This is a genomic window from Nonomuraea sp. LP-02, from assembly GCF_036289125.1.
Classification (GTDB): domain Bacteria; phylum Actinomycetota; class Actinomycetes; order Streptosporangiales; family Streptosporangiaceae; genus Nonomuraea; species Nonomuraea bangladeshensis.
In genome coordinates this window covers 8,521,232-8,578,355 of record NZ_JAXCLK010000001.1, presented here as the reverse complement: position 1 = coordinate 8,578,355, position 57,124 = coordinate 8,521,232, and the positions used below count along the sequence as shown (strand labels likewise).

At 69.3% G+C, this 57,124-nt stretch carries 53 protein-coding genes and 3 pseudogenes (1 of these 56 only partly in view); 30 read left to right on the top strand and 26 right to left on the bottom strand.

Translation table 11 applies throughout. The annotated features are described in order from the left end of the window. Positions 1-3 precede the first annotated feature (3 nt). The 3 genes from SMD20_RS40320 to SMD20_RS40310 are packed head-to-tail and all read left to right on the top strand — an operon-like array spanning position 4 to position 3,803. The gene (locus SMD20_RS40320) at positions 4-2,544 is read left to right on the top strand and encodes a glycoside hydrolase family 3 C-terminal domain-containing protein (protein WP_329591324.1); all 2,541 of its coding nucleotides are present in this window, start codon (positions 4-6) and stop codon (positions 2,542-2,544) included. Positions 2,545-2,580: 36 nt separating this feature from the next. After that, entirely contained in the window at positions 2,581-3,612 is a 1,032-nt protein-coding gene (locus tag SMD20_RS40315; RefSeq protein ID WP_329591322.1) for a LacI family DNA-binding transcriptional regulator, read from the top strand. 32 nt (positions 3,613-3,644) lie between these two features. Then, positions 3,645-3,803: a hypothetical protein gene (locus SMD20_RS40310; protein ID WP_329591321.1), complete on the top strand. Its 159-nt coding sequence runs from the start codon at positions 3,645-3,647 to the stop codon at positions 3,801-3,803. Between the two features lie 429 nt (positions 3,804-4,232). Here the strand turns inward: SMD20_RS40310 and SMD20_RS40305 are convergent, their stop codons facing one another. After that, positions 4,233-4,649 (bottom strand): VOC family protein, encoded by a 417-nt coding sequence (locus SMD20_RS40305; protein ID WP_329591319.1) that lies wholly within the window; start codon positions 4,647-4,649, stop codon positions 4,233-4,235. A gap of 79 nt (positions 4,650-4,728) precedes the next feature. Here SMD20_RS40305 and SMD20_RS40300 point away from each other — a divergent pair, with 79 nt between their 5' ends. Then, complete coding sequence (locus SMD20_RS40300) at positions 4,729-5,469, top strand: helix-turn-helix domain-containing protein (RefSeq protein ID WP_329591317.1); 741 nt, start codon at positions 4,729-4,731, stop codon at positions 5,467-5,469. Positions 5,470-5,686: 217 nt separating this feature from the next. On the opposite strand, the gene SMD20_RS40295 is transcribed toward SMD20_RS40300, so the two are convergent. Further along, the gene (locus tag SMD20_RS40295) at positions 5,687-6,271 is read right to left on the bottom strand and encodes a TetR/AcrR family transcriptional regulator (protein WP_329591315.1); all 585 of its coding nucleotides are present in this window, start codon (positions 6,269-6,271) and stop codon (positions 5,687-5,689) included. 102 nt (positions 6,272-6,373) lie between these two features. On the opposite strand from SMD20_RS40295, the gene SMD20_RS40290 reads away from it, so the two are divergent. The 3 genes from SMD20_RS40290 (at position 6,374) to SMD20_RS40280 (ending at position 8,893) form a co-directional block, all read left to right on the top strand. After that, positions 6,374-7,327: an NAD(P)-dependent alcohol dehydrogenase gene (locus SMD20_RS40290; protein ID WP_329591313.1), complete on the top strand. Its 954-nt coding sequence runs from the start codon at positions 6,374-6,376 to the stop codon at positions 7,325-7,327. A gap of 352 nt (positions 7,328-7,679) precedes the next feature. Next, positions 7,680-8,306, top strand: a complete 627-nt coding sequence (locus SMD20_RS40285; protein WP_329591312.1) for a ClpP family protease — start codon at positions 7,680-7,682, stop codon at positions 8,304-8,306. Next, positions 8,303-8,893: a ClpP family protease gene (locus SMD20_RS40280; RefSeq protein ID WP_329591310.1), complete on the top strand. Its 591-nt coding sequence runs from the start codon at positions 8,303-8,305 to the stop codon at positions 8,891-8,893. Before SMD20_RS40285 ends, SMD20_RS40280 begins: the two co-directional genes overlap by 4 nt. 27 nt (positions 8,894-8,920) lie before the next feature. Here the strand turns inward: SMD20_RS40280 and SMD20_RS40275 are convergent, their stop codons facing one another. The 3 genes and pseudogenes from SMD20_RS40275 to SMD20_RS40265 all read right to left on the bottom strand — a co-directional run. Then, positions 8,921-9,262 (bottom strand): helix-turn-helix domain-containing protein, encoded by a 342-nt coding sequence (locus SMD20_RS40275; RefSeq protein WP_329592828.1) that lies wholly within the window; start codon positions 9,260-9,262, stop codon positions 8,921-8,923. A gap of 460 nt (positions 9,263-9,722) precedes the next feature. Continuing rightward, positions 9,723-15,860, bottom strand: coding sequence for a S8 family serine peptidase (locus SMD20_RS40270; RefSeq protein ID WP_329591308.1), 6,138 nt, complete (start codon positions 15,858-15,860; stop codon positions 9,723-9,725). A 14-nt stretch (positions 15,861-15,874) separates the two neighbouring features. Beyond that, positions 15,875-16,264: pseudogene (locus SMD20_RS40265) on the bottom strand (SDR family NAD(P)-dependent oxidoreductase); the annotation flags it as partial. A gap of 266 nt (positions 16,265-16,530) precedes the next feature. Here SMD20_RS40265 and SMD20_RS40260 point away from each other — a divergent pair. Beyond that, complete coding sequence (locus tag SMD20_RS40260) at positions 16,531-16,725, top strand: hypothetical protein (protein WP_329591307.1); 195 nt, start codon at positions 16,531-16,533, stop codon at positions 16,723-16,725. 79 nt (positions 16,726-16,804) lie between these two features. Here the strand turns inward: SMD20_RS40260 and SMD20_RS40255 are convergent, their stop codons facing one another. Further along, a complete protein-coding gene (locus tag SMD20_RS40255) occupies positions 16,805-17,179 on the bottom strand; it encodes a hypothetical protein (RefSeq protein ID WP_329591306.1) in 375 nt (124 codons plus the stop codon). Between the two features lie 559 nt (positions 17,180-17,738). Here SMD20_RS40255 and SMD20_RS40250 point away from each other — a divergent pair. The 3 genes from SMD20_RS40250 (at position 17,739) to SMD20_RS40240 (ending at position 20,172) form a co-directional block, all read left to right on the top strand. Further along, on the top strand, positions 17,739-18,296 hold the full coding sequence (locus SMD20_RS40250; RefSeq protein ID WP_329591304.1) for a DUF3307 domain-containing protein: 558 nt from the start codon (positions 17,739-17,741) through the stop codon (positions 18,294-18,296). Continuing rightward, positions 18,289-19,020 carry a Crp/Fnr family transcriptional regulator gene (locus tag SMD20_RS40245; RefSeq protein WP_329591303.1) on the top strand — a complete coding sequence of 244 codons (732 nt, stop codon included), beginning with the start codon at positions 18,289-18,291 and terminating at the stop codon, positions 19,018-19,020. The genes SMD20_RS40250 and SMD20_RS40245 overlap by 8 nt, the downstream gene beginning before the upstream one ends. 528 nt (positions 19,021-19,548) lie before the next feature. After that, complete coding sequence (locus SMD20_RS40240; protein WP_329591301.1) at positions 19,549-20,172, top strand: DJ-1/PfpI family protein; 624 nt, start codon at positions 19,549-19,551, stop codon at positions 20,170-20,172. A 9-nt stretch (positions 20,173-20,181) separates the two neighbouring features. Here SMD20_RS40240 and SMD20_RS40235 read toward each other — a convergent pair whose 3' ends face one another. Continuing rightward, the gene (locus tag SMD20_RS40235) at positions 20,182-20,466 is read right to left on the bottom strand and encodes a hypothetical protein (protein ID WP_329591300.1); all 285 of its coding nucleotides are present in this window, start codon (positions 20,464-20,466) and stop codon (positions 20,182-20,184) included. 9 nt (positions 20,467-20,475) lie between these two features. On the opposite strand from SMD20_RS40235, the gene SMD20_RS40230 reads away from it, so the two are divergent. Further along, positions 20,476-21,048 (top strand): S1 family peptidase, encoded by a 573-nt coding sequence (locus SMD20_RS40230; protein ID WP_329591298.1) that lies wholly within the window; start codon positions 20,476-20,478, stop codon positions 21,046-21,048. Positions 21,049-21,921: 873 nt separating this feature from the next. Here the strand turns inward: SMD20_RS40230 and SMD20_RS40225 are convergent. The 5 genes and pseudogenes from SMD20_RS40225 to SMD20_RS40205 form a co-directional block, all read right to left on the bottom strand. Next, positions 21,922-22,332 (bottom strand): transposase, encoded by a 411-nt coding sequence (locus SMD20_RS40225; protein ID WP_329591296.1) that lies wholly within the window; start codon positions 22,330-22,332, stop codon positions 21,922-21,924. A 64-nt stretch (positions 22,333-22,396) separates the two neighbouring features. Then, positions 22,397-22,972: a hypothetical protein gene (locus SMD20_RS40220; RefSeq protein WP_329591294.1), complete on the bottom strand. Its 576-nt coding sequence runs from the start codon at positions 22,970-22,972 to the stop codon at positions 22,397-22,399. 38 nt (positions 22,973-23,010) lie between these two features. Beyond that, positions 23,011-23,545: pseudogene (locus tag SMD20_RS40215) on the bottom strand (helix-turn-helix domain-containing protein); the annotation flags it as partial. A gap of 199 nt (positions 23,546-23,744) precedes the next feature. Continuing rightward, complete coding sequence (locus tag SMD20_RS40210) at positions 23,745-24,026, bottom strand: hypothetical protein (RefSeq protein ID WP_319712879.1); 282 nt, start codon at positions 24,024-24,026, stop codon at positions 23,745-23,747. Between the two features lie 223 nt (positions 24,027-24,249). Then, positions 24,250-24,765, bottom strand: a complete 516-nt coding sequence (locus SMD20_RS40205; RefSeq protein ID WP_329591290.1) for an AraC family transcriptional regulator — start codon at positions 24,763-24,765, stop codon at positions 24,250-24,252. A gap of 32 nt (positions 24,766-24,797) precedes the next feature. Between SMD20_RS40205 and SMD20_RS40200 the strand changes: the two genes are divergently transcribed. Then, positions 24,798-25,160, top strand: coding sequence for a phytanoyl-CoA dioxygenase family protein (locus tag SMD20_RS40200; RefSeq protein WP_329592827.1), 363 nt, complete (start codon positions 24,798-24,800; stop codon positions 25,158-25,160). A 72-nt stretch (positions 25,161-25,232) separates the two neighbouring features. On the opposite strand, the gene SMD20_RS40195 is transcribed toward SMD20_RS40200, so the two are convergent. Then, the gene (locus tag SMD20_RS40195; RefSeq protein ID WP_329591288.1) at positions 25,233-25,823 is read right to left on the bottom strand and encodes a hypothetical protein; all 591 of its coding nucleotides are present in this window, start codon (positions 25,821-25,823) and stop codon (positions 25,233-25,235) included. A gap of 558 nt (positions 25,824-26,381) precedes the next feature. Here SMD20_RS40195 and SMD20_RS40190 point away from each other — a divergent pair. Together SMD20_RS40190 and SMD20_RS40185 are read left to right on the top strand one after the other, a co-directional pair. Further along, positions 26,382-30,326 (top strand): hypothetical protein, encoded by a 3,945-nt coding sequence (locus SMD20_RS40190; RefSeq protein WP_329591286.1) that lies wholly within the window; start codon positions 26,382-26,384, stop codon positions 30,324-30,326. A gap of 115 nt (positions 30,327-30,441) precedes the next feature. Then, positions 30,442-30,813 carry a hypothetical protein gene (locus tag SMD20_RS40185; protein ID WP_329591284.1) on the top strand — a complete coding sequence of 124 codons (372 nt, stop codon included), beginning with the start codon at positions 30,442-30,444 and terminating at the stop codon, positions 30,811-30,813. Positions 30,814-30,961: 148 nt separating this feature from the next. On the opposite strand, the gene SMD20_RS40180 is transcribed toward SMD20_RS40185, so the two are convergent. Together SMD20_RS40180 and SMD20_RS40175 are read right to left on the bottom strand one after the other, a co-directional pair. Then, positions 30,962-31,375 carry a hypothetical protein gene (locus SMD20_RS40180; RefSeq protein WP_329591282.1) on the bottom strand — a complete coding sequence of 138 codons (414 nt, stop codon included), beginning with the start codon at positions 31,373-31,375 and terminating at the stop codon, positions 30,962-30,964. Positions 31,376-31,485: 110 nt separating this feature from the next. Continuing rightward, positions 31,486-34,167 carry an AfsR/SARP family transcriptional regulator gene (locus SMD20_RS40175; protein WP_329591281.1) on the bottom strand — a complete coding sequence of 894 codons (2,682 nt, stop codon included), beginning with the start codon at positions 34,165-34,167 and terminating at the stop codon, positions 31,486-31,488. Between the two features lie 467 nt (positions 34,168-34,634). On the opposite strand from SMD20_RS40175, the gene SMD20_RS40170 reads away from it, so the two are divergent. Continuing rightward, entirely contained in the window at positions 34,635-34,937 is a 303-nt protein-coding gene (locus SMD20_RS40170) for a hypothetical protein (protein WP_329591280.1), read from the top strand. A gap of 304 nt (positions 34,938-35,241) precedes the next feature. Beyond that, positions 35,242-35,529, top strand: a complete 288-nt coding sequence (locus SMD20_RS40165) for a hypothetical protein (RefSeq protein WP_329591278.1) — start codon at positions 35,242-35,244, stop codon at positions 35,527-35,529. 362 nt (positions 35,530-35,891) lie between these two features. Here the strand turns inward: SMD20_RS40165 and SMD20_RS40160 are convergent, their stop codons facing one another. Beyond that, positions 35,892-36,560, bottom strand: coding sequence for a hypothetical protein (locus SMD20_RS40160; protein ID WP_329591277.1), 669 nt, complete (start codon positions 36,558-36,560; stop codon positions 35,892-35,894). Between the two features lie 151 nt (positions 36,561-36,711). Here SMD20_RS40160 and SMD20_RS40155 point away from each other — a divergent pair, with 151 nt between their 5' ends. Next, positions 36,712-37,257, top strand: a complete 546-nt coding sequence (locus SMD20_RS40155; protein ID WP_329591275.1) for a TetR/AcrR family transcriptional regulator — start codon at positions 36,712-36,714, stop codon at positions 37,255-37,257. Positions 37,258-37,366: 109 nt separating this feature from the next. On the opposite strand, the gene SMD20_RS40150 is transcribed toward SMD20_RS40155, so the two are convergent. Beyond that, a complete protein-coding gene (locus SMD20_RS40150) occupies positions 37,367-37,645 on the bottom strand; it encodes a BTAD domain-containing putative transcriptional regulator (RefSeq protein WP_329591273.1) in 279 nt (92 codons plus the stop codon). A gap of 44 nt (positions 37,646-37,689) precedes the next feature. Continuing rightward, positions 37,690-37,818 (bottom strand): annotated as a pseudogene (locus SMD20_RS48500) (winged helix-turn-helix domain-containing protein); the annotation flags it as partial. Between the two features lie 670 nt (positions 37,819-38,488). On the opposite strand from SMD20_RS48500, the gene SMD20_RS40145 reads away from it, so the two are divergent. After that, positions 38,489-39,073, top strand: a complete 585-nt coding sequence (locus SMD20_RS40145; protein ID WP_329591271.1) for a hypothetical protein — start codon at positions 38,489-38,491, stop codon at positions 39,071-39,073. A gap of 84 nt (positions 39,074-39,157) precedes the next feature. Beyond that, positions 39,158-39,577, top strand: coding sequence for a hypothetical protein (locus SMD20_RS40140; protein ID WP_329591269.1), 420 nt, complete (start codon positions 39,158-39,160; stop codon positions 39,575-39,577). A 313-nt stretch (positions 39,578-39,890) separates the two neighbouring features. Here the strand turns inward: SMD20_RS40140 and SMD20_RS40135 are convergent, their stop codons facing one another. Then, entirely contained in the window at positions 39,891-40,169 is a 279-nt protein-coding gene (locus SMD20_RS40135; protein WP_329591267.1) for a hypothetical protein, read from the bottom strand. A 188-nt stretch (positions 40,170-40,357) separates the two neighbouring features. Between SMD20_RS40135 and SMD20_RS40130 the strand changes: the two genes are divergently transcribed. From SMD20_RS40130 to SMD20_RS40120, 3 genes are all read left to right on the top strand, one after another. Continuing rightward, positions 40,358-41,068, top strand: a complete 711-nt coding sequence (locus tag SMD20_RS40130) for a hypothetical protein (RefSeq protein WP_329591265.1) — start codon at positions 40,358-40,360, stop codon at positions 41,066-41,068. Positions 41,069-41,213: 145 nt separating this feature from the next. After that, positions 41,214-42,740, top strand: coding sequence for a M20/M25/M40 family metallo-hydrolase (locus SMD20_RS40125; protein WP_329591263.1), 1,527 nt, complete (start codon positions 41,214-41,216; stop codon positions 42,738-42,740). 630 nt (positions 42,741-43,370) lie between these two features. Continuing rightward, the gene (locus SMD20_RS40120) at positions 43,371-43,718 is read left to right on the top strand and encodes a VOC family protein (RefSeq protein ID WP_319709464.1); all 348 of its coding nucleotides are present in this window, start codon (positions 43,371-43,373) and stop codon (positions 43,716-43,718) included. A 463-nt stretch (positions 43,719-44,181) separates the two neighbouring features. Here the strand turns inward: SMD20_RS40120 and SMD20_RS40115 are convergent, their stop codons facing one another. Next, positions 44,182-44,526, bottom strand: coding sequence for a helix-turn-helix domain-containing protein (locus SMD20_RS40115; RefSeq protein WP_329591260.1), 345 nt, complete (start codon positions 44,524-44,526; stop codon positions 44,182-44,184). 397 nt (positions 44,527-44,923) lie between these two features. Between SMD20_RS40115 and SMD20_RS40110 the strand changes: the two genes are divergently transcribed. From SMD20_RS40110 to SMD20_RS40100, 3 genes are all read left to right on the top strand, one after another. Continuing rightward, entirely contained in the window at positions 44,924-45,370 is a 447-nt protein-coding gene (locus SMD20_RS40110; RefSeq protein ID WP_329591258.1) for an ester cyclase, read from the top strand. 603 nt (positions 45,371-45,973) lie between these two features. Continuing rightward, the gene (locus tag SMD20_RS40105) at positions 45,974-46,516 is read left to right on the top strand and encodes a transposase (protein ID WP_329591256.1); all 543 of its coding nucleotides are present in this window, start codon (positions 45,974-45,976) and stop codon (positions 46,514-46,516) included. A 343-nt stretch (positions 46,517-46,859) separates the two neighbouring features. Then, entirely contained in the window at positions 46,860-47,300 is a 441-nt protein-coding gene (locus SMD20_RS40100) for a transposase (protein ID WP_329591254.1), read from the top strand. Positions 47,301-47,346: 46 nt separating this feature from the next. On the opposite strand, the gene SMD20_RS40095 is transcribed toward SMD20_RS40100, so the two are convergent. From SMD20_RS40095 to SMD20_RS40085, 3 genes are all read right to left on the bottom strand, one after another. Next, on the bottom strand, positions 47,347-47,487 hold the full coding sequence (locus SMD20_RS40095) for a hypothetical protein (RefSeq protein ID WP_329591252.1): 141 nt from the start codon (positions 47,485-47,487) through the stop codon (positions 47,347-47,349). Between the two features lie 118 nt (positions 47,488-47,605). Further along, positions 47,606-48,202 carry an RICIN domain-containing protein gene (locus SMD20_RS40090; protein WP_329591250.1) on the bottom strand — a complete coding sequence of 199 codons (597 nt, stop codon included), beginning with the start codon at positions 48,200-48,202 and terminating at the stop codon, positions 47,606-47,608. A gap of 538 nt (positions 48,203-48,740) precedes the next feature. Further along, a complete protein-coding gene (locus SMD20_RS40085) occupies positions 48,741-48,944 on the bottom strand; it encodes a hypothetical protein (RefSeq protein ID WP_319709458.1) in 204 nt (67 codons plus the stop codon). On the opposite strand from SMD20_RS40085, the gene SMD20_RS40080 reads away from it, so the two are divergent. Next, entirely contained in the window at positions 48,934-51,660 is a 2,727-nt protein-coding gene (locus tag SMD20_RS40080; RefSeq protein ID WP_329591246.1) for an AfsR/SARP family transcriptional regulator, read from the top strand. The two genes, SMD20_RS40085 and SMD20_RS40080, sit on opposite strands and share 11 nt — an antisense overlap. 468 nt (positions 51,661-52,128) lie before the next feature. Here the strand turns inward: SMD20_RS40080 and SMD20_RS40075 are convergent, their stop codons facing one another. Continuing rightward, entirely contained in the window at positions 52,129-52,956 is an 828-nt protein-coding gene (locus tag SMD20_RS40075) for an alpha/beta hydrolase (protein ID WP_329591244.1), read from the bottom strand. Between the two features lie 306 nt (positions 52,957-53,262). Continuing rightward, a complete protein-coding gene (locus tag SMD20_RS40070; RefSeq protein ID WP_329592826.1) occupies positions 53,263-53,430 on the bottom strand; it encodes an MbtH family NRPS accessory protein in 168 nt (55 codons plus the stop codon). 156 nt (positions 53,431-53,586) lie between these two features. Between SMD20_RS40070 and istA the strand changes: the two genes are divergently transcribed. The 3 genes from istA to SMD20_RS40055 all read left to right on the top strand — a co-directional run bounded on the left by istA (position 53,587) and on the right by SMD20_RS40055 (position 56,869). Then, complete coding sequence (istA, locus tag SMD20_RS40065) at positions 53,587-55,233, top strand: IS21 family transposase (RefSeq protein WP_329591242.1); 1,647 nt, start codon at positions 53,587-53,589, stop codon at positions 55,231-55,233. Further along, positions 55,230-56,024, top strand: a complete 795-nt coding sequence (gene istB, locus SMD20_RS40060; protein WP_329591240.1) for an IS21-like element helper ATPase IstB — start codon at positions 55,230-55,232, stop codon at positions 56,022-56,024. The genes istA and istB overlap by 4 nt, the downstream gene beginning before the upstream one ends. A gap of 215 nt (positions 56,025-56,239) precedes the next feature. Then, positions 56,240-56,869 carry a class I SAM-dependent methyltransferase gene (locus SMD20_RS40055; protein ID WP_139635863.1) on the top strand — a complete coding sequence of 210 codons (630 nt, stop codon included), beginning with the start codon at positions 56,240-56,242 and terminating at the stop codon, positions 56,867-56,869. Positions 56,870-56,979: 110 nt separating this feature from the next. Here SMD20_RS40055 and SMD20_RS40050 read toward each other — a convergent pair whose 3' ends face one another. Continuing rightward, on the bottom strand, positions 56,980-57,124 hold the 3' portion of the coding sequence (locus SMD20_RS40050; protein ID WP_329591234.1) for a hypothetical protein. 41 nt of this gene lie beyond the right edge of the window; the window shows 145 of its 186 coding nt (coding positions 42-186); its start codon lies off the right edge, out of view; it ends in the stop codon at positions 56,980-56,982.

Here is a 57,124-nt window from a genome sequence, read left to right as displayed (position 1 = left end):
CGTGTGATCCCGGACGACCTCGACCGCCTGGTGGACAAGCTGGACCTGGAGAGCAAGGTGCGGCTGCTCACCGGAGCGACCGTGTGGCGCACGCCCGCCGAGCCCGCCATCGGACTGGAACCCGTGGTGACCTCCGACGGCCCCGCCGGCGTACGCGGGGAAGGATGGAACGAGCGCCGGACCTCCCTGTCACTCCCCTCCGCCACCGCGCTCGCGGCCACCTGGGACGAGAGCCTGGCCCAGTCCATGGGCGAACTGCTGGCCGTCGAGGCGCGGCGCAAGGGGGTGCACGTCGTCCTCGCCCCCACCCTGAACCTGCACCGTTCCCCTCTGGCCGGACGACACTTCGAGTGCTACTCCGAGGATCCGCTGCTGACCGGTCGCATCGGCGCGGCGGTGATCCGCGGCATCCAGTCGCGCGGGGTAGCGGCCACGGCCAAGCACTATGTGGCCAACGACTCCGAGACCGACCGGCTCACCCTCGACGCCCGCGTCGACGAGCGCACCCTGCGCGAGGTGTACCTGGCGCCCTTCGAAGCAGCCGTCCAGGCGGGGGTCTGGGTGGTGATGTCGGCGTACAACGGGGTCAACGGCGTCACCATGTCCGAGAACGAGCTGCTGGCCGAGCCGCTGAAGGGTGAGTGGGGGTTCGACGGGGTGGTGGTGTCGGACTGGGGAGCGGTGCGGTCCGCCGTCGCCTCCGCGCGTGCCGCCCAGGACCTGGTCATGCCGGGCCCCGACGGGCCGTGGGGCGAGGCGCTGGTGGCGGCCGTCCGCGCCGGCGAGGTGCCGGAGCCGGCGATCGACGACAAGGTGCGCCGCCTGCTGCGGCTGGCCGCCCGCGTCGGTGCGCTGCCCGGCTTCCCCGCGCCCTCCACCACCGACCCCTCCGCCGGCGACCTCACCACCCCCTCCGCGCTGAGCCCCACCGCCGGTAACCTCACCACCCCCTCCGCCCTGAACCCCTCCACCGGCGGTCCCACCGCCGGGAGCGTCGGTGAGCGTCCGGATCGCGCTGAGCGTCTGGATCGCGCTCTCCTGCGCCGTACGGTCGCCGCTTCGACCGTACTGCTGCGCAACGAGGGCGGCCTCCTCCCCCTCAGCCCGGTCCGGCTGACCCGCGTCGCCGTCATCGGGCCGAACGCCGCCAGGCCCCGCATCCAGGGCGGTGGGAGCGCGGGTGTCTACCCTGAATCCCTCGTCACTCCGCTCGCCGGCCTGCGCACCGCGCTGAACGGCCACGCCGAGGTGCACCACGCCACCGGCGTCGCCCTCGGCGGCTTGCCCGCCCCCCTCGACGTCGCCATCGCCCGGAATCCGCGCACCGGCGAGCCCGGGCTCCTGGTCCGCCTCCTCGACGCCGCAGGCGCCGAGATCCACGCCGAGCATCGCCTCACCGGCCGTCTTCCCGAACCGGAAGGGCCGATCCACCGGGCCGCCACCGTCGAGGTCAGAGCCCTCGTGCTGCCGGACCGCGCGGGCCAATGGGACGTGGCCGCCGCCGGATGGGGCCGCTTGGAGCTGACCGTGGACGGCCGCGTCGTGATCGACGAGACGGTCCCCCGGCACACCGACGACCCCGCCACCGTGCACCTGGCTCCGCCGTACCGCACGGAACGCGTCACCTTCGAAGCGGGCCGCCAGGTCGAGATCGTCATGCGCCGCGAGCTCGTCCCCGGCGGCGGGCGGGCCTGTGTGCTGGCCGCCGCCCCGGCTCCCGCGGACGCGGCGGCCGAGCTGGCCGCCGCGGTCGAGCTGGCCGGCTCATGCGATGTGGCCGTCGTCGTGGTGGGCACCACCGAGCAGGCCGAGAGCGAAGGCGTCGACCGGGAGACGCTCGCGCTGCCCGAGGGCCAGGACGAACTGGTGCGCGCCGTCGCCGCGGCCAACCCGGCGACCGTCGTGGTGGTCAACTCCGGCGGTCCCGTGGCGATGCCGTGGCGGAAGGAGGCGGCGGCCGTCCTGGTCAGCTGGTTCCCCGGCGAGGAGGGCGGCAACGGCCTGGCGGACGTGCTGCTCGGCCGGGCCGAGCCGGGCGGGCGGCTGCCCACCACCTGGGCGGACCGGGCCCTGGCTCCGACCGTGCCGGAGCGGGGCGTGCTCGAGTACGCCGAAGGCCCGCACATCGGGTACCGGGGCTGGCTGCGGGAGCAGGACTCGCCCGCGTACTGGTTCGGGCACGGTCTGGGCTACACGACCTGGGCGTACGAGGGGTTGTGGGCACCGGAGCGGGTCGCGCCCGGCCGGCCGGTTCGGGTGCGCGTCACGCTGCGCAACACCGGCCGGCGGGCGGGCCGCGAGGTGGTCCAGGTGTACCTGGCCAGGCCGCAGGATCACGAGCGGCCGGTTCGGTGGCTGGCGGGGTTCGCCGCCGTGACGGCCGGGCCCGGCGAGCAGGTGGAGGCGGTCGTGGAGGTGCCGGCCAGGGCCTTCCAGCACTGGGCGGGCGCCTGGCGTACGGCCGAGGGCGAAGTGTCGGTGCTCGCCGGGCGCTCGGCCGCCGATCTCCCGCTGGAGGCTGTCATAACGGTCTCACACAGCTAGGAGAGCGCTCTCCAATCCGCATGTTATAAAGAGCGGGTGAAACAAGGGGGCTCTCCTACGCTGGAAGACGTGGCACGGGTCGCCGGGGTCTCCCGCGCCACCGTCTCCCGGGTGATCAACGGCATCCGCAACGTCGATCCTGACATCCAGGCGACGGTGCTCCAGGCGATCGCCACCATCGGCTACGTCCCCAACCGCGCCGCCCGTTCCCTCGTCACCAGGCGCACCGGCGCGGTCGCCCTGGTGCTGTCCGGGGCGGGGGGCGACGAGGGCCCGTCACCCAGCCCCATCCTCACCGACCCGTTCTTCGGCCGCGTCGTAGCCGGGATCATCAGTTTTCTGCGGCCCCGTGGCATTCACCCGGTGCTGATGTTCGCCGACACCGCGCAGAGCCGCGCGGAGGTCGTGTCGTACCTGCGGCAGGGCGATGCCGACGGCGCGCTGCTGGTTTCCACGCACGCGGCCGATCCGCTGCCGGTGGAGCTGGTCGAGGCGGAGGTGCCCGCGGTGCTGTTCGCCCGGCCGGCGGGCCCTGTCCCGATCAGCTACGTCGACCTCGACCACCGGGCCGGCGCCGCCCTGGCCGCCGACCGGCTCGTGGAGCTGGGGCGCCGCCGCGTCGCCAGCGTCTGCGGTCCGCTCGACGTGCCCGCCGCCCAGGCACGCCTGGCGGGATTCCAGGACGCGATGGCCAGGCACGGACATGCCTACGTCCCCTACAGCGAGGGCGGCTTCACCTACGACAGCGGCGAAAAGGCCATGGAACGGCTCCTGGCCGAACGACCCGACCTCGACGGCGTGTTCGTCGCCAACGACCTGATGGCCCAAGGCGCGCTGCACGCGTTGCGCCACCACGGACGCTCCGTCCCCGATGACGTGGCGGTGATCGGCTTCGACGACAGCAGCGCCGCGACCGCCTGCCGCCCACCGCTCACGACCATCCGCCACCCGGTCGAGGACATGGCCGCCGAGATGGCGCGCCTTCTGCTCGACCACATCGACGAGCCGGGCCGTACGCCCAGGTCCGTCATCTTCGAGCCTGCCTTGATCGTCCGCGCCTCCGGCTGACAGCAGAGGGTTGGGTCCGGTTCCGCCGGCTGGTGGCGATCTCCGGACAACCACCGATCGGGCTGCGTGATCTGCGGCACGGCGCCGCGACGCTGGCGCCGGCCGCGCACCCGGATCTCAAGGTGGTGCAAGCCATGCTGGGCCATGCCGGCATCGTGCTGACCGGCCGACAGCGCCGCGCATCATGCTGATCCAGAACCATGCGCGCTCCACGGACCGGCGGGGACGGCAGGTGATCAGGCGGCGGCAGAACCTCAACCAGGGCGGCGAGGACCTCGATTCCCGTTGGACGGCCACAGGCGACTGGGACCACGAGCAGATCACCTGCCCGCAAGGACAGACACCGGCACCTCCTGGACACCCTGCCGGCAGAAAGACCGCCCGATGATCGTGGCCGCCTTCTCCCTCAGCACCTGCCGTCGTTGCCCGGTGCGGACCTCATGCACCAGCGCCCAGCGCAGCGGCCACCACCTCACCCTGCGCCCCGCGAGCGATCCAAGAAACCCCCGACGCCGCCTGCACCGACCAACCACCCCGCCTGGCGACCGCACAAGCCACCTGGCCCGACTCGAACCAGCCCTTGACCGCCTGAACGAGTTGACCAGCAGAGTCCTCCACTCTCATCGGCCGTCCGGTGTCGGGCGGTGGTGCACGTATTCCACCACCGTCCCGTCCGGATGGCGGGCATTGAAGCCGGCGCCCGTCGGCACCTGCTGCAAAGGGAAGACCATTTCGGCACCCGCTGCGAGGAGTCGTTCGTAGTACGGCCGCACGTCGTCCACCAGCAAGGTTCCGACCGTGTCACGGAAGGGGGCCAGGGCCTCCTCGTCACCTTCGATGATCAGGAATGCCCCCACGGTCGCCAGCCGCAACCCCGCCGCGGAAAAGTCGAAACGCGCGTCGGCGACCACGCGCTGCAACCGCTCGTAGAAGCCGACGCTCGCGGTGATCTGCCCCGGCGGCACGAACACCCTGATCAGCACGCGCGGCTCGGTCAGGGTGGAAGAGTCGTTGCTGGTACGCCACAGTTCGCTCATGGCGATGACTCTGCCGTGGACCTGGCGGCGCAACCAGGCGACGGTTCATGGGGTGAGCCCGGCTCATAGGATTACGCGAGTGGACGACGCACTCCGCCGTGAACTGGGGGCACACCTGCGGGCGGCCCGCGAGCAGGTACACCCGGCGGATGTGGGCCTCGGCGGTGGCGGGCGACGACGCACTCCCGGGCTGCGCCGCGAGGAGGTGGCGGCGCTGGCCGGGGTGAGCGTCGCCTGGTACACCTGGCTCGAGCAGGGCCGGGTCAGCACCACCCGGCAGGTCCTCGACGCGGTCTGCCGGGTACTCGCGATGGACCAGGCGGCATACCGTCACACGCTGGCACTCGCCGGATTCAGGCCCACCCTGCCGCTCTCCGGTGAAGCCATGGCCGACGGGCCGGCGCGGGCCCTGCTCAACAGCTGGGCGGACCTGCCGGCCGCGGTGCTGGACGCGCGGTTCGACGTCCTGGACAGCAACGCCGCGTACCGCGAGCGATGGGGCGACCCCGACGGCGTGCCCGCCGAGCGGCGCAACGTACTGATCACGTTCGCCACCCACCGCACGCCGCCCGTGGACGTGGAGCCCGTGCTGCAACGGCTCTACCAGCAGTTCCGCGCGAACACCGCGCACGCCCCGAACGACCCACGCGCCGCCGTCATCGTCGGGCTGTTGCTGCAGGAGCGGCCCGAACTGGCGCACTGGTGGCACTGCCGGGGAGTCGGGGAGTTCAGCCCGATCACGACCGGCGGCCACACCTTCTGCCTGCTGCGGCCCGTCGGTGCGGACGGCACCTACATCCTGACCCAGCTCCCCCACTGAGTCTCCGAGATATCGCATGGCTACTTCGGGGCTGTTGCACGCACCCGAGGGAGCCTCCGTGGACGCAACCACAGCCCCTAGACGCAGGGGTGTAGGAGACGGATGAACGCCTCGATCACCGGCTCGGCCCCTTGCGCTCCGGCTGGCCGTGACCGATGTGGCACCGCGAGCGCGCCCCGGCAGAGCCATGCCGATCATGTACGGTCCACCTGATCTGTCATGCGGCCTGGCCTCGGATGCCCTTGATCGCGATGTCCAGCAGCCGGTCCGCCCGCTCGGTGTCGTCGTCGTGCTCGGTGGCCAGCGAGATGGCGTTGACGAGCGCGAGCAGATCCTCGGCGCGGATCCCGGGGCGTACGGCGCCTGCCTGTTGTGCTCGTCGCAGGAGTTCACGCGCCGCGTCGGTGATCATCGCCTGACAGCCTTCGTTCTGCTCCAGCAGGTCGGCATCCCGGCCGTCGTGCAGCAGCGAGGCGGCCAGGCCGCGGCTGGTGCCCGCGTAGGTGTTGAGGTCCCTCAGCCAGGCCAGGAGCGCGGGGCCCGGCTCGCCCTCCTCGGCCCGTTGCGCCGCCATGGCGCACAACTCCTCGACACGATCGTGGAAGACGGCTTCGAGCAGAGCTCGACGGGAGGGGAACAGGCGGTGCAGCGTCGCCGATCCCGTCCCGGCCTGACGGGCGATCTCCTTCAGGGCGGCGCCGGAGCCGTCACGCGCGAAGACGTCCCGGGCCGCGCTGACGATGCGGTCGTAGTTGCGCTGGGCGTCCGCACGCAGGGGCCGCCGCTGGACGGCGTGGGGCATGGCCTCCTCCAGGTTTTGACAAGTGGGCTGGCGCTCCGGTTAGAGTAGCCGAACCGTAAGTGGGCCGCCAGCCCACTTATGTTCGAACGACTGGGAGAGATCATGCGTGCCGTCCAATACACCCGTTTCGGCCCTCCCGAGGTGCTGCGCGTCAACGACGTGCCCACGCCGGAGCCCGGGCCGGGAGAAGTGCTCGTCGAGGTCCGCGCCGCGAGCGTTGACGCCGGAGAACTCGCCTTCCGGGCAGGCAGACTCCGCGGCATCGCCCGAGCCCGATTCCCCCGCGGCCTGGGAGGCGACTTCACCGGCCGCATCGCGGCCCTGGGCCCCGGCGTACACGCCTGGAGCGCGGGACAGGAGGTGTGGGGGCTGATGCCGCACTTCGCCTTCGGCGCCATCGCCGACTACGTGGCCGTCCCCGAACAACGACTCGCCCGAGCACCCGAGAACCTAAGCCTGCTCGACGCCGCCGCCCTGCCCTCGTCGGGCACCACCGCCCTGACCGCCCTGACCGACAAGGCCCGCCTGGCCGGCGGTGAACGGCTCCTGGTCCGCGGCGCCACAGGCGGCGTCGGCAGCATCGCCGTGCAACTGGGCAAGGCGCTCGGCGCCCACGTCACCGCGCTCGCCGGCGCCCGCAATCTCGGCTGGGTCACCGAACTCGGCGCCGACGCGGCCCTGGACTACCGCACGACCCGGCCGCAGGACCTCGGTCATTACGATGTGATCCTCGACGTCGTGGGCACCGACCTCGGCGCCTACCAGGCCCGGCTCAACCGGCGTGGCCGCATGGTCGCGCTCGCCTTCGACCAGAACCGCATCCTGACCTCGATGGTCACCACGGGGCTGCGAGCCGCCCTCTCGCCCCGGCGTATGAAACTCTTCAGCAACAACCCCTCCCCCGCGCGGATCGCCGAGCTCACCGCCTCCGCCGAGGCCGGCAGCATCCGCCCTGTGATCGACACCGTCTACCCGATCGGCGACGTCGCGGAGGCCCACCGACGACTCGAGACCGGCGGAGTCCGCGGGAAGCTCATCATCGACATGCAACGCTGACCCCTGCGCGAAGCAACTCCCGCCCACCGCGGACGGCAAGCGGCGCCTCCCGACTCTGGAGACGGTCCGCCGCAAGATCAAGATCGGGCAGCACCTGACCCAGGAGATCTGGCCGCAAGGTCTCAGTTCGCTGGGGCCGGCCCCACTCACGTTTCTGGTGATCGCCGCGTACTCGAGGCCGGACCTGCTGGAGGCGGCTGCACGGTCACGAGCCGGCCCGGCAGCCGGACCGCGCTCCCCGAACCGGCCGGTGATCGCGCTGTCCCTGCTCAGGAGCTCTCGCTGCTCAGAGCAGATCTGCCCCAGGCAGATCGTGTCGACGCCGGTCCGGATCGCCTCACAAGATGGACGCATGAGCGAAGAATCGAACCTTCCGCTGTTCAACCCACGAATGAGACGCGAACTCTTTGAGCAGCGTGTTCTCGTTCTCGACGGCCCTCTCGACGACGACAATGGGACACTGCTGGCCACCCAGCTGATGGCGCTCGCCACGCAGGATGCGTCGTCCGATATCGCCTTGTGGATTCATTCCCCAGGTGGCTCGGTCCCGTCGATGCTGGCGATCCGCGACATCATGCGCCTCATTCCCTGTGACGTATCGACCCTCGTCCTGGGTATCGCTTACAGTGCCGGGCAGTTCTTGCTGTCGTCGGGGGCCCGTGGGAAGCGCCGCGCTCTACCGCATTCACGAGTCCTGATGCACCAAGGCTCGGCGGGAATCGGTGGCACCGCGGTCGACATCGAACTGCAGGCCGGCGACCTTCGGCATACGCGCGACACGGTGCTCGGTCTGATTGCCGAGGACACAGGTCAGCCTGTCGAGCGCATATTCGAGGATTCTCTGCACGATCGTTGGTACACGGCACAGGAAGCACTGGACTACGGCTTCATCGACGCCATCGTGCAGAACTTCGACGAAATCGCGCCACAAAACCGCACACGGCTCGGATTCGGCATCAACCAAGGAGTCGGCCAGTGACCACATATACGATCCCGAACGTCATCGCCTCGAACCCTCGTGGCGAGCGGATCATGGATGTCTACTCGCACCTGCTCACCGAGCGGATCGTCTACCTGGGCACCGCGATCGACGCGGGCGTCGCGAATGCTCTCATCGCGCAGCTGATTTTCCTGGAATCAGACAACCCCGAGGCGGAGATCCAGTTCTATATCAACTGCGAAGGCGGCGATCCGAGCGCGATGCTCGCGATCTACGACACCATGCGCCATATCCGCCCGCGGGTTTCGACGACCTGTGTGGGACAGGCCGTCGCGGTGGGTGCCGTACTTCTCGCCGCGGGCGCCGAAGGCAAACGTGCCGCTCTCCCCCACGCACGGATCATCCTGCACCAGCCGGCAGCCCAGGGGCGCGGAGCGATCCCCGATCTCATCTTGCAGGCCGACGAGGTCGTACGTGTCCGGGCGGACATCGAGCGCATACTTTCACGGCACACCGGCCAGTCGGTCGAGACCCTGCGCGCCGACACCGATCACGATCGCGTGTTCACCGCTGCCGCGGCCTTGGAGTACGGGCTCCTCGATCAGATCATCGAGGAGCGTTCATAGGCCCGTGGACAACCCCGGCAAGCCGCGCTACGCGGCCAGAGCATACGCCGCCGAGCAGGTGGCACCTCTCGACGCGCCCTGCTGAGCAGGCCGCAAACTCTCGGCAACGGCAAGGGTCAGATCGACCAGGGTCACATCCAGTGCTCCGGCGACCGCGGCGATCATTTCGCTCGACGGCTCCTTGACGCCTCGTTCGATCTCGGAGAGATATTGCGGCGAGACTCCGGCGCGGCTTGCCGTCTCGCTCAACTTCTCGCCTCGCTCATGGCGAAGCCCTCTCAAGCACTCACCGAGCACCTGCCGCCACAGCGGCTCGCGAGCCGGAGACGGCTCGGGGGCGGTCCGATTGATCGCTGGACGCGACGGCATGGATGAGGCCATGCCTCACCATAGGTCGATGCCGCGTTCGAGTTCTGCCGGCTTCGCGCAGAGCAGAACCGTCTCCGCTTACCCTTGCCCAGCCTCAGGCCGTTCGCGCTCACCGAGCGGTCGCCGCGGCGGCGCCTGCAGCTCCGGCTCGGACCGGAGATGGAACGGATACAGTTCCCTGGCGGCACCCTTCTGCGAAGGCGTTCGGGGCGGCGAGATGGGCCAGGCGAAGGAGCACAGCCGATCATCATTCCGCATGCGTCTCCCTCATCTGAGGCCCGGAGCTCGCACGCGCCCGTGCACGGCCCACATGGCCGTGAACTGACGAGGAACTCGGATTCTTTGCCACCAAGTGCACGAGTACCGTCGGAAGCCGCAAATTCGGTAGTCGTGGTCAGAGCCCCCACGGCGCTCCTTTCCGAGGAGGCTCTGACCACTGCTGGCGGATTGGGCGGCTATCTCATAGGCGCGGGTCCTGCTGGACCTTCAGGGCGTTGAGGATCGGATCGCGCTCGCCGATCTCGCGGCGAAGCTCGACCTTCAGATCGCCACCGGCGTGCTCGACGGTGACCGTGTTCACGTCCGCGGTCAGCGCACCCACCCTCGCCTGCACGTCGTGGTCGTGGAGCACGGCTTTGCCGTCGACCAGGACATCGAAGGCACGCTTGCCGGCCTTGACCTTCTCGATCTCCGCGAAGTCGAGGCCGATTCGGTACGTCCCGGCGGGCGCGTTCTTGAACACGTAGGCGAACGTCTCGCCGGTCCGCTGGGTGCGGAACAGGTCGTCGTCCTCCGTGCCGCCGATGTCGGCCTTGGTGGCACGCGCACTGCCGCCGACGTAGCCCCACGGCCGCGAGCCGAGTTCCTGGTCGGGCGACCAGACGAAGCCGTCGGCACCGACGTGCCCGGACCCGCCCGCGTCGACGCCCTTCCAGTAGGCCGAGGTCGCCAGGCGGACCGGCTTGAGCTGGGCTTCGCCCTTGCCGGCGTTCGACGCCACGAGCACGTCCCCGACGAGCACGCCGGGCTCGACGGCGGCGTTGTCGGCCGTTGCCGTGACCGTGGTGGACTCGCCGACCGCGAGCTTGACCGTGCCGGCCGCGGCCGCGCCCGTGAGGGTCAGCCACGGAAGGTCGGCGGCCTCGTGCCCGCCGTCGCTGGTGCGTTTCTGCTCGCTGAGCCGCACCTCGAGCGGGGCGGAGCCGGTGTTGGTCACGGTCACGTCGGCGGTCGCCTTCTGGTCCGGGCCGAGGAGCCAGTCGAGGTCACCTCCCGTGACGGTTGTGACGCCCGTGGTCAACGCCGTGTCGACCACCTCGGCCTGATCCTTCTTGGCGATGGTCACGGGGTGGCTGGCCATGACGTAGTTCGGCGTCCAGACCTGCACGGTGTTCTCGCCGACCAGCGCCTGGGCCTTCCACCGGCCCTTCTCGTCGGCGGTGATGACCCGGTCACCGTTCGGCCCCTTGAGCGTGACGATCGCGCCCGCGATCGGCTTGCCGTCGTTCGCGTCGGTGACCGTGCCCTCGATCGTGCCCGCAGCCGGGAGGGTGTACTCCAGCCCCAGACCGGCCGTCAGGATGGGCTGGTTGAAGGAGTACTGGCTCGCGGGGTTGCGCGTCAGGCTCTCCAGGCCGACCGTTGCCGACGACCCGCGGGTGAGGGGGTTGTCGCCGCCGATGCCGTCGCCGTACCCGATCTGGATGCGGCCGTCCGCGATCAGGGTGACCGAAAAGCTCACCCGGGCCGCCCTGTTGCTGTCGAAGGCGGCGTTGCGCCACTCGATGACCTCAGCGGCCAGGCCGTCCACCTCGGTGGTGCCGAAGTAGATGCCCGCCTGGTCGTCGACGACCAGGTCGTCCCAGAGCGGATAGATCGCGTCGAACGCGTATGGCGACGGCAGCGCCGTGTTGTTCCCCACGGTGCTGGCCCGGTCGAAGATCAGCGCGCCGTTCGTCGTCACACACACGCCGTCCCAGGCCGTGTCGTAGAACGGGAACAGGAAGCTGGAGTCGAACCACAGCACGCCGCAGACGTCATCGCCATGCCACCCGGAATCCTCCGTACCCTGGCGGTAGAGCCCGTCGGTCACCTTCATCGAGTACGAGCGACCGGCGGGGGCCACCGGCACGGGGCCCGGCTCCGGCTGCTCGGGCTGGGGCTCCGGCTCCGCCTTGTCTCCGCGCGGATCGAGCGTCACGCGCAGCGCCGCGATGCTCGGGGCCCGCAGGCCCTTCCCGCCCCGCAGCTCCACCGTCAGCGGACCGCCGTCGTGCTGCACGACGGCGGTGTGCCAGTCGGCGGCGTTCGGGCCGACGGCTCCCACGGCGTCGTAGGCGTACTGCGTCAGCTCGTCGTCGACGAGGACGTCGAACACCCGCTTGCCCTGGTTCACCTGCTCGATCTCCGCGAACCCGAGGTCGATGGCGTAGGTGCCCTTCGGCGCGTCGGGGAACGTGTAGACCAGGTCCTTGCCCGGCGTGGTGCGCTGGGACTGGAACAGGGCATCGTCCTCGGTGCCCTCGATCGCGGCGCTCGCGGAGATCGTCTTGCCCTTCCCGGCGTAGCCCCACGCCCCGTCACCGGCCGCCTGGTCGCCGGACCAGGTGTAGCCGGAGGCGTCGGTGAACGAGGGGCCGCCGGCGTTGACGCCGACCTGGTACTTCGTGGTCGTGAGCGTCACTGGGACGTAGGTCTTGGGCTGCCGTCCGGAGTCGGACAACACGACGATGTTCGCGCCGAGAGTGCCCGGGGCGGCGTCCTTCGAGGAGATCGAGACCTTGACCGTCGTCGACTCGCCCGGGGCGAGGGTGCCGCCGGTCGAGGAGAGCGACAGCCAGGGCAGGTCGGTGAGCAGGTCGTCCTCGACGTCGACCAGCACGACGTCATCGGCGATCTGGTCCGCCGCCCACAGCGCCCCGGTCGAGTCGGTCTCGAGGCCGCCACCCTGGCCCGCCTTCTGGCCCGGGAACCACCACGCGTTGACGAGCGAGCAGTCGTCGGGGTCGACCTGCAGCAGGCGGGTGGGCCTGTTCGAGGTGAGGTCGGTGTACCAGATGGTGTCGGAGGCCTGGTTGTAGGCCAGGCCCATCACCTCGGGCAGCGGCGGGGCGCAGAAGGACAGCAGCGCACCCGCGTTGTCGTGCGACGTGCCGGCGACGGTTCCGATCATGCCGTTCGCCCGGCCGCCGACGTAGAACACGTCCTCGGTCGGGTTGTAGGCGAGTCCGGTCAGCTGCAGCGTGGACCAGTCGCCCTTGATCTGCCGGGTTTCCTTTCCGGTCTCCCGGTCGAAGCAGTGGATGTAGCTGGCCGGGCTGTCCTCCATCTGGCACATGTCACCGGTCTTGGTGTCGAGCGCCATGTCGAACGCCCGGTACTTGGGGTTCCACGAGGCGTCGAAGACCTTGCCGGTCGGCTTGCCCGTCACGGTATAGGCGGTGTTGGTCCGCGCGTTGTAGTCGTGGACCCAGACGTCGCCGTCGTACCCGATGCCGGAGGGCTCCTTCTCCGCGATCGTGCCCGGAATCTCGATGCGGGTGATGACGTCGCCGCCGGAGGTCGTGCCGACCTTGCCGGCCGCCTTTGCTTCCGCGGCTCTCGCCGTCGCAGCCTTGCCGTCGACGTTCGACGGCTGCATGCCGCTCGCACCGGCCTTCCACGCGGTGAGGTCGATCGTGCTGTCCGCACCCGTCCCGGTGCGCGTGGTGGCGCCGGCGGCGTCGAGCTCGGGGTGGCGCGCGGCCTCGCCCAGGTCGTACGTGAGCGGGGCGGAACCGTTGTTGGTCAGCGTCAGCGAGCCCACACCATTCTGGTCGGTTCCCATCACGGCGTCGAGGCCGCTCACCTTCACGCCGGCGACGCCCGTGGTGAGGCGCGCGTCGACCGTCGCCTTCGCGTAGAGCTTGTCGAGGGTGAAGTCGTACGACCCCGTCACGTAGTTCGGCGCCTCGACGGTCATCGTGTACTCGGCGACCGGCAGCTGGCGATGGACGATGCCCGTCCCGTTGGTCGTGACGCTCTCGACGAGGCCGTTCTTGTCGGTGAGCGAGACCTTGGCCCCGGACACCGGCAGCCCGTCGTTCTTGTCGACGACGGTCGCGTCGAGGTAGCCCCAGTCCGGAAGGTCGTAGGTGACGATCACCCCGTCGTGGAGCACCGGGACGTTCTCGGAGAACCGGATGCCGTCCACACCGGCCCAGCCCTGGATGCCGGTGATGGTGCGGGCGCCGCCGGTCACCGGGTCGTCGGTCCCGATGCCGTCGCCGTACCCGAAGATCACCTTGCCCGAGCGGGTGAGCGTGGCCGAGAAGCTGACCGGCTCCGTGTACTCAGACCGGATCGGGTAGGCCCAGATCTTGGCGTTGCGGAACTCGATGACGAACGCGTCCTCGCCGTCGACCTTGGTGGCCGTCGTGAAGACTCCCCCGCCGGAGGCGAACTCGACGGGGGACGGGACGTAGAACGGGAAGACGCCCGCACCGCCGGTGCCGGGTCCGGTGGAGGTGACCGGGGAGATCACGCCGCGCAGGCTGATTCCGAGGGTGTCGTGGCTGCCGTTGTAGAGCGCGATCGGGAACGGCAGGTTCACCGTCGCCCACACGCCGCTCGTGAACGCGACCGGGTCGGTGCCGCGCAGGTACTCCCCCTCGGAGAGGGAGCAACTGTAGCCGCCCTTGTCGACGACGAGCCCGATCGGGATCTCCAGCGACTTGTTCTCGGCACCGACGGTCAGCGGGGCAACCGTCGGCGAGAAGCAGGCGTTGGGCGTGACGCCGAGCCCGTACTGGCCCTCCGGCACACCAGCGATCGTGAACGCGCCGTTGGCGTCCGTGCGCACGGCGTCCAGCGGCGTGTCCTTGACGGAGACGTCGACGTTCGGGACGGGCTGCTTCTTGTCGTCGATGACCCTGCCGCTGATGTCGTGGCGCGCGGCGGCGGTGAGGGGAACCTCAACCGAGGTGTTCTGGCCGAGGGTGACCGTGGCGCTCGCGGTCGCGGTCAGGTACCCGAAGACCTTGGTGCTGATCTGGTAGTCGCCGACCGGCAGATTCATCGTGAACCGGCCGTCCTTGTCGGTCCCGACGGACCGGTTGAACGGTCCGCTGATCGTCACGTCGGCGGCGGGGACCGGGGCGCCGTTGGCGGTGACGACACCGGTGAGGGTGCCGCCCTGCCGGGGTGCGAGCTCGAGCAGGCGGACGAGGTCGAGCCGGCCTTCGCCGTACTTGTTGTTGAATGCGGCGGTGCCGCCGCACTCGGTGTCGTCGACGTCGACGGCCGACTCGGCCAGCAGGCGGCGGGTCTCCTCGACCTGCCCGATGAGGGTCGGGTCGTAGCTCCACAGGCCGGCGACGGCGCCGGCGACGTGGGGAGCCGCCATCGATGTGCCGGACATCTCGGTGTAACTGTCGTTCGGGTAGGACGAACGGACGGCGACGCCCGGAGCGGAGATCTCGGGCTTGATCCGGCCACTTTCACCCTCGCCCTTGCGGGAGAACGACGCGAGCATGCCGTTCGACGCGTAGGCGCCGACCGAGTAGGCACTCTCGGCGGAGCCGGGCGAGGAGACGGTGTCGCAGGCCGCGTACGGCGTGGTGTTGCCCGATGACCAGACGCTGAAAATGCCCGCGGCGCTCCATGCCTCGTCGATGGCCCGGAAGAAGTCGTTGAAGTTGTGCTCGACGTCCTGGCCCCACGAGTTGTTGATGACGTGGGGGCGCTTGGACGGGTCGGGGTTGTTCCCGTGGACGTCGGTCGGGGCGAGCAACCACCAGCCGGACCGGAGCAACGACTCGACGCCGGTGCTGTCGCAGCAGCCGTTGGTCGCGATCCACTGCGCGTCCGGGGCGACGCCAACGTGGTCGGTGCCGTCGTCGCCGACCATGGTGCCCATGGTGTGCGTGCCGTGTCCGTTGTCGTCGCAGGGTGCGCCGGTGCACGAACCCCGGGTGGCCATCCAGTTGTAGTTGTGGTCGACGGTGCCGTCGGGCTTCGTGCCGCGGTACTGGTGCATCAGGGCGGGGTGGTCGAATTGAACGCCCGAGTCGAGGTTGGACACGGTGATGCCCGCACCGGTGGCCCCCATGGCCCAGGCCTGGGGGGCGTGAATGGCGTCCAGACCCCACGAGACGGTGCCATCCTTGGCGGTGGCCGCGGGGGTGGCGGGGCGGACGGCCTGGTCGGCCGGCGGCTTCTCGTCCACGGGCTCGATCAGCGCGACCTGTGGCGACGCATGGATCTTGGCGACCTGCCCGACCGAGGCGACGTCGAGCGCGAGCTTCTGCGTGCCGCCCTTGACGAGCACGGCGTTGACGAGCGGGTAGGACGTGTACTTCACGCCCGCCGCGTCGAGCTCGGCGGAGACGGACGCCGCGGAGGCCTTGGCCGAGGCCTTCAGCGCGTCGTAGACGAACTGGCCGCGAGTTGTCCAGTCGGCGATCTTCTTCGCCGGCGCGAGGTCGGCCTTGGTGTCGAACGTGATCCAGAAGTCGGAGACCGGCTCCGTGCGGAAGCGGTCCTTCAGGTCCGACGTGATCTTGCTGGCGGGCGCACCGGGATCCGGCTCAGCGGCCGACGCCGGTGGTGGCGGGATCATGCTCAGGCCGACCGCAGCCGCAGCCCGTTGTCCAGGTCGTGCTCCCACACCGGCGTGTCGAAGGCGAACAGCCGCTCGCCGCCCCAGACATCGTTGACCAGCACGTCGAGCCGCCCCTGCTCGGCGTTGATGCGCTCGGCCAGCGCACGGACCTGCTCGGGCACCAGGTGGTCGGTCGGCACCGCGATACCGGTTCCGCCCGCGGCGGTGACCAGCTCCGCGGTCTCCTCGATCGTCTCAGGCCGGTCGTAGTCCGAGCGCTGTTTTCGCGTCGTGCGGCCAGTGACATACACCGTCCCGCCCGCCGCGCCGAGCTGGACCGCGATACCGCGCCCGGCGCCGCGCGTGGCCCCCGCGACCAACGCGATCTTCCCGTGCAGGTCCGGTGTCGATGTGTCGGGCATCAAAATCTCCTCAAGGCGTTGATGTCCGGTCCACGTTCGTCATCGCGTCGACCGGCGAAACCATGATCGATTCGAAACCCGACACCCTGTGTCATATTTGTTCGCCTGTCTTGAGTCTGTTTGCTCGCTCCACCGGCCAGGCCCCCTCGTAGGCGACCGCGACCAGCAGGAGCTTGTCCGGGGGTTACACGCCGTCCTCGTCCACCCGGCCGTCGCCGTCGGGAACGCCGATGCCAGGCCAATAGGGTGCCTGGGGTGACCAGCCGGTGAGCTCGCAGCGCCGTCGGCAGGAAATTGACACTCCCTCGCACGGCTCCCGTATCGCCGGCGGCAAACCCCAGGTGACCCTCTCCGAGAGCATCGCCAACCTCCACGAGCTCCGCCGCATCGCCGCCGAACGCACCCGCGCACGGTGGACCTGGCTCACCCCCGTCCCCGTCGACGAGAACCGCGCCGCGTGATCACCGTGGCCCGGAGGCCTGGGAACCGGCCGGCTGCGCATCGGCCGGCCGGTGGCGTGCGCCCATGGTCACCCGAGCGTCACTCGACGCGGGCCGCCTCGGCATCGCGGCAGACCAGGCAGCGGCGGTACAGGTCCACCCGGGTGAGCGTGCCAGCCTGGTTGTACCGCATCTTGCAGTAGGCGCGCCACTTGCCGGTGGCCTCCAGCGCGGCGCCTTCAAACTGGCATTTACTGCACGCGTACGGGTTGTAGTGGGACGAGACGTACTCATAGCCGCTGGTAGCGCCGTCTCCGCAGGCGGCCGCGGGAGCCACGGGATCCGCGGCGACCTGGGCCTGACCAGTGCCGGCGCTCGCGGCCCCGCCCGTCAGTGATGAGGCCGCCGCGCCCAGCACGGCGGCGGTGGTCAGCAGAACACTTGCTCGCTTCCATCCCGTCAGGGGAAATGCCATATCGCCTCCTTGCGATTCAGTACTGATTGTCGGGACGGGAACCCGGAATGAACAGGGCAGATACAGGTCATAAGGCGGACTCAATTCGCCGCCGCATCGATCGCGCGGGCGTCCTCGGCGAACGGCCCGGCTCGGGAGAACGACGACGAAGTCCTGCTCGGCGCGGCAAAAGGCGGCCATCGGCGGCGGATTTGTCGGCGTATGCACAATAAAGGGTTGTTTCTGGAGACATTCGACGTGCCGTGCGGCCATCACGACGTCAGCTAATCTCTACTACCGTTTGCGAACCTTGGTCGCTTTAGTCGCGTCGTTCTTTACAACACCACGCCGTTCCACGTTCAAGGACGCCCATGACCCCCTCACCCAGCCGGGGGCTTCGACCCGGTGGCCGATGCACAGCAGACGCGGTCGGCCCGCTGTCAATGCCGGTCGGGCTCGGCCCCTGACCCGGTAGCGGTACCCCCAGAGAATCTGACGTGATGTCTTTCCCATCAAGTGATGAGGTCTGCTGTTCCGCGGCGTGTTTGACTTCAGCCGACCACGAATGAGAGGAGTCGCCGTGTCAGGTGCTACTGCGGCTGCGCTTGTCGCCGTAACCTTCGCAGCCCTTTACGCAGGGCACCAGATCGGTGACCATGTCGTGCAGAGCGACAGGTCCGCAGTCACGAAAGGTGCCCCCGATCCGGAACGGCTGGCCATGGGTGTGTCACCGTGGTCCGGCTGGGGCGCCTGCTTACTCCACGTCGCCAGTTACACCGCCACGCAGGCGGCTGCTCTGGCGCTGGTCTGTGTGGCGGTGCCGATGGAGCTGTCCGGCATGGGGACCGCGCTGGTCGTGTCGGCGAGCACGCATGCGGTGATCGATCGCCGCTGGATCGTGCGCTGGCTGATCCACGTCAAGAAGTGCCACAACTGGCGGGAGGCGCCGTATGCGATCGATCAGTCATTGCACGTCGGCGCCCTGCTGGTCGCGGCAGTGCTGGCTGTCGTGGTCAGCGACGTGGTAGGCGTCCTCACGGTGGCGACTGGTGCCGTCGTCCTGATGGGCGCCGCCTTGACCGTGGAGCGCCGGTTGGCCACGTCGAACGCTCGGGTTGTGGACCCGATCCATGGCTGACGCTCTCGCTGACCGCCGAGCTGCTGCCGGTACCCGGCGATGGCCCGAGGGAACCTTCCTGCACGCGCTGGGCGAGGACGATCAGAAAAGGCTGCTCGGCCTGGGCACGCAACGTACATACCCGCCCGGCGCGCCGCTGATCGAGGAAGGGGCCGCCGACACGGACGTGTTCGTGCTGCTCGACGGTTACGGCAAGGTGCTTGGCAACACAGTCGACGGCCGGGTGGTCCTGCTGTCCGTGCGTGGGAAGGGCGACGTGGTCGGCGAACTGGCCGCGCTCGATCGCAAGCGGCGGTCGGCCTCGGTGCTGGCCTTGACGACGGTGGTGGCGCGGGTCGTGTCGCGCGGAGCGTTCGTCGGCTTCCTGCACGACCGCACGTCGGCGGCGGACGCCCTCCAGGCCACGATGCTGAGCGAGTTCCGGCGGGTGACCCGGCATCGACTGCTCGTCAGCGGCGCCTCGGTAGAGGTGCGGCTGGTTCTGCTGCTGGACTATCTCATCGACGTCTACGGCCAACGCTGCGCCGACGGCGTGCGGATCGCGGTCCCGCTCAGCCAGCCTGAAGTGGCCTCCATGATCGGGGTCGCGGAGCCGAGCCTGCACCGGGCGCTGGCCCGGCTACGCGAGCGGAACGTCATCGGCACCGGGCATCGGCGGCTCACCGTACGCGATCCCGAAGCGCTGCGGGCGCTGGCCGCCGACGCACGTGCCACGCAGGCATAGTCACACCGGATCCGGGAGCGGCAGGGACGCCGTCGCCGGGAGAGGTCCGCCGCCCACTGCCACACTTCGATCGCGCGCCGCGCGATCATGCATGCCCGCTCCGTCGACTGTCCGACGCCCCCGCGCGTCCTCGGCTCGGCGTCGCTCGACGGCGAGGATTTTGTCATACTTCCGCGCTCACGACGTCACGATTTCTTCCATGGACGTTGATCACGATGTTCTGCTTCGCCGATGCCGGGCGGTATCGATCGCAATGGGCACCGGTCCCGGTGTCGTGCGCGTCTGATGCGCCGGAGCTGAACCGATCGAGGGCGTCTGGGCATACCTGAAACGATCCCTGGTGAATCTGGCGTAGAAGGCCTTCACCAAGCTCGCCCTAGATGTTGCTCACCGTCAAGACCTTGGGCGTGAAGCCGTCATGAATGGGATCTGATGGTCGCCTTCGGCATGGTGCCCAGTAGCAGGATTCCCCTCACGGTCGCAAGCGCCAAGAAGCGCTGGCGACAACAAATCGAAGGAGCAGTAGCCATGCAGGTGGCCATCCCTCTCTACCCCCGTTTCACTGCCCTCGACGCAGTGGGGCCCTACACGGTGCTGGCCTTCGCACCCGGCTGGACGGTCACGTTCGTCGCGGCACAAGCCGGACCTGTGACCGACGACCAGGGCACACTTACCTTGACCGCCACGGCCTCGTACGCCGATCTGGACCGTCCCGACGTCATCGTGGTCCCGGGCGGCATAGGCACGTTCGAGGTCTTGGGCGATGAGGCGCTGGTGAACTGGATTCGCGACAGCCATGAGCACACCCGGTGGACCACTTCGGTGTGCACCGGGTCACTCCTCCTCGGCGCGGCCGGGCTGCTGGAGGGGCTGCGCGCGACCAGCCACTGGGCGGTCCTGGACATGCTGCGGGAGTACGGCGCAGAGCCAGTGAGCGAGCGGGTGCTCACCTCGGGCAAGGTCATTACCGCGGCCGGGGTGTCGGCGGGGATCGATATGGCGCTTACGCTGCTGGCCCAGGCCGATGACCCCATCACAGCACAGGCCGTGCAGTTGGCCATCGAGTACGACCCGCACCCGCCCTTCAACGCCGGGTCGCCTCAGACGGCGCCGGATGGACTGTCCGAGCTCGCGATCAAGCTCATCACCTAGGCGCTCGGGCTACGGCGCGCTGAGCAGGGCGAGCGTCGCGCGCGACAGAGCCAGAGTGGCGGTGGACAGGGCACGCTCGTCCATGGTGAAGAGGGGATGGTGGTGCGGGTGGGGCGCGCCCGCCGCGGGATCGCTGATCCCCACGCGGAAGTAGCAGCCCGATACCTCGCTCAGGAAGCGGCCCATGTCGTCGGAGGCGGTGCTGGGCTCGCCGGGCGTCACGTCCCCGGCCGGGAGCTCGGCGATCAGTGCACGCGGCCCTCTCCCCACCGGTGCGGTGGTGCGCTGATCCACTCCGATTGGGTGCTGACCGCGGCACACTGTGTCGCAGGCCGGCTCCCGGCCGATTTCAAGGTCAGCGTGGGCTCGAACGACTACCTGGGCGGTACCTCGGTCGACATCGCCGAATTCATCGCGCACCCGCTCTGGGGTGCGGGTGGTGAGAGCATGGGCGACATCGCCCTGATCCGGCTCAACAGGTCGGTGGACGGGCCGACGATCGCGCCGGCCCGTGCGCCGGAGGGCGCGCCCGTCCGGATGATCGGCTGGGGGTTCACGGTCGACGGGGACGCCACATCGATTCCGAGGGAACTGCGCCAGCTCGACACAAAGCTGCAGCCGTATGCCGACTGCCGGTGGGGCGACGAGTTCCAGGCCACGCCCGGTGACCTGTGCGCGGCGCGAGGCAAGGACGACACGGCCGGCGCCTGCAGCGGTGACTCCGGCAGCCCGCTGCTGTATCGGACGGCGGACGGCTGGAAGGTGGTCGGCGTGACCAGCCGCAGCGGCGGCGAGACCGGATGCCTGAACACGCCTGAGGTCTACACCAGCACGGCGCGCTACTGGTCGTGGGTCAAGGTCACCATGGGCACCTGACCCGGCCTTTCTGGACGGGAACGCGGTCTCGTCGTCGGGGACGGCCCTCACGACGAGGCCGGGACCGCCGGTTGCCGGATCGCCGAGGACATGACCCGTCAGCGGCGCTGGTAGACGCCGGCCCGGCGTGGCCAGAAGCCACGCCGGGCACGGGTTCGTCAGCAAGCTGAGCCGGACCGTGGTGAGCTGTCCCCCGCTTCTCCGCCGATGTCGGCAATCTCCTCCCGCGCGTTCTGCCTTCGGCGCGCGCTCCACGCTCGGACGATCTCGCTTGCCGGCACCGTCAGCCCAGGTGTTTGCCTACACGGTGAACCGGAGATCGAATCAGTGATCAATTCGCTCGTCGAACTCCTTCTTGAGCTCGGTCTCCTGCCACGCCTTCACCCGCTGGTGGAAGCGGGAGTCGAACCGAGCAAGGGGCTGTTCGGAGTTCGGATCATGTGGTTGAGGTGAGGAGTCGTAACCACAGGGTCGAGCCTCGTAGCTTTCCGGGGCATTGTCGTAGCGGGTGGCCAGGCCACGCCAGATCTTGATCTTCTGGACGCAGCGTTCGATGGTGTTGCGCTGCCGGTAGCGTTGCGGATCGAAGGTGACGGGCCGTCCACCGGGCGGGTCCGTGGCCGGCTCACGGTCCGGCCATGCGGATCGTGTCCAGGACGGTGGTGAATCGCGGGCAGTCGGCGGCTTGGCCGGGGCGTGAGCACGAAGACTAGCGGTAGTCCGGCGGCATCGACCGCAGCATGGATCTTGCTGCTCAGCCCGCCCCGGGATCGGCCGAGCGCGGCAGCCTTCGCTCGTGCCTTGCGCCGTCGCCTGGAGGCGATGCGCTCGTCCGCCGACGACGCGCCAGCGTCGGGTGCGGCCTGCGGCGCATCACCCGCAGCACCGGCGGCTGCTCCGGCAGCGGAGCCCATTTTCCTCGGTCAGCGCCTGCTCCAGCGCGTCCAGGGTCTCTCCGGCGATCGCCGGCCCGGCCGATTCCTGATGTGCCCGCACGATCGTGGAGTCCACGCTGACCAGCTCCAGCCCGACCTGGCCGCGCGCTGCGGCCTCGGCGATCAGCGCGTTCATCAGGTCCTGGAACACTCCGGCCTTGGCCCAGCCGTTGAACCGGGAGTAGAGGGTGGACCAAGGCCTATAGCGTTCCGGCACGTCACGCCAGCCCGACCCGGTGCGGAATCGCCACAAGATCCCATTGAGCTGATCACGCACCCGCCGGGGCAGCGGCCCGGTGGCCGCCACCGGCAGATGCGGCTCGATCAACGCCCACTCGGTGTCGGTCACATCGAAACGCCAGTCACGGCCAGCCCAGCCCCGACCCTACCAAGATCCGAACTTCAAACAGCTTCTAGCACGACGCCTTCGGCAGCTCGCAGACCTTGATCGTCATCTGTTCGGCCTGGGAGATGAGGCGACGGAAGCGGTTGATGGGCAGGCTCTTGGTCGGAGAGGCGGTCTCGCCGACGATGTAGACGGCCGCGCCGCGGCGTACGGCCACCGAATGCTCGCCGTTCTCAAAGAACAGGCCCCCCGCGCGCAGGCCCTCATCGCCCACGTCCAGCGGCTTGCTGAAGTACCGGTAGCGGTGCACACCCTTGCCCACGTCCGCGCATTTCGCGAGGTCCCTCCGCAGCAGGTTCATGGCGCGCTTGGCGTGCCTGACGTTCTTGTAGATCACTAGCTGCTCGTACTTCAGCTCCGTTTCCGCGGTGTAGATCACGGCCCGGGTGGCCACTCGCCCCGCGTCCCTGCGGTGGCGGAAGAAGCACGGATCGAGCTGGAGCGGCAGGTTGTTGGAGTCGGTCACCTTGTACGTCTCCCACTCCTTCGCGGGCGGGTGCGACTCCATGAAGAGCATGCCCTGCGGCAGCCCGCCCGACAACATCGCCGCCGCCAGCGCGACAGCCGTCCCCGTCTGGAACATCGAGAACCTCCTAGTTCGATCGTGTCGCATCATGAGACCAGCAGATTGATGTGAGTCTCATCGGTGGCCCACACCAGCGCGCCGCGCGGTAACTCCCGCGGCCAGGCAGTGATGGGATGGCGGCCACCGCCCGCCAGCGGTCCGGATCGCCGCGGGCCACCAGCTTGGGCCGCCGCCAGATCGCCACGATCCGTAGCCACCGATACAGGGTGCGCGCGCTCAGCTTCGGCCGGCCCAGGTCCTGCCATAACTAGGGGGCACTGTCCGCAGCCTGCCCGGTTCCAGCAACGCGGCGATCCGGGCGAGCAGGCGTGCCCCGCCAACGCGCGGTCGCCCGGCACGAGGCAGACCGGCCAGACCCGCCAGCCCATCGCAGTTGAAGCGGCCGATCCACCGCCGCATCGTGCTCGCATCGCACTCCAGCAGCTCAGCGATCTGGGCCGGGGACACCCCGTGCACCGACAGCAGCACCATCACCGCCCGCCTGGCCTGCCGCCGCCGGCCGCGCAGGTCCGCACGCAACTGCTCGATCGAGCCTTCGGGACCGTTGGCGAACACGCTGACCGGGCGCATACTGACCACGACCTCGCGGGGTGGGTGGGCGTTGCCAGCAACTTCGATCCAACTCCCAGCGAGGCCCCTGTCAACGCCCGTCCGCGCCCGCGATCTCACGCCCCGTCACGCGCAGGACTTCTGAACTCCCGCTTAGTCACGCGCGCGAGCGGCCCCATCGCCGAAAGTCAACTCCTCTCCCGCCCCATCGGTGCGGCCCCTACGCGGGGATGACCCAAAGGTTGTAGTAGCTGTACGCGGGGCCTCCGACGCACTTGTACTGGTAGGCCCACTGCCTGCGGACCCACTCGCGGCCTTCGGTCCTGCATGCGGTCAACGTGGCGAACCGGCCCGCGTACTCCCATGCCTCGGCCTCGAAGGTGACGGCGGCGCTTTGCGTCGAGGCCTTCTGGGTCGCGGCGAGAGCAGGCGCCCCGGTCATTCCGGCTACGGCGAACAGACCGGCGCAGACGGCCAGCCCGGCAAAGAGACGACGATGCAAGGTACCTCCAACGGCTCGGCCCATCACCGCGGCGTTTCGTTCTGCGGCGACCTGGTGACACACCATCGTCCCGTACCGGAGGCTCGTCATCCAGGACGTTGACCGGTCGCTTGCCGGACATATCTCTGGGCCAGGTCAAGAAGGTGCTGTCACGCCTACGGGCGGCCCAAGAGCGCCTCGCAGTTCGTCTCCAACAGAGGTTTCGGACCGAAATCCGGCCTCACTACTGGCCCCGCCGATATTGCGTGGGCGAAAGGCCCTGGTAACGGCGGAAGGTCGAGGCGAAATACTGGCTGGAGGAGAATCCGAGACGATGCGCGACCTCCGTGACGCTGTCGTCCCCCTCGGTGAGCATGCGTTCCGCACGTGCGATCTTCGCCCGCAGCACGTAGTCCTTGGGACTTGTGCCGAGTGTCTCGGTGAAGGTCTCGTAGAAGCGGAACGCCGACATTCCCGAGACCTCGACGAGCCGGTTGACCGTGACGGGCTCCTCCAGGTGGTCGTCAAGCCACCGCAGCGCGCGCCGCAGGCCCGGATGCTCCACGGTGACACCGGCCTCAGGCCCGGACGAGCCACGGATCAGATCGATCACGGCGGCGGCGCACAGGGCCTCGCGCCATGCCGCGGTCAACCACCCCGCGCCGCCGGCGGGCGAGGTCAGCACCCGGCACAGCAGATCGACGCTGAGCGGCGGCACCGGCCACAGGTCGTGCTCGGCGCGGCCGAGCTCGTCGAGCACCCTGGCACCAGGACGCCGGCTACTGGGTCGACCTGCCCGACGAGCGGGCCGCCTCCATCTGGGTCTCGCTCGACGAGGCGACCGTCGACAACGGCTGCATGTGGTACGTGCGCGGCTCCCACCTCGGCCCGATCCGGCCGCACCGGCCCGCCGGTGGCGGCGGCGGCGCGATCGAGTGCGACTGTTCGGAGGACGAGCCGGGGGCGACGCCGGTGCCGCTGCCCCCGGGTTCCGCCGTGGTGCACGCCGGGCGCACGTTGCACTACTCGCGCGGCAACACCACCGACGGGCCGCGCCGCGCGTACATCCTCAGTTTCCGGCCGGCAGCCATGATCGCCATGGACCACGGCCTGACCGAGAACGTCCGGACGGTCCGCAACAGCCTGGCGGACTGACCGGGGCACCGGCCGCGCTGGTCGCCGTCCCGGCCGGGCCATCCTGCCCTGCCCCGGCGGCCGGGACGGCCGTCATGCCGCTTCCAGGGCCCACAGGGAGGGAAGCTTGCCGTCGAGGTGCCACGGCGGATCCATCTGATAGCAGTATTGGCCCATCACCCGGGCATTGGCCGCGCGCCAGATCCCCGCGTAGCTGATCTGGTACACGGCGGCGAGCCGTTCGCCGGTCGGCAACCGAGAGGGGTCGAACTGTCCGTCCGCGTCGGCGTGGCCCAGCACGCCTTCGTCCACCCAGTCGCCGCTGTCGCGCAGAACCGCGGCCTCGTCGGGGCGGGCGAGCCGATAGACGCTGCGGTCGGCGGCCCGCAGCCGGTGGAGTGCCACGCTGCCGGGGAAGACCGTCCGGGAGATGAAACGGGCGGCCGACGAGCCCGCGGGTCCGAACCCGTGGTCGCGGATCGCCGAGTCCCGCTCGGCCGCGCTGGCGGTGTAGAAATACCCGCCGGCGGGGGTCGACAGTTCGTAGAGCTGGGTGAGCTGGGGCAGGGTCGAGGGCGTATCCGCTGCTGATGCGGGACAAGCGCCTAAAGGCAAGCCGATGGCAAATACCGTAGCGATAAGCGTCATGCGGAGCGACCGCTGCCGAATGGTGGGCATGTTCACTCGCCGTCCTTCACGGTGGGATGTTTCGAAGGAGATGGGTGGCTGCCGGAGTACCCGCGGCAAGGGTCCTCACAGGGGTCCAGCAGCGTGATGGATAGATCAGATCGCCCGATGGAAGAAGTACTACGCCGTCGTGGCGGCGCCGACTGCGGTGGCGGTCGCAGCACCTGCGGCGGAGGGTGCCAGGGGGTTCACCTGCCGCACATTAGCAACGGGCTCCTTCATTCCACCTTCAGAACTCCTCATCATCCGGAGCGGCGACAGGTGCGGCGGTAATACCGTCGACATTCGCCGTCTTTTCTGCCGTCACCAGCAAACAGGCGAACGGAACCCGGCCGAATGACGATTCCCGGAAGCGCCCGCGAAACGTTTCAAAATGTCCGGCGAGTGTCCGCGTCTTTGTCCTGGACCCGCGTTTCCAGGGAACGCACGATCATTGCGTGCCCCTGCCACCGTAGGGCGCACGAGGTCTGACGCATATCAGCGCCTGAATGAGGCTACCTGCGACCGCGGCACCGCCGCTGACGAACCGCCATTCTCTCCACCATCGGGAAGATCATGAGCTGTTTCAAATCCCTGGCCGCCATGGCGGCTGTCACGGCCGTGTTGTTGGGCCAGCTGTCAGCCCCGCCTCCGGCCGCCGCCGAACCAACGCCTACCCCACCGCCCGCTAACGCCGACCTCACCGTACCGGCCACGAAGTCCGCAGCTCCCGAGAGCCTGGCCACCGGCGAGCGCGCCGGAGTGCTGGGCAGCGGATGGGAGAAGTCCGCCGACCGGGCCGTGGCCACGAGCGGGGACGCCAGCGGCTTCCACGTGCTGGTCGCCGACGCCAAGGACGGCTATCGGTGGCGGACCGCCGCGTCACTGTCGGAGCCCGGGTTCGACACCGACGCCTGGATCGGCAACGTCTGCGTGACGGCCTCCGGGAAACGAGCCGTCGTGGTGTACGCGCCCCGCACATTCACCAACAAGGCCGAGCTGGCCGATCGCGGCGGGTTCACCGCGATCGTAGACCTCGACGGCGGCCCGGTGCGCAAACTGAAAGCGCAGACGAGCCTGGCCTACTTCAACCCGGGCTGCGGCCCGTCGGAGTCGGTGGTGCTCACCCAGGGCAGCGGGGAGGACCTGACCTCGACCCGGCTGCTGGAACTGGACACGGTCAAGGGGAAGCTGGCGTCACCCATCGAGGTGCCGGGACAGCTCACTTCGGCGGTGCCGGTGAAGGACGGCATCGTGGCCGCCGACTCCGGCGCGGTGGTCCGGGTGCGCACCGACGGCAAGCGCACGGTGCTGGCCTCGGCCAAGGGGGTGCCGTACCGGCTGACCCCCGACGCCGACGGCGGCGTCGTGTACGCCCAGATGGATGACCAGCAGAACGCCTCTGTGCGCCGCGTGGACATGGAGAAGGGCAACGCGGTCACCACGCTGGCCACCGGCGGCATCACCGGCCTGAGCGTACGCGCCGCCCGGGGCGGCCAGGTGTACGTCACCGGCGCCAAGTCCTCCACGGCCCGCACCGCGGCGGCGCCGAGCGTGGCGCTCGCCAACGTACCGACCGACGCGGGAGTGTCGCTGTCCGGCGGCCTCGCGGTGACCTCGGTGCTGCGCACGAACACCAAGGACCCGCGGGTGGCGCCCGTCGACCCGGACGCGCCGCAGCGGGTGGACATCACCGCCACGTCGCTGGCCACGAACAAGCCGTTCACGCTCTCGGTGACGCCGGTGAACGGCGCGGGCGGCGGCGCGGAGCCGAGCCCGGCGCTCGGCCGGTTGGCGCTCGGCCGGTCCGCGCTCGCCGCAGGCGGCGGCCCGAACGACCCCGCCGACGGCGCCCAGCAGGTCTGCTCGGTGGCGCGCAACGATCCGCGCAGCCAGGCCATGCAGCCCAAGCCGCGGCAGGTGGAGTGGGCCGTCGACCAGGCCGTGCTCGGCGTGCTGAACGTGCAGCGGCCGGCCAACTGGAAGAACCTGGGCATGCCCGCGTACACGCCGCAGGGCCTGTTCCCGCCCAGGGCGCTCGACGGCGGCGGGCACGTGCCCGCGCAGATCATGATGGGCGTCGCCGTGCAGGAGTCGAACACGTGGCAGGCCGCCCGCTTCGCCATCCCGGGCGTTACGGCCAACCCCCTGATCGGCAACTATTTCGGCATCGACTACTACAACGACACCGAGAACGACGACTGGAACATCCGCTGGGACAAGGCCGACTGCGGTTACGGCATCATGCAGGTCACCGACGGCATGCGCCTGGCCGGCAAGGAGAAGCCGGGCGAGACCGCGCTGCCCGTCAACCAGCAGCGGGCGATCGCCCTCGACTTCGCCGCCAACATCGCCAAGGGCCTGCAGATGCTGCAGGACAAGTGGAACGAGACCCGCAGGGCAGGGCTGATCGTCAACAACGGCACCGCCGCGGGGCTGGAGAACTGGTTCTTCGCGGTGTGGGCCTACAACTCCGGCCTGCACCAGCCGAGCGGGACGAACCCGTGGGGGCTGGGCTGGCTGAACAATCCGGTCAATCCGCGCTACCCGGCCGATCGTCCCCCGTTCATGGAGACCTCCTACGCCGACGCAGCGCACCCGCAGCACTGGCCGTACCCGGAGAAGGTGCTGGGCTTCGCCGGCCACCCGATCGAGCTCATCGAGAGCCCCGGCACCCTCGTGTACTCCCACCTGTACGCCTGGTGGAACTCCAATCAGGACCGCTACAACGTCAAACCGCCGGTCGTGCAGTTCTGCACGGCCAGCAACGACTGCTACCCCGGCGCGTCCCACACGCCGAACGACCCCGAGGTGATCGGCGAGCCCGCCGGTCCCTGCGCGCACAAGAACACCCTCGGCCAGTACGACCTGAAATGCTGGTGGCACCAGGCGTCCACGTGGAAGGCCAACTGCCCGACCAGCTGCGGCAACGGCAGGGAGCGCTTCGACGCCGGCTACGCCTATCAGGAGGACGCCACCAACTACGCCCCGAACTGCGGCCTCAGCGGATTGCCGAGCGGCGCCCTGGTCGTCGACAACCTGCCCCCCTCCGTCCCCTCGATCAGACCGAACTGCGCCCCGCAGTACACCAGTGCCGGCACCTTCCAGTTCAGATTCCAGAACGACCTGAACGGCAACTATCCCGGCAAGATCGACATGCATCAGATCGGCTCGGGCTTCGCCGGCCAGTTCTGGATGAGCAACACCCTTCCGAGCAGCGACGAAGTCCGCAGAGCGGTCGGCACCTGGACGCTGAACCAGAGCGCCGGATGGGCCCGGGTGCTGGTGCATCTGCCGGTCACCGGAGCGCGCACGCAGCAGGCCCGCTACGAGATCGACACGGACGGGAGCCGCACCTACGGCAAGAAGCGGTACCTGCCGCAGCAGATCGGCCGCAACGGCTGGGTGTCGCTGGGGGTCTACAACTTCAACGGCACCGTCCCCAGCATCCGGCTCTCCAACGAGACCAAGGACGGCAAGGGCACCGTGCGCGTCGCCTGGGACGCCATCGCGGTCCAGAAGCTCCCGGCCAAGCCCAAGCACATCGTCGCCGCGCTCGGCGACTCCTACAGCTCCGGCGAGGGCGCCGGCGACTACTTCGCCTCCTCCGACGCCGACCACGGCACCGCCTGGTGGAACGCCTGCCGCCGCAGCAACGACGCCTACTCGCGCAAGGTCGTCCTGCCCGGTGACACCGAGAACCTCGGCACGCTCGTCGACCGGTTCGACGCCAACCACGAACTCGGCTTCGTGGCCTGCTCGGGAGCCAAGTCCGGGAACGCGGGCGGCTGGCTCACCCCGGAATCCTGGGCCTCGCCGGGCGACTACGAGAAGGGCGAGGGACAGTTCCACGAGTTCGCGCAGGTCAAGTCCGGCGTGCTGACCGAGAACACCACGCTGGTCGTCCTCAGCATGGGCGGCAACGACATCGTGGACGGCGGCGAGAAGGGCATCTTCGCCAAGGTCGTCGCCAACTGCATCGCCCCAGGCACCGACCCGCTCTGCGCCTCCGCCATCGACGACCAGAAGGCCGGAGTCGGCACCATGGTGAACAACGTGGAACGGGTGATCAGGGCGATCCGGGAAGAGGCCAAGAACGCCAAAATCATCCTCCAGGGCTACCCCGTGCCGGTCAGCATCATCGGCGAGTGCAGCCTCTCAACGCTGATCACTGTGGAGGACGCCCGCGCCATCGCCGACCTCGTGACGCACATGGGCACCAAGGCGAAGGAGCGGGTGGACGCGCTGCGCGCCGGAGGCATCCCCGTGTACTTCTCGGAGCCCTACAGCGAGTTCTTCTTGCACGGCGTCTGCGACCCCGACAACTACATCAACGGAATCAAGTTCACCCCGGCCGGTGACGGCGACTTCCACGCCGGCGACGACCCCAGCCCGATGTGCATCTTCGTGGACCTCACCTGCGTCAGCAGGGAATCCTTGCACCCCAACGACTCGGGCACCTCCGCCTACGCCAGGGCCCTGCGCACCAGCCTGGACGAGGCCGGATACCGCGGCCCGTGACCGCCCGGGCCGCCGGGCGCCGTCCCTCCCTGCGCCCGGCGGCCGTCACTCTTTCGAGATCCCCGGGCAACAGGAGAGCAACATGTGGAGACGACTGTCTCTGTTCTGTGCGGCCGTGCTGACGGCCCTGGCAGGTCTGCAGGGAGCCGGCGCGGCGCAATCCGCCGCCCTGGCGCCCACGAGGGAGGCGTGCCGCAATCTCGGTAACGGCAACCTGTGCATCCGGGTCGCGCCGACCAGCAGCCTCGCGGCGAAGATCACGGTCTGGTACGACAAGAACGCCGGGGCCAAGCGCTACATCAGGCTGCGGTACTACAGTCCCGGAGGCGTCGGCTGGGACGACGGCGCCTTCTGGATCTCCACGGGCCAGGTGAAGGGGTACATCTGGTATAACCAGCCTCTCACCCAGGGCTGCTTCATCGGCCAGCTGCAGGACCTCACCGATGGCGGGCTCGGCGTGACGAGCGGAGGCTACGTCTGTTACTGACCGTGACTCGCGCCACCGCTGGGGAGCCGGGCTGACCCGGCACACCGACCTGGGCAACAGAAAGCACCGCCGGATCCCGAGGGGGAATCCGGCGGTGCTTGCCGTCCGCGGCCGTGAGCCGCGGACGGTCACGCCGCCCGGATGGGCGCTATCGGGCCAGTCTCGTACACGTTCCCGTGGTCCCCCGGAATCCGGTGCAAACCTTGAACGGGCCGGACCAAACGGTGGTGGGGGTGTTGTACCAGCCGCGCCCGCTGGTAGCAACCTTCGGGTTGACCACGTTCTGGCCACGGCCGTCGCGGAGCGAGACGTTCGCGCCGTTGCTCAGCAGGGCCGCGCCATGGTAGCCGCGCTTGGTGCCCCCGGTGCCATTGCAGTACCACAACCGGATAGTGTCGCCGTTGGCGCTGGCTGCCTTCCTGCACGGCGCGGCAGTCGCCGCGCTGGACTCGGCGGTGACCGCGTGAGCTGGTGCCGTACCAAGCAGCGTCACGGTCAAGGCGCCGACCGCCATGGCACTGACCCTGGCCGCCCAGGCCCCACGTTCCACGGCTGCTTTCATGAATCCTTCTCCTCGTTCGGCTACTTCTGCATCGTCAGCCTCGCAGGCCACGGTTTCATTCTGGCTTCATGACGGGCCGACGGAGGTTCGTGCCAAGGTCGCGCCGCGATTCAACCGACGGCGAAAGGCGAGATGAGCGGCGGGTGAGCCGCGCTGTCGTCGTGACGGCGGATCTCGTCCAGGACCTCCTCAGCACCGCGCCGGCACCGGCCCGCCTCAAGCGGTTGGCCGGCGGCCTGGTAGGTGTCGCCGAGCTGCCGCAGCACCTCGCCCTCCCAGACCCGGTGCCCGAGGTCGCGCAGCAACATCAGGGCGTGCTCGAACCAGACGATAGCGCGATGGTGCTGGGCCATGGCATGACGGATGACGCCGAGCGTGGCGGAGGACCAGGCCTGGCCGGTCCTGTCCGCGGTACGGATCGCGATCCCCATCGCCGTCTCGCCGGTGGTGAGCGCCTGCGCGTACTGCCCCAGCTCACCATGGCACCGGCTGATCAGGTTCAGCGTCCGGGCCTGGTGGGCGTCGCGTTGCGTCTCGCGGAACCAGTCGAGGCACCGCTCGGCGTGGCGCAACCCGGCCGCCGGGCCCTGCTGCCGCATGGCCAGCAGCGCTTCGTCGAGCAAGCACAGCCCGTGGACGACCGGGTCGCCGCCGGCGCGCGACAGCTCCAGTGCCTGGTCGAGTTCCGCGCGCGCCTGCTCCGGCAGCCCGAGCTCGATCGAGGCCGCCGCGATGCTCTGCCGCGCCGCCGCCTGCGCGGCGACGTCGCCGGTCGAGGTGGCCAGCGTGAGAGCGAAGCGCTGGATCCTGATCTGTTCCCGCCAGGCGCCCTGCCGGTCGCACCACAGTGCCATGGCGGCAGCCAGCGGCACGGCCTCCGCGGGGAAGTCGCCGGCCTGGAGCAGCACGGCGCGCGTGGTGGCGTGTTCGGCGCGCAGCCAGTCCGTGGCCTGCGCGAGGTTGGTGAGACGCTGCGGCTGCGCGTCCGGCGCCGCCGGCGGGGGTGGCAGGTGCGCGGCCCCGTCCAGCAGCCGGGCGGCGGCGTGGGCGGTGTGCGCGTAGTACTGGATCAGACGTCGGCGTGCCTCCCGCACAGTCCAGCCGTCGATGGTCTCCGCCGGCTCCAGCGCGTACATCCGCAGCAACTCGTGCAGCGCGAACCGGCCGGGGGAAGGCTCGTGCACCAGGTGGGCGTCCCGCAGGATGTCGAGCACCCGGTCGGACCGTGACCGGCCCAGGCCCGCCATGGCGGCGATCGCCGGGCCGGTGATGTCCGGTCCCGGGTGCAGGGCCAGCAGCCGGAACAGGCGGGCGGCGTCGGCGGAAAGGAGCCGGGAGGAGTGGGTCAGCGCGATACGCATGCCGGTGAGGTCGTCCCTGCTGGTGGAGACGCCGAGACCGGCCCCCGACCGGCGCAGCTCGGCGACCTGGGCGCCCAGCAGGAGCGACGGGTTGGCCGCCATGCGGGCGGCGGCCACGGCCAGAGCCGGCGGAAGCCGTTCGCACAGGTCGAACAGCCCGTCGGTGGCCTGCGTCTCCGTCTCGGTCCGCCCGGCACCTTCGGTGGCGACGAGACTGTTGAGCCTCCGGCGGCTGATGATCACCACTGCGGAGTCGGCGCCACCGGGCACGAGCGGGCGCACCTGCTCGGCGTCGCGGGCGTTGTCGAGCACCACGAGCATGCGCTTGTCCGCGAGCATCGTGCGGTAGAGCGCCGCCCTGGCCTGCTCATTGTCCGGGGTCCGGTGGCGGGCCACGCCCAGCGCCTCCAGGAAGGTCTCCAGGACGTCCGCCGGGCCGACCGGCACGTCGGCCGGGCCGAATCCCTGCAGGTCGGCGTAGAGCTGCCCGTCCGGGAAGCGCGGCGCGGCCTCCTGCGCCCAGCGAAGGGCCAGGGACGTCTTGCCCACGCCCACCATGCCCGTGATCACGCAGATGCGGCCGCCTTCGCCGAGCAGCCGGTCGATCTCCTTGAGCGCTTCGCCGCGGCCGACGAAGTCGGCGCCGCTCGCGGGAAGCCGGCGGGGCACCGTGGTGCCGCTCGGCCAGGCGTCCCCGGCCAGCAGGTCCGAGTGAATGCGCTGCAGCTCCGGCGAGGGGTCGGCACCGAGGCGTTCGGCCAGGCGGTGCCGGAGCTGCTCGTACATGGCCAGCGCCTCGGCCTTCCGGCCGCAGCGGTCGAGGATGACGAGCAGCCGCTGCCACAGCGGCTCACGCAGGGGGTGGTACCAGGCGAGTTCCTGCACCTCGGCCACCAGTTCCCCGTGCAGTCCCTGAATGAGGCTCACGTCGATCCACCGTTCGACAGCCGTGAGGCGGAGCTCGGTGAGGCGCGCGGCCTCGGGACCGCGCAGCGTCTCGGACTCCACCCCGTCGAACGGGACGCCCCGCCACAGGGCCAGCGCCTCCTGCAGGCACTCCCGCTCCCTGCCGGTGCCGCGCGACAGGGCCGCCTCGGCCAGCAGGTGACGGAAGCGCAGCGCGTCGACGTGGTCGAACTCGATCTCCAACCGGTAGCCTCCCGGCAGCGAGTGGATGGCCTGCCGCCCCAACTTGTGCCGCAGCCGGGCGATGTAGGTCTGCACGCTGCGCCGCGGGTTGAACGGCGGGTAGTCGCCCCACAAGGCGTGTGCCAGCCGCTCCACGCTGATGGTCTCACCGGCGGACATGGCCAGGAGGGCGACCATCGTCCTGAGCCGGTTCGCACTGAGTGCGACCGGGGTTGTGCCCTGCCAGATCTCCAGCGGACCCAGCACGTTGACGCGTAGCCCGCCATCCTTGGTCGCGTTCATGAACGACGGCGGCTGGTGCAGGCGTGAGAGGATCCGGCGAAACAGCGGCCCTCGCAGTCTTCGGCAACGACCCGGCAGCACATCGTGCCTGGCCATAGTGCACGGCATGCTCGTCTCATCCCCCTTACTGTCCACGCTTCGGATGCCTGGCACCAGGACGTCGGAGGGTCATTTGCCGGGCTTTCCATGCGAAACGCGCAATGGCCGCTCCGCGGCTGGACCTTCTGGTACGTGCGGTGGCGGGCCGGACCAGCCTCCGGCCAGGAGCGGCTGTTCTGGCAGGCCGCCTGTCGTGGCGAGGGCGAGCACGACGGGACGCCGACAGCCCGCGTTCGACGGCCAAGCCGAGCTGACACCGGTTTGAAGTCGATCGCCGCAACCATGGAGGCATGTCGCGCCCGTCGATCGCCAGACATCGGGAGGCGGATGTGTCAGCGCCGGCATGTGCCCTAAACAGGAGGTTTTTCATGCGCATCATTGCTCGTTGTGCCATCGCGGTGGCGGCCGCCTCAGCGCTGGCGATCGTGGCCACGCCGGCCGTGGCGGCGACCGGCCAGCTCGGTCTCCGCGGGCCGGGAGGCAGCCTGGTGGTCCAGAACCCGAAGGCCGGGTGCATCAACACCGCCTTCGCCATCTCCCAGGTAGCCAACCACACCAACGCGCCCGTCACCGTCCACACCGAACCCGGATGCGCCGGCGCCGGGCTGGTGGTCGCACCGGGCAGCACCGTCTCGGTCGGGACCCGTCACAGCGTGAGGGTGCTGTCCTGACCGTCACCGCTTCTGCCGACCGCCGCGAGCCCCGATAGGTCCGGACTCGCGGCGGTCGCGCGGAGTGATCGGAGAAGTACTTCCGAGGACCCGGCTGCCTGCGTCGGTCGACACCGACTGTCACTCGGCTCTGCCGTCCGGAGCCCCCGACCGGTGCCGGGACCTCGCGATCTGGGATGCCGATCATGTGAAATCCCCCTGACGTGCTGGTGGCAGCCGCGGCCCGGCGGGCCCGCCCGTCACACGTTCGAGAGCGGCGCCGACGGCAGCGCCTTCGGGCTGGTCAGTCCATCTCGCGGGCGGCGTGTCCAGCGACGTGCACGCCGAACTGCGCCTGGCCCAGGGACACACCGGCCGGCCCATGATCCTCAAGTTCGAGGGCCGCTACCACGGCTGGCTCGACCCGTCCTCTACAGCGCAACCCGATCCGTCACTCGCGGGCCCGGCCGGAGCCCCCGTCCCGGTGCCCGGCACGCTCGGTCGGCCCCTCGCGGCCGGCCTGATCATCGCGCCATGGAACGACCTGGTCGCGCTGTCGGAACTGACGACCGTCACACCGGCCGCATCGCCGCCGGAGTGTGCGAACCCGTAACTGGTCGAAGGATCCGGCCCCCTCTTCCACACCTTCTTCACCAAAGCCGCCGCCATCAGAAACTACCGCCACTTCGCGCAACCGACCGCGCCATGATGAGCGCCCGCACGCAGCACTCCTGGACCGCGGAGTGAACATCGCGCCACGCGGACTCTGGTTCCTCTCCACCACCCATACCGCCACCGACATCGAAATTCACCATCAACGCCTTCGGCGACGCGCTCACCTCACTCCCACCCGACTGAACCTCCACCCGTCGGGCGGATGAACCAACCGCCGCGCAGCCCCGCCGACATCGGCATGGCCCGGGACGGCACGCGCCCCGGGCCGCGCCGCCTGTGCGGGCCGCAACACCGGGCGGCTCAGGTCGAGCGGCGCCGCGCCAGCCATAGGGCGGCCGCGATGATCCACGCCAGCGCCGTGAAGCGGCCCAGCGGCAGCAGGAAGGCGACGGGAGTGGCGATCAGTGAGGCGACGGATGCCAGCGACACCACGCCCGAGATCGCTCCCAGCAGCGTGAGCGCTCGGGGCGCGGCCCCGGCCAGGCCGATGGTGCCGGCGCCGACGAGGATCCCAAGAAAGAGCACGTGGATGCTGCCGCCGGACAGGAACGTGAGCAGGTGCAGCGCGCGCAGCGCCTCACCCGTGAGGCCGCCGCCGGAGACGAGCGCGATGTCGCACATGGCGGAGATCAGCAGGAACACCGCCGCAATCACGCCCGCGTGCTGGACCACCGTCCGGGGCAGGGCGTCGGGCAGAGCCCTGGCCAGCGCCGTCGTGAAGATCGTCAGCGGGATCGCCGCCAGCGTGTGCAGCAGCCCGAGCCCGAGCACCGCGCTGCCGCTGGCGGCGAAGTAACCGGTGATCGCCGCCTGCGTCTCGTAAGGGGAGGGGAAGGTCCGGCTGCCCAGCACCATGGACAGGATCAGGCCGCCGATGAACATCCCGGCGAAGCTGATGCCCGCCAGTAGCCATCGGCCGGGTGCCGCTGACGGCGGGGCCGTCGCGGTGGGCAGAGCGGTGTCGTGCATAACGTGCCTCCGAACGCTTGGGAAACGACTCGTGTCGTTTCTCTATGGTCCGCACGGGGGCAACCCTTGTCAATACGACACGTGTCGTTTCTGCTAGACTGCGCCCATGCCGAAACCACCCGATACCCAGCGACGCAGCGAGCGGAGCCGGGTGGCAATCCTTGCGGCGGCGCTGGAGCTGTGCGCCGAGCACGGATACGGGAACGTGACGGTGGAGGCCATCGCGGCCAGGGCGGGGGCCAGCAAGAAGACGATCTACCGCTGGTGGCCGTCGAAGGGCGCCGTCGTCCTGGAGGCGATCGTGACCAACGCCCAGGCCGGGACACCCTTCCCCGACACCGGCGACATCACCGCCGACCTCCGCGTCCAGATGACCGGTGTGATCGAGGTCCTGACCAGCCCGCAGATCGGTTCGGCCTACACCGGGCTCATCGCCGAGGCGCAACATGACGCCACGCTCATGGAAGCGCTGGTCGGCCAGCTGATCCGGCCGAGAGTGGACGTGGTCATCGGGCGGCTCCGCCAGGCACAGGAGCGGGGCGAACTGCGCGAGGACGCGGACCTGCGACTGGTCACCGAGTTGCTGTACGGGCCCATCTACTACCGGATGCTCCTCCACCTGGGATTGCAGTCCGACCGCATACAGTCCCTGATCGACTACGTGATCAGGCCCCTCATGCTCCGGCCCAGCCGCTGAGCCGCTGCCCGCAGCCGGACCGGTCCGCGCAGACAGCGCAGGCGAGATGCATGGCCTGCGGACGCAGGATCCAGCAGCCGGGCGGCCTCCGACGGGTGAGGCGAGGCCGTCACACCCGCCACGGCGACGCGGGCGATGTCCGGCCGGAGTGGACCGCGAGCACCTGCAGGGACTCCTCCGCCCGCAGAACGGCGTGGATACCCCGCAACCCGGGAGAGAGGGCGATGCCCAGCTCGCCGGCGAGGCGGCTGCGCAGCTGCTCGTAGGCGGCCAGCGCCTCGGCCTGCCTGCCGCAGCGGTGCAGCGTGACCAGTAACCGTTCCCACAGCGGCTCGCGCAGCGGGTGGCAGGCGTCGCAGCCGCAGGGCGTCCACGCGTCGGGTTCCACCTCCAGCCGTCCAGCATCGCGCGGATCGCCCCGGCGCCGAGCGCACGGCGCAGGCGGACGACGTACGTCTGCACGCTACGCCGCGGGTTGTCCGGGAAGTCGTGCGGCCAGAGGGTGCGGGCCAGCCGCTCCACCGACACCGTCTCACCGGCGGACATCGCCAGCGTGGCCAGCAGGGCCCGCAGCCGGTACGAGCCCAGGCTGACCGGCAGGTCGTCACACCAGACCTCGAATGGTCCCCAGAAGGGCGACTCGCAGGTCCGGCCGCGAGGACGGCGGGCCGGGTGGGTTCGCTGGTGTCATGTCCCCGGAGTCGCCAGGAAGGCGGCAGAGCGGGCCAGGCCGCCGGCAGGACATTGCGAGGACATCGTGGCCGGACCATGTCGTGGCGCCTGAACACCGGACACCGTGATCCGCACGCGCCGTGGCGCACACCGGGCGGCGGCGCCGGCGCGCGCATAACGCCGAGATCACGACGGCGCATTCCGCCGAACCCCGGCCGGATTTCCGGTCATGCACCCGGCCTCGTATTCAGCCGGGCCTATTCACGAATAGCGTGCGGCGCAGCGTTCCGGCGCCGACGGTGAAAGGTGAAGCCGGTATGACGCACCGCATCCTTAGGCTGTAGGCCGCTGCGATCTTTTGACGCGGTGCGAAACATTCTTGCTGCGCTCGGCGGGCCGTGCTGACGGATCCACACCGCGATACCGGCGCCGGCCAAAAGACGAAATCCCGCACGCGTGTCGGCCTCGCACCCCGCGACATCGCCACAGATACGCGCAGCAGATTCCCGTCTTTGCGCCGAACGTGACGCACTGTTCTTCATCACTTCAGGAGTCAGACATGAATTCAGGGCAGCACCGTAACCTATCCGCCACGCCGCAACGCGAGCCGGGACAATACGCGGTTCCAGCGGCCCGCAAACCGGTGCTGCTGTCCATCGCGACCGGCTGGAGCGCGCTGATCGGCTGCCTCTACGTCTACAGCGGCATCAACGGGCTGGTCAGCGCGAAGGACAGCCTGGTGGCCTACATCGCGGGCGCGAGCATCGGCGACATGACGAGCAACCAGCTCGCCTCGCTCGCCGCCGACCCGGAGGTCGCCGCGGCGGTCGACGACCGTTACGGGATCATCGCCACCAAGGCCGTTTCCGTGCTGATCGCGGGCGTGACCATCGTCCTGCTGACCTGGCTCGCCCGTCACGCCGCCACGTGGGCGCGGGCGCTCGTCCTGGTCGCCACGTTCGTGTCCATGGTGCCGGTTGTGGTGCTCCTGGCGGAGAACACCGGTCTGGCCGTCAACAAGGTCCTGCCCACCGGGACTTGGATAGCGGCGTTCTGCGCCGTCCCGCTCAGTTTCGCCGTGTACGTGCTGTTCTTCCTACCGCCCATCAACCGGTACGCCAGGGCACTGCGAGCGGCGCGTTGAGAGGTTCGTCCAGCACCCACCCCAAGCGGCCCGGCACGGACGGGGCCGCCGTGAAGGCACGACATCCACGGAAGGACTCACATCATGTGCGCTTCGAACCGCGCTAGCCTCCTTGCCACCGGGCTCGCAGCCGCTTTCCTGTGCGGCGGCCTCGCCGCGTGCGGCGGCTCCGCCGGGGCCGGCGACGAGCAGGCCGCCGCCTCCCCTGCCCCCACCGTGTCGGACACGCCACGGCCGCGAAAGAAGGCGACCAGCGCACGGCCGACGCCGCCCTCTGACGGAGGCATCAGCAAGACCGCTCTCCTGCGCAAGATGCGCAAGGACCCGGAGGTGCAGGGGCTGCCCGACACGTACGTCACCTGCATGGCGGACCTCGCCATGAAGTACGGCGACAAGAAGGACCTGCGGCGCTACATCGACGGCGCGATCAAGTCCGACGACGTCAAGGGCCTGACCCCGTCGAACAAGCGCTTCTGGAACGAGGCGGACAAGTGCGTGCAGTGACCGCCCGGCGGTCCGCGGCAGGGCCACCAGCCGGGGCGTGACCGGCCGGCCGTCGTATCGGGGACGCGGCCTGCGCGGAGTGAAGCGGGATTGAAGCCGGCACTTGCTAGGGTTCCGGCGTTCGTCCAAGATCCTTCACTCCCGGTCATGGAGGTTGTCCATCTTGTCGTTACCAGGGAGGTCAGGGCGCGGGCACGACGCGTCGCGCCCTCATCACGGAGGACGCACTCGTCCGCTGCCGGCGGCGATCGCCGTGGCACTCACCGCGGGCGCGCCGGCGGGCGGCGTTCCCGCGCACGCTGCGTCGGCTCGATCAGCGGCGGCACCGGCCGCCCTCTACCTGGTGCAGTTCGACGCCGCCCCGCTCGCTACGTACGCCGGCGGGGTGGGCGGTATCGACGCTGTGGGCCGAACGGGCCAGGACGCTGCACGCGGCCGGGCTCGGCGAGGCGAAGACCGTCGCCGAGTACGACGTCGTGCTCAACGGCGCCGGGCTGCGGCTGGCCGGTGCCGACGTCGCCAAGCTCGCCGCCACCCCCGGCGTACGCGGCGTCTTCGCGCAGGAGTACCGCCCGCTCGACACCACCGACACCCCAGCCTTCCTCGGCATGACCGGCCCGACGGGGTCTGGGCGCGGCAGTTCGGCGATCCCTCCCGCGCCGGTGAGGGGGTCATCGTCGGCAGCGTGGACACCGGCATCTCGCCCGGCAACCCGAGCTTCGCGCCGCTGCCCCAGCCACGCCCGGACGCCGAGGTCATCGCCAAGAAGTGGACCGGTGAATGCGCCCCCGCCGAGGAGGCGCCGGTCACCTGCACCAACAAGCTACTCGGCGCCCGCTGGTACAACTTCGGCAAGCCGACCCCGACGCGAAGTACCGCTCGCCGCACGACCACAACGGGCACGCCTCGCACGTCGCGAGCACAGCGGCCCGCAACCACGACGTCGAGGCTGTCATCAACGGCGTGGACCTCGGCACGATCAGCGGCATGGCACCGGCGTCGCGGCGGGCGATGTACAAGGCGTGCTGGATGGACACGAATCTGGCTCCCAAGGGCTACGGCCTCTTGGAGCAGATCAAGGGCATCGACAGCGCGAACCCGGCGGAGGGGCCGGCCGCCGGGAAGGGCACGGTGACCGTGCCCGCGGGCACCAAGGTGGCCAGGCTCGCCACCTACGCCCCCGACGTCCCGGCCGGCACCGACCTCAACCTGTACGTCTACCGCGACGGCGCCCTCGCCGGACGCAGCCTGGGGCTCACCGTCGAGGAGGCGTTCACGGCCACCACGGCCGACCGCTACGAGGTGTACGTCGTGCAGTATGCCACGGCCGAAGGGGTGTCCGAGCAGGACGTGGAGCTGAACGCCTTCGTGGTCGCACCCGCGTCCGCGGGCAACCTGACCGTGACCCCGGCCTCCGTCGCGGTGACGCCCGGCAGGCAGATGGAGCTGACGGACGCCTGGTCCGGACTCGGGCGCGCACCCGGTACCTGAGCGTCGTCGAGTACGGCGACGGCGCCGCGCCCCGCGGCACGATCCTCGTGTCCGTGGCCGCGTGAGGCCGCTACCGCCGCGTCCTCTCATTTGAGAAACACCGATGATCCCTCAGGAGGGACAGTTGCCCCGATTCTCCAGGTTTGTGGCGGCTTTTCTGACGCCGATGCTGGCGGCCGCGGTGGCCGTCAGCTCTGCTCCCCCACAGGCCTCGGCCGCCGCCCCCGCCGGTGCGCCCGCGGATGTCGACACCGGCACGCTCCGCAGCGCCATCACCCTCGACGGGGTCACCCGGCACGCCCGCGCCCTGCAGCGGATCGCGAGCGCCAACGGCAACACCCGGGCCTCCGGCACGCCGGGCTACGACGCGTCGGCGGCCTACGTCAAGAAGGCCCTGACGGACGCCGGTTACCAGGTGACCGAGCAGACCTTCACCTTCCCGTTCTACCGCGAGCTCGCGCCCGCCACGCTGGCGCAGACGTCGCCGAACCAGGTCACCTACCAGACGCTGGCCATGGATTTCTCCGACAGCGGGGACGTCACCGGCCAGGTCGTGCCCACCAATGACGTACAGGTGCCGCCCGGCGCCCAGCCGAACTCCTCGACCTCGGGCTGCGAGCCCGGGGACTTCGCGCCGGTCGGCGCCGAGCCGCGGATCGCTCTGATCCAGCGGGGCACCTGCTCCTACGCCGTGAAGGTCGCCAACGCCGAGGCGGCCGGCTACGACGCGGTGGTCGTCTTCAACGAGGGCCAGGCCGGCCGCCAGGCGCTCGTGCCGGGCAGCCTGTTCACCCCGGCACACGTGCCGGTGGTGTTGCTCAGCTACGCCGACGGGGCCGCGCTGCACGCCGCGGCGCAGGCCGGGCCCACCGAGCTGCGCGTGGTCACCCGGACCGAGATCCGGCCCGACGCGGTGACGTCCAACATCATCGCCGACTCGCCGGGCGGCGACCCCGGCAACGTGCTCGTCGTCGGCGCGCACCTGGACTCGGTCACCGGCGGGCCCGGCGTCAACGACAACGGTTCCGGCGTCGCGGCGCTCGTCGAGATCGCCCGGCAGATGGCGGCCCTGAAGATCACGCCGCGGCAGAAGGTGCGCTTCACGTTCTGGGGCGCCGAGGAGTTCGGCAGCCTGGGCTCGCAGCTCTACGTGGACAACCTGACCGACGCCCAGCTCGGCGCGGTCGCCGCCAATCTGAACTTCGACATGATCGGCTCGCCGAACTTCGCCCGGTTCGTCTACGACGGGGACGGCTCCGACTTCGGCGTGCCCGGCCCGGAGGGGTCGGGCGAGCTGGAGCGTATCTTCGCCTCCTACTTCGAGGGGCGCGACCTCCCGCTGGCGCCGACCGTCTTCGACTTCCGCTCCGACTACGTGCCCTTCTTCGACGCGGGCATCCCGACGGGCGGCCTGTTCAGCGGCTCGGAAGGCATCAAGACCGCGGCCGAAGCAGCGCTCTTCGGCGGTGTCGCGGGGAAGCCGTACGACCCGTGCTACCACAAGGCGTGCGACACGATCACCAACGTCAGCAACACGGTGATCCTTGAGCTGACGCACGGGGCGGCGCACGCGGTCCTGACGAGCGCCCTGTCGCAGGACCTCGTACCCGCGCGGGCCGACCGGGCCTCCGCGCGCAAGACCGCCCGCTCGCTCCGCCCGACCGAGGGCTGACGATGGCCGGGTAGAGCCGGAGCGAGGCGGGCCGCTGGCCCCCGGGCGCCCGCCTCGCTCCTCTCCGTTCGGAGCAACTCCTTCTCGGACAGGCCCGCACGACTCCTCAGCCAGGCTTGGACGACGGTCTCGGACAGGCTGCACGACTTGTCGACGAGACATGCGCGACGCCTCGCGGCTCCGTATCTCTGCAGTGGCTGGCGTTACGAGCCTACCGTCACCACTGCCTCACACTCTGCACTCACAGTAGAAGGCGGTACCTCGACTATGCCGAAAACTCGACCACCCTCTGCGACCTGGGAGTATTTGTGGGCGGAGCCCGCTCGACACGATCCTGGAGCGCGCGGAGACTGCCGGGCTGCTTCGGCTAGCGGCCGGCAGCGGCCCGATTCGACCCACGTGCTCTTCGCCGTCGGCGTCGATCCGGCGGCCAGGCAGGCAAGCTTGGCCTGCGTCGAGCCCTCACCGGTCAGCCGCAGCCCGCCCGCAGGTGCTCGCGACAGGCTGCAACCGGCTCGGCGGCGTAGAAGGCTACACGCCTGGCGCGCCGCGATGACTTTTGCGGACGCGCCGAGTCCATCCCTTGGAAGACCCGGACCTCCCCGGTTCCGGCAGAGAGGAAGACGAACAATGACAGTCGGGATCTTCGCGGGCATTCCTGTCCGCGACTGCAAGAGCGCCGTGGAGTGGTACACCAAGCTCCTTGGCAAAGAGCCGGCGTTCTATCCCAACGACATCGAAGCGGTGTGGCAGCTGGCCGAGGACCGGTACGTGTACGTCATCGAGGACGCCGCTCGCGCCGGAGGCGGAGTGGGCATGATCTGGGTGGACGACCCGGCGTCCGAGGTGGACCGGATCGCGGAGCGCGGGCTGCGGCCGGTGGACCTGGAACAGCATGGGAACGTCTGCAAGTGGGTCTTCCACGACGCCGACGGTAATGAGACGGGCATCGGAGGCGAGATCGCGCCCGCGCCCTGAGCCGGAGATCAGCCACTGAGGCTTTGATCGCTCCACCCTGCCGGACGACCTCGCCGCCGGCGAGATGGACTGGGAATGCGCCGCGCCAGGTCCAGGCAAGCGCCCGCTGGGCGGGCCCGGCACACCCAGTCGGCGAGGTGAGGCTGATGACAGCCGGTGGGGTGGGCGGCCTTCACTGAAATACGCCCGGACGTACCCGCCCGAGACCAGGTTCTTGCCCGTGACCGAGACCCACTGACAATCGGTCCGGGTTGCAGACTGCCGGAAACCACACGGACGTACCGTCAACGGTCGAGCAGATCGATGATCAGGTCGCGAAGGCCGGCGTGGTCGTCCGGCCGGACCGCGTAGAGCGGTGGTACCGGGAGTAGCGGTCGCTCGATGAATCCCCGCGGTGCGGGCCGCGGCGGTGAGCGTGTCCAGTGTCCACACCGCCGGCCCGCTCTCCTCGGCGGCCCGCAGTTCACCCCGGTCCTGCCAGCGCGGATGCCCCGGTGGCGGGCTTTGGCCGGCGCGATGATCTGGAGCGTTCGGCCTGGGTGATACGCGGTTTGCGGCCCGGCCCCGGCAGGCCGGCCAAGCCGTGGATCCCCTCGGCGGAGAATCGGCGAAGACGGCGCCGCACCGTGGCTGGATGGCAGCCCACCCGCGCGGCGATCACTGGGACGTGCAGCCCCTCCCAGCTCAAGGCGATGACGGCGGCTCGTTGGATCCAGTCGGCCGGGGCATGCCGGGCCCCGGCCAGCCTGCGGATTCGGTGCTCTTCCCGATCGTCTCGCGGTGGCCTGGCGCGTAACAGCTTCGGCATGGCATAACCCCTCCTACCATGCACGATGTCTCTGCTCAGAACGACGAATCAGCGAGAAACTGCGTACCCGATGAGGAACGCAGCCCTTGAAGGGTTGGAGCAACGCCAAGCCCGCTCTGCCCGACTAGAGCCTGTACGACATTCGGCGCTCTGGACCGGCCGGACGTCATCCCGCGGCAATTGCCGGGCACTTTCGGCACGTATGTCTTTTCGTCGATCCGTAACGGCGTCAGTCGCTGCCGAATGGCGATTATGCAGGGCAGCAGCCGGGCTTTTGCCGGACAATTAGCGTTCGTCATGTCCGCGCTGCCCGGACGAGTTGACAGGCGTCACCCCAAGATCAATACTCCCTGCTATTCATGACGCGATCGCACCAAATTCGCCGAGGAGGCCCATCGTGACCACGTCATCAACCGTGCGCGAAGCGCGTGAGGCGCTAGTCCGCACCCATTTCGAGTCCGAGGCCACTCAAGAATTCGACATCACCATGACGACGATGGGCCACCCTCGTTATGAGCTCATCCCCACCGGTGAGGTCTTCGAGGGCGAGGAGCAGGTGCGAAGCTACTACCACAGGACGAGGACCGCTTTTCCGGACCAGCGCCACGACAATGTCCGCCTGCACCACTCCGACACCGCGGTGATCGCAGAGTTCGACCTGCTCGGCACCCACCTGGGCGAGTTGTACGGCATTCCGCCCACCGGCCGGAGCTTTCGTTGTCCGGTGGTGGCGTTCTTCTTCTTCGACGGGCCTGAGGGCGACAAGATCATCTGCGAGCGGATCTACTTCGACGCCGGCACCATCACCGGTCAACTCGGCATCACCCCGAACCTGGCGGGATAGACGGTCGCACCGCGCGATCAAGCGCTGAGGCGCTCCCCCGCCAGGCTCTCGAAGCAGGGGCGCGGGGAGCTCGACGATGTCGGCGGGGGCGCCCAGCCTGAGCAACTCAGAGAATTCGGCGGGGACGCCAGCTGGGCGGGGAATGCCGAACCAGGCAAGAAGGCCGCCGAGGATGAACAAGCCCCCGCTGATCAGCATGCTGCCATCGAACCCCCGGTCGAGCGCGGCAGGGTTGCTCGAAGCGTCTTGCGGTAGCCCTGCAGGCAAGGGCAGGGCGGCGACCACGATGAGGTCGGCGGCTCTGGCGGTGTCGGCACGTGCGTCGGGGACGGCACTGAGCACAGTGGCGGTGATGGGCGGCGTGATCCGAGTGACGCCGATGCGGTAGATCGCCCTTAGCTTGACTCTGTCGGGAAGCTGAAAACATCCGGCATGTCGCGAAGGGCGACTGATCAGTAACGGTGAGGCTTCTGAGGTCGGCGAAGTCGGTCATTCCCCCGAGGTGGTCAGGTCTCTCTGCCGGTTCGTCCCCGGTCCGCGCTGGAGGTCCCGGAGCTCACCGCCCAGGTAGCACGAGCGAGTAATCCCCGTGGCACCCCGGCCATGTGGATCCGCGACCGGCTGGACGGGTTATGGAGCGATAAGGACTTCGCGCAGTGGTATCCCCGCGACGGCCGGCCGGGACTCTCACCCGCCCAGCTGGCCACGGTGAGCATGCTGCAATTCGTGCTGGACCTTTCCGACCCCGATGCCGCCGAGGCCGTACGCTGTCGCATCGACTTCACGTACACGCTCGGCCTCGAACTGGACGACCCCGGCTTCCACCACAGCGTGCTCGGTGACTTCCGTGACCGTCTGCCGCAGGACGGGCGGGCGGACCGGCTTCTCGATCTGGCCCTGACCCGCCTGGAGCTGGCCGCCGAGGCCATGCGCGCAGCCCTGGAGGAACTGGCCCGCACTGCCGCTCACGCGCTGAACGGCTTGGTCGATGAGGACTGGGGACGCCGCTACGGCCGGCAGATCCGCCTGGGCACGAACCCCACCCGGCCCAAGACCAGGATCAACACCACCGGGCCAGATGCCCGTCGCCTGCTGGAACACCTGAGCCGAAACCGTCCCGGCCTGCCGGGCGGCCCCCAGGCGTAGGCCCTGCGACAGATCCTGGTGCAGAACCACTACTGCGACTCCACCGGGCGGCTGCGCCGGCGTGACGATGACGACGATAGCGGTCTGCCGCCTTCGGCCAAGCGGATCATCTCGCCCTACGACCTGACGGCCCGCTATGCGCGTCGGGGGCAGGTCACCCGTTGGCAGGGGTTCCTCGCGCACGCATCCACACCCGGCTGGAACGCCGGGGCCTACGGCCCGAGCAGCACCTGGTCGACGGTGGCCACACCTCCCTGGTCCGCCTCGAACAGGCCGAACGCGGACACCAGATCACCGTGGTCGGACCGCTTCCGGGCAACCCCCACCCACCAGAACCGCCAGGGTGGGGGTTTCGCCCGCGACGACGTTCGCATCGACTTCGACCGCCAGGAAGTCACCCACAGGGCCAGGTCAGCAAGGGCCGGCACGGGCCCTATCCGACATCCTCGCTGACCGCCGCCCCGTTGATCGTGGCCCGCTTCACCAAGGGCCAGTGCCAACCTGCCCGGTCCGAGCCAAGTGCACCACCTCCCGCGACGGTGCGCGCAACGTGGGCTTTCCTCCGGGAGAACTACACGAACTACAGCTGCGCAACCGCGCGGAGCAGCGAGAACCGGACTGGCACAAGCGCTACGCGGTACGTTCCGGCATCGAGGGCACCATCTGCGCGTTCGCCCACGGCGATGGCATGCGCCGCTGCCGCTACCGCGGGCAAGCCAAGGCCCACCTGCAACACGTGCTCACCGCCATCGCCGTCAACGTCGAACGCCTCAGCCGGGGTTGAAGTAGGCCAGGCTGGTCTGCACCTTTAGCTTGCGCGTGCGCGGCCCCTACACCACCACGGCTCGTTCGCCGGACGCCGTCACGCAGATGTTGCCGATCCACGTGTCGGTGTCGAAGCCCGGCTCCGACAGGAGGCCGCCGTCCGCCACCAGCACATGAAAACCGGTGGCGTCGCCCGCGGTGGTCACCGCCCGATCGGACGACTTCTCCCACCCGTTGCCCAGCAGCTCGGCCCGTTCGGCAGGGGCGACGTTCTCAGGGGCGACGGACTGAGCGGGCGCGCAAGTTCACTGCTCGGACGAAGGGTCAGGCGTTGTAGCGGAGCCAGGTCTGATGGGCCCGGCGGTGGCAGTCCCACTGAACGATCTTGGTGAGGTCGGCCAGCGAACCTCCCTGGACCTCCATGCAGTAGTGGGAGGCGTCGTTCACCTGCACGTTGGGGTAGGTACTGGTGTTGTACCAGACCTGGTTGTCCAGGCCGAGGTAGCAGGTGTACTGCAGGAGCGGCGCTCCCCGCGTCATGGTCGGAATGGGCTCCAGGCACTTCCCGCTGTTGCCGTTAGCGATCAGGTGGAAGTCGATGGAGCCGTCGCCCTCGGTGTGCCAGAGGTACCACATTTGCGAGGTCCTGCCAGCGATACACCTGTACTGCACCGCCTGCGCGCCGCTGTCCTTGGAGGCACCCCGGATGTCCAGGCACCTGCCGCTGTTGAGGTTCCGGTACGTGTAGGGCCCGATCCACGAGCCCTGGAGCTGCACCCCGTCCTTGGTGACCGGTGGAGGCGGTGGCGCCGGTACGTCGTCTGTGGTGGCCGGGACCGCTTCGAGCTGGGGGTCCGACGGCTGCGCGTTCGCCGTACCGGACAGGCCGCCGACTAACATGGCGACGGCTGAGATGAGCATGGCAATCTTTCTGACACGCATGATGTGCCTTCCTCTCGTGCTGCGAGTGTCCCGACGAATGGTCGCAGCGCAGAGGGTTGCCGGATAGGTTATTCAACAGGACATCTGCCGGGCATTTCCGGTGTGGCCAGCAATTTTCGCGTCGCTGGCCGACGGACGAAGATCGCCCCGCGCAGGCCTGCGCCAGGCCCGGGCCGTCGGTCACGATGCCGCCGTTCTCCGGTTCGAGGAGGTGCGGCAGGGCCGCAACCGCTCCCGCGCCGCCGACCCGCTGCCCTGCACGACCGCGGCTACGTCACCCTCGCGCTCTACGTCAGCACACTGGCGCGCCGCCAGGAATGAGCGATTGCTCCGGGTGGCAGCACGAGGACATTCAGCGGACATCTGCGACATTCGGCGCCTTCCGCAGTGTCGCCTGCCCATCCATGCGGAACAATCCCATCACCGGCAACGATGGCAGCGAAGAGCTCTTTGGTGCTCGCACATACCGGAGATCGCCTCAACGTATCAACGGGGAGCGGGCGATCAGTGCGGGACATCATCGCCAGCGGGCGTGGATCGGCTCCGCGATGCCGCCGTTGCCCAGCGGGTCGTCGCCTGACGGCTGCTTGCCCAGACGCGGATCGCGGTCGTCGACGTGCCGGTCAACACCACAGCCCAGCGCGCTTTCGACAAGGCCGGCGAGAGCGTGCCCGGACGAGCGCGCCAGAAGGCGTAGAAAGAAAGGTGTCGTGATCCCCATACGATTCTCGGTGCTCGGCCCTTTGACAGTGGTCCGTGATGGGGCGAAGGTACCCATCCCGGGCGGCAAGATCCGGACTCTGCTGGCGGCGCTCCTGCTGCGGCCCAACCAGGTCGTCTCGTTCGACCAGCTCGCCGAACGGCTGTGGGGCCATGACCTGCCGCGCCACCCCCGCCGGGTCCTGCAAACCAACGTTGTGCGCCTGCGCCAATTCCTGGACCTCACCGACGTGATCTTCACCGAGCCGCACGGCTACCTCGCCCGGCTGGAGCCCGGCCAGCTCGACCTGCTCGAGTTCCAGCAGCTGATTCGCACGGCCGCCGGTGCGGCGACTCCCGCGTTGGAAGGGCGTCTCCTCCATGACGCCCTCGCCCTGTGGGGCGGGCCGGTGTGCGCCGATGTCGAGTCGGACGTGCTCGACCAGATCGACGTCCCCCCTCTTACCGAGCAGTGGTTGCAGGCCATCGAACGCCGCGTGGACATCGACGTCCAGTTGGGCAGGAGCGCCGCGCTCGTGCCGGAATTGCGCGCCCTCACCACCGAGCACCCGCTGCGCGAGCGGTTCTGGGCCCAGCTCATGACCGTCCTTTATCGGACCGGGCGGCAGGCCGATGCTCTTGAGGCGTACCGTACCGTGTCCCGTCTGCTGAAGGAGGAGGCCGGCATCGACCCCAGCGCCGAACTGCGCGAGCTCCACCAGAACTTCCTCACCCAGCAGTACGCGCTCCAGGAACGCTCCCCTCTGCCTGCCTCACGGAGTGATGACCCGCCCGCTGGGATCCGCGCGCCCGGAGGCCGGCCGAAAGCGAGAGAGGCTGGAGTGTCCACGGCGCCGCAAGCCCACGACACGCAGGCGGCTTCGCTGGAGGAGGCGCCAGAGGTGGGCGCGCTGATCCGCACCTGGCGAACGCGGGCCTTGCTGACGCAGGAGCAACTGGCGCAGCGGTCCGGACTGAATGTCCGCACCATCCGTCGGCTGGAAATGCACGCACAACACCGGCCGCGTACGGCTTCCTTGTCCTTGCTGGCCAAGGCGCTGAAGCTGGATGAGACGGAGGAGGCGCAACTGATCGCCTTGGCGCGGGCCGCGAGCGAAGGCGCCGAGGCGGCGCCGAGTCGGGAGCCGCCGCCGAGCTCGATCACCGTACCCCGGCAGCTTCCTCTCGGCACCGCGTACTTCATCGGCCGGGACAAGGAGTTGTCGGCGTTGGACGCCACGCTCGCGGAGGACGGATGGGCCCGGCAGCTCGCCCCCAAGCTGGTGGTCGTCGTCGGATGCGCAGGGGTCGGGAAGACAGCGCTGGCCGTGCACTGGGCGCACCGGGTGATGGGCCACTTTCCTGACGGCCAGTTGTATGTGGACCTGCGCGGGTTCGACGTGAGCGAGGACCCGCTCGATCCATCGACGGTGATCCGGGGCTTTCTGCACGCGTGCGGCGTTACCTCGCAACGCATTCCCGCCGATCCGGACGCCCAGTCGGCGCTGCTGCGCAGCACACTGCACGGCAAGCGGCTCCTGATCCTGCTCGACAACGCGCGCGACGCCGCACAGGTCCGGCATCTGCTCCCGGGCGCCGGCGGCTGCCTCGTCATCGTGACCAGTCGTAACCAGTTGTCCGGCCTGGTCGCGGCAGGCGCCACGCCGGTGGTCCTCGACCCGCTGCCCGATACCGACGCCCGGCTGCTGCTGTCGCAACGGCTCGGACCCGCGCGTGTCGACGCGGATCCACGCGCACTCGACGAGATCGCCGCGTTGTGTTCCGGGCTGCCGCTCGCGCTAGCCATGGTGGCGGCCCGTGCGGCAATCCATGAGAGCTTCGATCTCGAAGCGCTAGCCGCGGAGCTGCGAGCCACGAACGACCGCCTGGACGCGCTGTCAGGAGATGACGGCTTCGCCGACGTCCGCACCGTGTTCTCCTGGTCATACCGGACCCTGAGTGTTGACGCTGCACGCCTGTTCCGGCTCCTCAGTGTGCATCCGGCACAGGAGATCGGCGTGCCGGCGGCCGCCAGCCTGGCAGGACTGCCGATCCGCAGGACGCGCCGGCTCCTGGGCGAGCTGCGCGGCGCGCATTTGGTCTTCGAGCCCGCTCCTGGTCGGTATCTGCAGCACGACCTCGTACGGGCATACGCCGCCGAACTGGCGGCGAGCCAGGAGCTGTCCTCGGGGCGCACGGATCTGGAGAACCGCGTAGTCAGCCATTATGTCCATACCGGCCTGGCCGCATCGCGTCACCTGGCCAGCCTTCCGCAGAGTGCGGTCCAGGTCGATCCGCTTCCCGAGGGAGTTGATCCCCAGCCCATCGCCGGGTACGAGGAGGCGATGAACTGGTTCCGCGACGAGCACAAGACGCTGCTCACTCTCGTCACCCAGGCCATTGACAACGGGCACGACAGCCTGGTGAGTCAGATCACGGGCGTCCTCACCGACTACTTCAACCGCAGCGGGCACTGGCAGGATTGGGCGATCATCGAGCGTTCGGCGCTGGAGGCGGCCCGCCGCACAGGCGACATCGCCGCACAGGCTCGTGCCCTGCACATGCTCGCCAGGGCCACCGCCAAACTGGGCGGCCACGAGGAGGCCTGTGAGCTACTCCTGCCCGCCATCAGGCTCTATCGCAGGCTGGGCGACCGGCTCGGCGAAGCCACCGTGCACCGGACGTTCCCTGTCCGGCCACTCGGCTGGGCAAGTGAACCGACGCTGGATCACGGTTAGCGGGCGCTCGAACTGTACCGTGCGGTGGGACATGAAGAAGGGGTGGGAAGCTCGCTCAACGCCATCGGATGGGCGTACGCGAAGGTCAATGACCGTGAGCGAGCGCTCGTCTACTGCACGGAAGCTCTCCAGCGCCTGCAACGCACCAACGTGCGGCGTGGACGAGGCCGCGCGCTGCTATCTGCAGTCAGCGGACCTCTATCGCGAGCTGGGCGACGGTCACAGCAACGCCGTCGCGCTCAGCCGACTTCGCGTCTACCATCACAGCATCCCGACGCCGGCGAAGTCCGGCACAAGCTGCGGAGCCTGCCGCCTTCTCGTCTCCCGGGCCGCTCCCCCGTACGGGAACGGTCCGGCGCCACCGGCTCACCGGACGCCTGTGGATCATGACGCGCCGGCACAGCCGGTAGACAAGTAAGGCCGTTCGCCGGCCAGATCATGGCCTCGCGGGCTCATGACCGAGCTGGTTCAGGAGTTCGAAGACATCTTTCTCAGGAAGCTCGCGACCCGTGCCTGCCACTCGCGGGCCGAGGCCAGCACCGCGGTCATCTCGTGCGATCCATGGACATGCCCCGGCCAGCAGATCACTTCGGCCGGGACTTCGTCCCGTCTCAGTGCCTGGCCGTAGGCTTCGCCTTCGTCGCGGAGAATGTCGTACTCGGCCACCATGATCAACGCTGGTGGCAGGCCTGCCAGGTCGCTGGCGAGGAGTGGTGAGGCGTACGGGTGGCGGCGGTCCTCGGGGCCGCAGTACCTCTCGATGTTGGCGGCTAGTTCGTCCGGCGTCAGCACAAGCGCCTCAGCGGCGTTGGTCACCCGGCTCATCGTCAGGTCGAGCGCCGGGATCTCCAGGACCTGGGCGATGAGCCGCGGCCCGCTCCGGTCGCGGGCCAGGAGCGCGACCGCGGCGGCCAGGTTTGCGCCCGAGGAGTCGCCACCGATCGACAGCCGTGACGCGTCGGCGCCGAGCCGGGCGGCGTGTTCGGCCACCCACAGCAGCGCCGCGTAGCAGTCGAGGACCGGCACGGGAAAGCAGTGCTCAGGGGCCAGTCGGTGAGCGACGGAGAACACCACGCAGTTGGCGTCGGCCGCGAGACGGCCACAGACGGCGTCGCGGTGGGCGAGTTCACCCAGCCACCAGCCGCCCCCGTGAATGTAGACGTGACAGGGCAGCGGCCCCATCCCGGCCGGCGTGTAGCTGCGAACCATGATCTCGCCACCCTCCACCTGGACCAGGTGATCCCGTTGCGTCACTGCGGGCGCTGGTAGGGATACGGTGGCGGCGCGTTGATCCATCCCTCGATGGATCATGGCTCGCCGCTGGGCCACCGGCACCGACGCCTCTGCCGTGCGCGCGGTTCTCCTCGATGCGGGCCAGCATGGGGATGAGCTCAGGAAGTACGGGCACAGGTTCGGGCCTCCAGATTGACGTGACAGGCGTCCCTTGGATTGTTGGCCGTCGGGTGGAGCAATTTCCAGGGCAGCAACAGGCCGTTGGCGGGACATTTCATGCCAGGTGCGCGCTCCACGATGCAGCCGCGGCACGACCTCTCCACGTCCAGGTCTCCGTCCAGCGTGCACCTCCATATCGCCTGGCCCCGCTCAGATCCGGGACGAGCGCGGGCTCAGCAATTGCATGTCCGTCCCGAGTTTGTCGATGACGTCCAGGCAGTCGTCCTTGGTGCCGAAGGTCCCGGTGTCGGACCAGCCGGACGGGATGCTGCGGTCGGCGGGCCAGAGCGAGTAATGATCTTCTCGGCATCGCCTCAGTTGGCTCTATACCTGAGTTGCGACAGCGTTTGTTGGCCGGCCGTGACAGCGGTCGTGTAGCCCGCCGGACTGTGTTGCTGAGTTTTGACAGCACCCAAGTGGTTGCGGTGGGACTATCAGGGTGCTACGCACGGTGAGGGAGCCCACGTGCCTCGCATGTCGAAGGTTGAGCTGTACGCGGCGATCCGCCGCGATGCTCGCACTGGCATGTCCAACCGGGCACTGCAAACGAAGCACGGCGTCGGGTTCCGCACGGTGCAGAAGGCGTTGGCCTCGGCATGGCCTGAACCACGCAAGAAGCTGCCGCAGCGAACGTCCAAGATCGACCCCTACAAGAACGTGATCGATCAGATGCTGCGCGCGGACCTGGACGCGCCGCGCAAGCAGCGTCACACCACCAAGCGCATCTTCGACCGGCTGGTGAGCGAGCATCACGCGGTGGGAGTGTCGTATCAGATGGTTCGCGCCTACGTCGCGCAACGCCGTTCCGAGATCTGGACCGAGTCGGGCCGGGGCCCGAGCAAGGCGTTCGTGCCCCAGTCGCACCGGCCCGGCGCCGAGGCCGAGGTCGACTTCGGGGAGGTGACCATCCGATTGGCCGACGAGATGGTCAAGTGCGTGCTGTTCTCGTTGCGGCTGTCGTATTCGGGCAAGGCCGTGCACCGCGTGTTCGCCTCCGGCGGCCAGGAAGCGTTCTTCGAGGGACACGTCCACGCCTTCAGCGTGCTGGGAGGGGTGCCATTCGGCAAGGTCCGCTACGACAACCTCAAGGCCGCCGTCGCTCAGGTTCTGGGGTTCTCCCGTGCCCGGGTGGAGACCGCACGCTGGACGGCTTTCCGCTCCCACTACGGGATCGAGCCGTTCTACTGCCAGCCTGGTAAGCAGGGCGCCCACGAGAAGGGCGGAGTGGAAGGCGACATCGGCTGGTTTCGCCGCAACCACATGGTGCCGATCCCCGATGTCGCCTCACTGGCCGAGCTCAATGTGTTGATCGACGCTTGGGACCTGGCCGACGAGACACGGCGGATTGGGAACCGCGCCCGGACCATCGGGGAGTACTTCGCCATCGAGGCCCCGTTGCTCAAGATGTTGCCCACCGAGCCGTTCGAGACGGGGCTGCTGCTGACGCCGCGGGTGGACCGCTACAGCCAGATCACCGTGCGCACCAACCGGTATTCGGTGCCCGCCCGCCTGATCGGCCGCAGGGTGCGGGTCATGCTGCACGCCTCAGAGCTGGTCATCTACGACGGACGGGAAGAGGTCGCACGGCACGAACGGCTCCTGGCGAAAGCCGCGAGCCGGCTGGAGTTGGACCACTACCTGGAGGTCCTCATCCGCAAGCCTGGCGCCCTGCCGGGAGCCACCGTCTTGGAGCAGGCGCGCGCCGCGGGCAAGTTCACCCCCGTCCACGATGAATGGTGGGCGGCTGCCTGCAAAGCCCACGGCGACGCGGCCGGCACCCGCGCTTTGATCGAGGTGCTCCTGCTGACCCGTCACATGGCCCACGAGCACATCGTAACGGGGATAGTTACCGCAATCCGGGCTGGTGCGCTGACCGCTGATGCCGTCGCCTTGGAGGCTCGCAAAGCCGCCGACTCTGACTCCTCCACCAACACCAGCACCGAACCCGTCACCGCATCCGGCTCAGTACCGACCGGCGCGACGGTGACCTTCCTGACCGAGCGGCGCCTGGCACACCTGCCGCCCGATAACCGGCCGCTGCCCTCGGTGGCCGCCTACGACCAGTTGCTGCGACATCGCCGACCCGCCGCGCAGCCGTCCGCCCAGGGAGACACCTCATGACCTTTCCCCGCCACCGCGGATTGACCGAGCAAGCCGCCCAGGCCGCCGTGGACTCGGCCTGTCGGATGCTTCGGCTGCCGACCATCCGCCGTCAATTCGGCGAGTTGGCCGACACCGCGACCCGCGAGCAGATGACCTATTTGGGCTTCTTGGCCGAACTGCTGATGGCCGAATGCGACGACCGCGCGCGCCGCCGCTCCGAACGCCGGATCAAGGCCGCCGCTTTCCCTCGTGACAAGTCACTACGCGAGTACGACTTCGACGCGAACCCCCACATTGACCCCGCCGTCATCCACACCCTCGCCGCCTGCGAATGGGTGAAGAAAGGACAGCCGCTCTGCCTCATCGGCGACTCGGGCACCGGCAAGTCCCACCTGCTCATCGCGCTGGGCACCGAGGCTGCGATGAAGGGCTTCCGCGTCCGCTACACCCTGGCCACCAAGCTGGTCAACGAACTGGTCGAAGCCGCCGACGACAAGCAACTGTCCAAGACCATCGCCCGCTACGGCCGAGTCGACCTGCTCTGCATCGATGAGCTGGGCTACATGGAACTCGACCGCCGCGGCGCCGAACTCCTCTTCCAGGTGCTAACCGAGCGCGAAGAGAAAGCCAGCGTCGCCATCGCCTCCAACGAGAGCTTCGGCGGCTGGACCAAGACCTTCACCGACCCCCGGCTATGCGCGGCTATCGTCGACCGGCTCACCTTCGGTGGGAACATCATCGAGACCGGCACCGAGTCCTACCGCCTGGCCCAGACCCGAGCTCGGGTCGAGCAGCGCACCGCAGGCTGACGATCAGGGGTCTGATACTGGTGTGATCGCCTAATCAACTGTCGCCACTTCCCCGGGGAGTCCAGCCAGCTGGTGACGGACTGTGGTCGCCAGCGGCTTGTCGCGCCACCGGGTGATGGCCTTGTCCTGGTAGCCGAGCGAGTCCGATACGACGGCGCAGGATTCGGCACGGGGCCGGAGAACAGCTGAGAATGGGGGGTGTTAACGTCCTTCCCGTGGCAAAGCACCAGGACGAGACCAGGACGGCCTACGACGGGGTCGTCGAGTTATACGCGTCGATGTTCGCTAACCGACTGGAGACGCAGCCGTTCGCACGGAACATGATCGGCACCTTCGCCGAGTTGGTGCGTGGGACGGGGAATTCGCGGGTGGCGGATGTCGGCTGCGGGCCCGGACATCTGACGGCCATGCTGCACGACCTGGAACTGGATGCCTTCGGGCTCGACCTCTCTCCGGCCATGGTCGACCACGCTCGGCGGGCCCATCCGGCGCTGAAGTTCGATGAGGCCCGGATGGAGGAACTCCCCGTTGAGGACGGCGCGCTCGGCGGCGTGCTGGCCCACTACTCGATGATTCACACCCCTCCTGGAGAACTACCCGCGCTGCTCGCCGAGCAGGCGCGTGTCCTGGCGCCGGGGGGCCTTCTCCTGGTCTCGTTCTTCGGAACCGACGCGCCCGAGCCGGTCCGCTTCGACCACAAGGTGACACCCGCCTATAGCTGGCCGGCGGACCGCTTCGCCGAGTTGCTGGCCGGGGCTGGGTTCGCCACATTCGCGCGGCTGCTCCACGACCCGGCCTCCGAGCGGGGCTTCCTGGACGCCCACTTGCTGGCCCGTCTCCGCTAGAGAACGGGCGGAGGTGGGTGCTGCCATTTCTCACCAACATTTCTGCGCCTGTTGATCGCCAACCGCTGTCCAAACTCACCAACAAACGATGTCGCTACTGACCGACGAAATCACTCAGTCGCCGTTCTGTGCGGCATGCACGATCTGGTCCCATCGGAGCGCAGGGCCACCGCCAGCAGTGGCGAGAGCGACCACCCGGCGGTGTGGTGATCGGCCAGTACCCAGGTCAGCACTGCGACGTCGACCGCGTCGAGG

Excerpts from the sequence above, each read along its gene's own strand:
- SMD20_RS40085 (WP_319709458.1), bottom strand. The coding sequence starts at position 48,944 with ATGGGGATCACGACACCTTTCTTTCTACGCCTTCTGGCGCGCTCGTCC.
- SMD20_RS40305 (WP_329591319.1), bottom strand. The coding sequence starts at position 4,649 with ATGAGCGAACTGTGGCGTACCAGCAACGACTCTTCCACCCTGACCGAG.
- SMD20_RS40290 (WP_329591313.1), top strand. The coding sequence starts at position 6,374 with ATGCGTGCCGTCCAATACACCCGTTTCGGCCCTCCCGAGGTGCTGCGC.
- SMD20_RS40115 (WP_329591260.1), bottom strand. The coding sequence starts at position 44,526 with ATGCCGAAGCTGTTACGCGCCAGGCCACCGCGAGACGATCGGGAAGAG.
- SMD20_RS40170 (WP_329591280.1), top strand. The coding sequence starts at position 34,635 with ATGCGCATCATTGCTCGTTGTGCCATCGCGGTGGCGGCCGCCTCAGCG.
- SMD20_RS40190 (WP_329591286.1), top strand. The coding sequence starts at position 26,382 with ATGAGCTGTTTCAAATCCCTGGCCGCCATGGCGGCTGTCACGGCCGTG.
- SMD20_RS40285 (WP_329591312.1), top strand. The coding sequence starts at position 7,680 with ATGAGCGAAGAATCGAACCTTCCGCTGTTCAACCCACGAATGAGACGC.
- SMD20_RS40275 (WP_329592828.1), bottom strand. The coding sequence starts at position 9,262 with ATGCCGTCGCGTCCAGCGATCAATCGGACCGCCCCCGAGCCGTCTCCG.
- SMD20_RS40255 (WP_329591306.1), bottom strand. The coding sequence starts at position 17,179 with ATGGCATTTCCCCTGACGGGATGGAAGCGAGCAAGTGTTCTGCTGACC.
- SMD20_RS40270 (WP_329591308.1), bottom strand. The coding sequence starts at position 15,860 with ATGATCCCGCCACCACCGGCGTCGGCCGCTGAGCCGGATCCCGGTGCG.
- SMD20_RS40175 (WP_329591281.1), bottom strand. The coding sequence starts at position 34,167 with ATGAACGCGACCAAGGATGGCGGGCTACGCGTCAACGTGCTGGGTCCG.
- SMD20_RS40130 (WP_329591265.1), top strand. The coding sequence starts at position 40,358 with ATGCGCCCCCGCCGAGGAGGCGCCGGTCACCTGCACCAACAAGCTACT.
- istA (WP_329591242.1), top strand. The coding sequence starts at position 53,587 with ATGTCGAAGGTTGAGCTGTACGCGGCGATCCGCCGCGATGCTCGCACT.
- SMD20_RS40160 (WP_329591277.1), bottom strand. The coding sequence starts at position 36,560 with ATGCACGACACCGCTCTGCCCACCGCGACGGCCCCGCCGTCAGCGGCA.
- SMD20_RS40105 (WP_329591256.1), top strand. The coding sequence starts at position 45,974 with ATGTGGATCCGCGACCGGCTGGACGGGTTATGGAGCGATAAGGACTTC.
- SMD20_RS40120 (WP_319709464.1), top strand. The coding sequence starts at position 43,371 with ATGACAGTCGGGATCTTCGCGGGCATTCCTGTCCGCGACTGCAAGAGC.
- SMD20_RS40220 (WP_329591294.1), bottom strand. The coding sequence starts at position 22,972 with ATGTTCCAGACGGGGACGGCTGTCGCGCTGGCGGCGGCGATGTTGTCG.
- SMD20_RS40090 (WP_329591250.1), bottom strand. The coding sequence starts at position 48,202 with ATGCTCATCTCAGCCGTCGCCATGTTAGTCGGCGGCCTGTCCGGTACG.
- SMD20_RS40075 (WP_329591244.1), bottom strand. The coding sequence starts at position 52,956 with ATGGATCAACGCGCCGCCACCGTATCCCTACCAGCGCCCGCAGTGACG.
- SMD20_RS40145 (WP_329591271.1), top strand. The coding sequence starts at position 38,489 with ATGAATTCAGGGCAGCACCGTAACCTATCCGCCACGCCGCAACGCGAG.
- SMD20_RS40295 (WP_329591315.1), bottom strand. The coding sequence starts at position 6,271 with ATGCCCCACGCCGTCCAGCGGCGGCCCCTGCGTGCGGACGCCCAGCGC.
- SMD20_RS40240 (WP_329591301.1), top strand. The coding sequence starts at position 19,549 with ATGCAGGTGGCCATCCCTCTCTACCCCCGTTTCACTGCCCTCGACGCA.
- SMD20_RS40180 (WP_329591282.1), bottom strand. The coding sequence starts at position 31,375 with ATGAAAGCAGCCGTGGAACGTGGGGCCTGGGCGGCCAGGGTCAGTGCC.
- istB (WP_329591240.1), top strand. The coding sequence starts at position 55,230 with ATGACCTTTCCCCGCCACCGCGGATTGACCGAGCAAGCCGCCCAGGCC.
- SMD20_RS40140 (WP_329591269.1), top strand. The coding sequence starts at position 39,158 with ATGTGCGCTTCGAACCGCGCTAGCCTCCTTGCCACCGGGCTCGCAGCC.
- SMD20_RS40245 (WP_329591303.1), top strand. The coding sequence starts at position 18,289 with ATGGCTGACGCTCTCGCTGACCGCCGAGCTGCTGCCGGTACCCGGCGA.